Annotated in this window: 69 protein-coding genes and 2 pseudogenes (1 of these 71 running past the window's edge); 43 read left to right on the forward strand and 28 right to left on the reverse strand. The window is 69.7% G+C overall.

The window, feature by feature from the left end; translation table 11 throughout:
• Positions 1-210 precede the first annotated feature (210 nt).
• The 3 genes from ABNF97_RS34140 to ABNF97_RS09210 all read right to left on the reverse strand — a co-directional run bounded on the left by ABNF97_RS34140 (position 211) and on the right by ABNF97_RS09210 (position 1785).
• The gene (locus ABNF97_RS34140) at positions 211-633 is read right to left on the reverse strand and encodes a hypothetical protein (protein ID WP_502930470.1); all 423 of its coding nucleotides are present in this window, start codon (positions 631-633) and stop codon (positions 211-213) included.
• Positions 634-802: 169 nt separating this feature from the next.
• The gene (locus ABNF97_RS09205; RefSeq protein ID WP_349338252.1) at positions 803-1186 is read right to left on the reverse strand and encodes a helix-turn-helix domain-containing protein; all 384 of its coding nucleotides are present in this window, start codon (positions 1184-1186) and stop codon (positions 803-805) included.
• A gap of 137 nt (positions 1187-1323) precedes the next feature.
• Positions 1324-1785 carry a hypothetical protein gene (locus ABNF97_RS09210; protein ID WP_349338253.1) on the reverse strand — a complete coding sequence of 154 codons (462 nt, stop codon included), beginning with the start codon at positions 1783-1785 and terminating at the stop codon, positions 1324-1326.
• A gap of 155 nt (positions 1786-1940) precedes the next feature.
• Between ABNF97_RS09210 and ABNF97_RS09215 the strand changes: the two genes are divergently transcribed.
• A complete protein-coding gene (locus tag ABNF97_RS09215; RefSeq protein ID WP_349338254.1) occupies positions 1941-2471 on the forward strand; it encodes a helix-turn-helix domain-containing protein in 531 nt (176 codons plus the stop codon).
• 7 nt (positions 2472-2478) lie between these two features.
• Here the strand turns inward: ABNF97_RS09215 and ABNF97_RS09220 are convergent, their stop codons facing one another.
• On the reverse strand, positions 2479-3261 hold the full coding sequence (locus tag ABNF97_RS09220; RefSeq protein ID WP_349338255.1) for a transposase family protein: 783 nt from the start codon (positions 3259-3261) through the stop codon (positions 2479-2481).
• A gap of 131 nt (positions 3262-3392) precedes the next feature.
• On the reverse strand, positions 3393-4175 hold the full coding sequence (locus ABNF97_RS09225) for a transposase family protein (protein WP_349338255.1): 783 nt from the start codon (positions 4173-4175) through the stop codon (positions 3393-3395).
• Between the two features lie 112 nt (positions 4176-4287).
• Here ABNF97_RS09225 and ABNF97_RS09230 point away from each other — a divergent pair, with 112 nt between their 5' ends.
• The 3 genes from ABNF97_RS09230 to ABNF97_RS09240 all read left to right on the forward strand — a co-directional run bounded on the left by ABNF97_RS09230 (position 4288) and on the right by ABNF97_RS09240 (position 6073).
• The gene (locus ABNF97_RS09230) at positions 4288-4767 is read left to right on the forward strand and encodes a DUF5753 domain-containing protein (protein WP_349338422.1); all 480 of its coding nucleotides are present in this window, start codon (positions 4288-4290) and stop codon (positions 4765-4767) included.
• Complete coding sequence (locus ABNF97_RS09235) at positions 4754-4942, forward strand: DUF397 domain-containing protein (protein ID WP_349338256.1); 189 nt, start codon at positions 4754-4756, stop codon at positions 4940-4942. Before ABNF97_RS09230 ends, ABNF97_RS09235 begins: the two co-directional genes overlap by 14 nt.
• A gap of 348 nt (positions 4943-5290) precedes the next feature.
• Positions 5291-6073 carry a hypothetical protein gene (locus tag ABNF97_RS09240; protein ID WP_349338257.1) on the forward strand — a complete coding sequence of 261 codons (783 nt, stop codon included), beginning with the start codon at positions 5291-5293 and terminating at the stop codon, positions 6071-6073.
• Positions 6074-6450: 377 nt separating this feature from the next.
• Here ABNF97_RS09240 and ABNF97_RS09245 read toward each other — a convergent pair whose 3' ends face one another.
• Together ABNF97_RS09245 and ABNF97_RS09250 are read right to left on the reverse strand one after the other, a co-directional pair.
• On the reverse strand, positions 6451-7203 hold the full coding sequence (locus ABNF97_RS09245) for an SDR family NAD(P)-dependent oxidoreductase (protein ID WP_349338423.1): 753 nt from the start codon (positions 7201-7203) through the stop codon (positions 6451-6453).
• Between the two features lie 181 nt (positions 7204-7384).
• Positions 7385-9064, reverse strand: a complete 1680-nt coding sequence (locus ABNF97_RS09250; protein ID WP_349338258.1) for a DNA repair helicase XPB — start codon at positions 9062-9064, stop codon at positions 7385-7387.
• 147 nt (positions 9065-9211) lie between these two features.
• On the opposite strand from ABNF97_RS09250, the gene ABNF97_RS09255 reads away from it, so the two are divergent.
• Both ABNF97_RS09255 and ABNF97_RS09260 read left to right on the forward strand, forming a co-directional pair.
• The gene (locus ABNF97_RS09255; RefSeq protein WP_130461716.1) at positions 9212-10108 is read left to right on the forward strand and encodes a L,D-transpeptidase family protein; all 897 of its coding nucleotides are present in this window, start codon (positions 9212-9214) and stop codon (positions 10106-10108) included.
• Positions 10109-10194: 86 nt separating this feature from the next.
• A complete protein-coding gene (locus ABNF97_RS09260) occupies positions 10195-10449 on the forward strand; it encodes a hypothetical protein (RefSeq protein ID WP_130461717.1) in 255 nt (84 codons plus the stop codon).
• A 58-nt stretch (positions 10450-10507) separates the two neighbouring features.
• On the opposite strand, the gene ABNF97_RS09265 is transcribed toward ABNF97_RS09260, so the two are convergent.
• A complete protein-coding gene (locus tag ABNF97_RS09265) occupies positions 10508-12970 on the reverse strand; it encodes a helicase-associated domain-containing protein (RefSeq protein WP_349338259.1) in 2463 nt (820 codons plus the stop codon).
• A 96-nt stretch (positions 12971-13066) separates the two neighbouring features.
• Between ABNF97_RS09265 and ABNF97_RS09270 the strand changes: the two genes are divergently transcribed.
• The gene (locus ABNF97_RS09270; protein ID WP_130461719.1) at positions 13067-13684 is read left to right on the forward strand and encodes an HAD hydrolase-like protein; all 618 of its coding nucleotides are present in this window, start codon (positions 13067-13069) and stop codon (positions 13682-13684) included.
• 37 nt (positions 13685-13721) lie between these two features.
• Entirely contained in the window at positions 13722-14108 is a 387-nt protein-coding gene (locus ABNF97_RS09275; RefSeq protein WP_101368382.1) for a cold-shock protein, read from the forward strand.
• Here the strand turns inward: ABNF97_RS09275 and ABNF97_RS09280 are convergent.
• Entirely contained in the window at positions 14069-14908 is an 840-nt protein-coding gene (locus ABNF97_RS09280; RefSeq protein ID WP_130461720.1) for an MqnA/MqnD/SBP family protein, read from the reverse strand. The two genes, ABNF97_RS09275 and ABNF97_RS09280, sit on opposite strands and share 40 nt — an antisense overlap.
• Positions 14909-15375: 467 nt before the next feature.
• On the opposite strand from ABNF97_RS09280, the gene ABNF97_RS09285 reads away from it, so the two are divergent.
• Positions 15376-15609 (forward strand): GNAT family N-acetyltransferase, encoded by a 234-nt coding sequence (locus ABNF97_RS09285; RefSeq protein ID WP_349338424.1) that lies wholly within the window; start codon positions 15376-15378, stop codon positions 15607-15609.
• 44 nt (positions 15610-15653) lie between these two features.
• Here the strand turns inward: ABNF97_RS09285 and ABNF97_RS09290 are convergent, their stop codons facing one another.
• Together ABNF97_RS09290 and ABNF97_RS09295 are read right to left on the reverse strand one after the other, a co-directional pair.
• Positions 15654-16286 carry a futalosine hydrolase gene (locus ABNF97_RS09290; RefSeq protein ID WP_349338425.1) on the reverse strand — a complete coding sequence of 211 codons (633 nt, stop codon included), beginning with the start codon at positions 16284-16286 and terminating at the stop codon, positions 15654-15656.
• Between the two features lie 11 nt (positions 16287-16297).
• Complete coding sequence (locus ABNF97_RS09295; protein WP_349338260.1) at positions 16298-17941, reverse strand: MFS transporter; 1644 nt, start codon at positions 17939-17941, stop codon at positions 16298-16300.
• A 101-nt stretch (positions 17942-18042) separates the two neighbouring features.
• On the opposite strand from ABNF97_RS09295, the gene ABNF97_RS09300 reads away from it, so the two are divergent.
• Positions 18043-18882 carry a DUF3027 domain-containing protein gene (locus ABNF97_RS09300; RefSeq protein WP_130465779.1) on the forward strand — a complete coding sequence of 280 codons (840 nt, stop codon included), beginning with the start codon at positions 18043-18045 and terminating at the stop codon, positions 18880-18882.
• Positions 18883-18893: 11 nt separating this feature from the next.
• Here the strand turns inward: ABNF97_RS09300 and ABNF97_RS09305 are convergent, their stop codons facing one another.
• Positions 18894-19136, reverse strand: coding sequence for a DUF2530 domain-containing protein (locus ABNF97_RS09305; RefSeq protein WP_130461723.1), 243 nt, complete (start codon positions 19134-19136; stop codon positions 18894-18896).
• A 159-nt stretch (positions 19137-19295) separates the two neighbouring features.
• Between ABNF97_RS09305 and ABNF97_RS09310 the strand changes: the two are divergent.
• Positions 19296-20210, forward strand: a pseudogene (locus ABNF97_RS09310) (solute carrier family 23 protein); the annotation flags it as partial.
• A 35-nt stretch (positions 20211-20245) separates the two neighbouring features.
• Complete coding sequence (locus tag ABNF97_RS09315; RefSeq protein WP_349338261.1) at positions 20246-21757, forward strand: recombinase family protein; 1512 nt, start codon at positions 20246-20248, stop codon at positions 21755-21757.
• Here ABNF97_RS09315 and ABNF97_RS09320 read toward each other — a convergent pair.
• Positions 21754-22521, reverse strand: a complete 768-nt coding sequence (locus ABNF97_RS09320; RefSeq protein WP_349338262.1) for a helix-turn-helix transcriptional regulator — start codon at positions 22519-22521, stop codon at positions 21754-21756. The two genes, ABNF97_RS09315 and ABNF97_RS09320, sit on opposite strands and share 4 nt — an antisense overlap.
• Before the next feature lie 204 nt (positions 22522-22725).
• Here ABNF97_RS09320 and ABNF97_RS09325 point away from each other — a divergent pair, with 204 nt between their 5' ends.
• Positions 22726-22971 (forward strand): helix-turn-helix domain-containing protein, encoded by a 246-nt coding sequence (locus tag ABNF97_RS09325; RefSeq protein ID WP_349338263.1) that lies wholly within the window; start codon positions 22726-22728, stop codon positions 22969-22971.
• Here the strand turns inward: ABNF97_RS09325 and ABNF97_RS09330 are convergent.
• Positions 22968-23114 (reverse strand): hypothetical protein, encoded by a 147-nt coding sequence (locus tag ABNF97_RS09330; RefSeq protein WP_349338264.1) that lies wholly within the window; start codon positions 23112-23114, stop codon positions 22968-22970. The genes ABNF97_RS09325 and ABNF97_RS09330 overlap by 4 nt on opposite strands.
• A 121-nt stretch (positions 23115-23235) precedes the next feature.
• Between ABNF97_RS09330 and ABNF97_RS09335 the strand changes: the two genes are divergently transcribed.
• The 25 genes from ABNF97_RS09335 (at position 23236) to ABNF97_RS09455 (ending at position 42356) form a co-directional block, all read left to right on the forward strand.
• A complete protein-coding gene (locus tag ABNF97_RS09335; RefSeq protein WP_349338265.1) occupies positions 23236-23640 on the forward strand; it encodes a hypothetical protein in 405 nt (134 codons plus the stop codon).
• Positions 23641-24016: 376 nt separating this feature from the next.
• Positions 24017-24517, forward strand: a complete 501-nt coding sequence (locus ABNF97_RS09340) for a hypothetical protein (RefSeq protein ID WP_349338266.1) — start codon at positions 24017-24019, stop codon at positions 24515-24517.
• Entirely contained in the window at positions 24514-26445 is a 1932-nt protein-coding gene (locus ABNF97_RS09345; RefSeq protein WP_349338267.1) for a cell envelope integrity TolA family protein, read from the forward strand. Before ABNF97_RS09340 ends, ABNF97_RS09345 begins: the two co-directional genes overlap by 4 nt.
• 734 nt (positions 26446-27179) lie before the next feature.
• The gene (locus ABNF97_RS09350) at positions 27180-27344 is read left to right on the forward strand and encodes a hypothetical protein (RefSeq protein ID WP_349338268.1); all 165 of its coding nucleotides are present in this window, start codon (positions 27180-27182) and stop codon (positions 27342-27344) included.
• Between the two features lie 480 nt (positions 27345-27824).
• Positions 27825-28232 (forward strand): terminase small subunit, encoded by a 408-nt coding sequence (locus tag ABNF97_RS09355; RefSeq protein WP_349338269.1) that lies wholly within the window; start codon positions 27825-27827, stop codon positions 28230-28232.
• A gap of 103 nt (positions 28233-28335) precedes the next feature.
• A complete protein-coding gene (locus ABNF97_RS09360; RefSeq protein ID WP_349338270.1) occupies positions 28336-29796 on the forward strand; it encodes a terminase large subunit domain-containing protein in 1461 nt (486 codons plus the stop codon).
• 80 nt (positions 29797-29876) lie between these two features.
• Positions 29877-32987: a phage portal protein gene (locus ABNF97_RS09365; protein WP_349338271.1), complete on the forward strand. Its 3111-nt coding sequence runs from the start codon at positions 29877-29879 to the stop codon at positions 32985-32987.
• A 23-nt stretch (positions 32988-33010) separates the two neighbouring features.
• Entirely contained in the window at positions 33011-33379 is a 369-nt protein-coding gene (locus ABNF97_RS09370; protein WP_349338272.1) for a hypothetical protein, read from the forward strand.
• 1 nt (position 33380) lies between these two features.
• On the forward strand, positions 33381-33740 hold the full coding sequence (locus tag ABNF97_RS09375; protein WP_349338273.1) for a hypothetical protein: 360 nt from the start codon (positions 33381-33383) through the stop codon (positions 33738-33740).
• The gene (locus ABNF97_RS09380; protein WP_349338274.1) at positions 33737-34105 is read left to right on the forward strand and encodes a hypothetical protein; all 369 of its coding nucleotides are present in this window, start codon (positions 33737-33739) and stop codon (positions 34103-34105) included. Before ABNF97_RS09375 ends, ABNF97_RS09380 begins: the two co-directional genes overlap by 4 nt.
• 9 nt (positions 34106-34114) lie before the next feature.
• Positions 34115-34531 carry a hypothetical protein gene (locus ABNF97_RS09385; protein ID WP_349338275.1) on the forward strand — a complete coding sequence of 139 codons (417 nt, stop codon included), beginning with the start codon at positions 34115-34117 and terminating at the stop codon, positions 34529-34531.
• Positions 34531-34875, forward strand: a complete 345-nt coding sequence (locus ABNF97_RS09390) for a hypothetical protein (RefSeq protein WP_349338276.1) — start codon at positions 34531-34533, stop codon at positions 34873-34875. Before ABNF97_RS09385 ends, ABNF97_RS09390 begins: the two co-directional genes overlap by 1 nt.
• Before the next feature lie 6 nt (positions 34876-34881).
• Positions 34882-35181 (forward strand): hypothetical protein, encoded by a 300-nt coding sequence (locus ABNF97_RS09395; RefSeq protein WP_349338277.1) that lies wholly within the window; start codon positions 34882-34884, stop codon positions 35179-35181.
• 5 nt (positions 35182-35186) lie between these two features.
• Entirely contained in the window at positions 35187-35330 is a 144-nt protein-coding gene (locus ABNF97_RS09400; RefSeq protein WP_349338278.1) for a hypothetical protein, read from the forward strand.
• A gap of 9 nt (positions 35331-35339) precedes the next feature.
• The gene (locus ABNF97_RS09405) at positions 35340-35783 is read left to right on the forward strand and encodes a hypothetical protein (RefSeq protein ID WP_349338279.1); all 444 of its coding nucleotides are present in this window, start codon (positions 35340-35342) and stop codon (positions 35781-35783) included.
• Positions 35783-37327 carry a hypothetical protein gene (locus ABNF97_RS09410; RefSeq protein WP_349338280.1) on the forward strand — a complete coding sequence of 515 codons (1545 nt, stop codon included), beginning with the start codon at positions 35783-35785 and terminating at the stop codon, positions 37325-37327. The genes ABNF97_RS09405 and ABNF97_RS09410 overlap by 1 nt, the downstream gene beginning before the upstream one ends.
• Positions 37327-38106, forward strand: coding sequence for a hypothetical protein (locus ABNF97_RS09415; protein WP_349338281.1), 780 nt, complete (start codon positions 37327-37329; stop codon positions 38104-38106). Before ABNF97_RS09410 ends, ABNF97_RS09415 begins: the two co-directional genes overlap by 1 nt.
• Positions 38103-39179 (forward strand): DUF5047 domain-containing protein, encoded by a 1077-nt coding sequence (locus tag ABNF97_RS09420; protein WP_349338282.1) that lies wholly within the window; start codon positions 38103-38105, stop codon positions 39177-39179. Before ABNF97_RS09415 ends, ABNF97_RS09420 begins: the two co-directional genes overlap by 4 nt.
• A complete protein-coding gene (locus ABNF97_RS09425; protein ID WP_349338283.1) occupies positions 39176-39892 on the forward strand; it encodes a hypothetical protein in 717 nt (238 codons plus the stop codon). The genes ABNF97_RS09420 and ABNF97_RS09425 overlap by 4 nt, the downstream gene beginning before the upstream one ends.
• A 3-nt stretch (positions 39893-39895) precedes the next feature.
• On the forward strand, positions 39896-40390 hold the full coding sequence (locus ABNF97_RS09430; protein WP_349338284.1) for a hypothetical protein: 495 nt from the start codon (positions 39896-39898) through the stop codon (positions 40388-40390).
• Between the two features lie 10 nt (positions 40391-40400).
• Positions 40401-41303: a hypothetical protein gene (locus ABNF97_RS09435; RefSeq protein WP_349338285.1), complete on the forward strand. Its 903-nt coding sequence runs from the start codon at positions 40401-40403 to the stop codon at positions 41301-41303.
• Positions 41300-41563 (forward strand): hypothetical protein, encoded by a 264-nt coding sequence (locus ABNF97_RS09440; protein ID WP_349338286.1) that lies wholly within the window; start codon positions 41300-41302, stop codon positions 41561-41563. Before ABNF97_RS09435 ends, ABNF97_RS09440 begins: the two co-directional genes overlap by 4 nt.
• A 56-nt stretch (positions 41564-41619) precedes the next feature.
• Positions 41620-41811 (forward strand): hypothetical protein, encoded by a 192-nt coding sequence (locus ABNF97_RS09445; RefSeq protein WP_349338287.1) that lies wholly within the window; start codon positions 41620-41622, stop codon positions 41809-41811.
• A 15-nt stretch (positions 41812-41826) separates the two neighbouring features.
• Positions 41827-42162 (forward strand): hypothetical protein, encoded by a 336-nt coding sequence (locus ABNF97_RS09450; protein WP_349338288.1) that lies wholly within the window; start codon positions 41827-41829, stop codon positions 42160-42162.
• A gap of 14 nt (positions 42163-42176) precedes the next feature.
• On the forward strand, positions 42177-42356 hold the full coding sequence (locus ABNF97_RS09455; RefSeq protein WP_349338289.1) for a hypothetical protein: 180 nt from the start codon (positions 42177-42179) through the stop codon (positions 42354-42356).
• 2 nt (positions 42357-42358) lie between these two features.
• Here ABNF97_RS09455 and ABNF97_RS09460 read toward each other — a convergent pair whose 3' ends face one another.
• The 5 genes from ABNF97_RS09460 to ABNF97_RS09480 form a co-directional block, all read right to left on the reverse strand.
• Complete coding sequence (locus tag ABNF97_RS09460; protein WP_349338290.1) at positions 42359-42493, reverse strand: hypothetical protein; 135 nt, start codon at positions 42491-42493, stop codon at positions 42359-42361.
• 193 nt (positions 42494-42686) lie between these two features.
• The gene (locus ABNF97_RS09465; protein WP_349338291.1) at positions 42687-42902 is read right to left on the reverse strand and encodes a hypothetical protein; all 216 of its coding nucleotides are present in this window, start codon (positions 42900-42902) and stop codon (positions 42687-42689) included.
• Positions 42895-43164 carry a hypothetical protein gene (locus ABNF97_RS09470; RefSeq protein ID WP_349338292.1) on the reverse strand — a complete coding sequence of 90 codons (270 nt, stop codon included), beginning with the start codon at positions 43162-43164 and terminating at the stop codon, positions 42895-42897. The genes ABNF97_RS09465 and ABNF97_RS09470 overlap by 8 nt, the downstream gene beginning before the upstream one ends.
• Before the next feature lie 5 nt (positions 43165-43169).
• Positions 43170-43454, reverse strand: coding sequence for a hypothetical protein (locus ABNF97_RS09475; protein ID WP_349338293.1), 285 nt, complete (start codon positions 43452-43454; stop codon positions 43170-43172).
• Positions 43445-43642, reverse strand: a complete 198-nt coding sequence (locus tag ABNF97_RS09480; RefSeq protein WP_349338294.1) for a hypothetical protein — start codon at positions 43640-43642, stop codon at positions 43445-43447. The genes ABNF97_RS09475 and ABNF97_RS09480 overlap by 10 nt, the downstream gene beginning before the upstream one ends.
• A 258-nt stretch (positions 43643-43900) precedes the next feature.
• On the opposite strand from ABNF97_RS09480, the gene ABNF97_RS09485 reads away from it, so the two are divergent.
• Positions 43901-44110 carry a winged helix-turn-helix domain-containing protein gene (locus ABNF97_RS09485; RefSeq protein ID WP_349338295.1) on the forward strand — a complete coding sequence of 70 codons (210 nt, stop codon included), beginning with the start codon at positions 43901-43903 and terminating at the stop codon, positions 44108-44110.
• Positions 44111-44150: 40 nt separating this feature from the next.
• Positions 44151-44396 carry a hypothetical protein gene (locus tag ABNF97_RS09490; RefSeq protein WP_349338296.1) on the forward strand — a complete coding sequence of 82 codons (246 nt, stop codon included), beginning with the start codon at positions 44151-44153 and terminating at the stop codon, positions 44394-44396.
• Positions 44397-44456: 60 nt separating this feature from the next.
• On the opposite strand, the gene ABNF97_RS09495 is transcribed toward ABNF97_RS09490, so the two are convergent.
• The 9 genes from ABNF97_RS09495 to ABNF97_RS09535 all read right to left on the reverse strand — a co-directional run bounded on the left by ABNF97_RS09495 (position 44457) and on the right by ABNF97_RS09535 (position 51108).
• Entirely contained in the window at positions 44457-46556 is a 2100-nt protein-coding gene (locus ABNF97_RS09495; protein ID WP_349338297.1) for a hypothetical protein, read from the reverse strand.
• Between the two features lie 80 nt (positions 46557-46636).
• Complete coding sequence (locus ABNF97_RS09500) at positions 46637-47212, reverse strand: hypothetical protein (RefSeq protein WP_349338298.1); 576 nt, start codon at positions 47210-47212, stop codon at positions 46637-46639.
• Between the two features lie 776 nt (positions 47213-47988).
• Positions 47989-48210, reverse strand: a complete 222-nt coding sequence (locus ABNF97_RS09505) for a hypothetical protein (protein ID WP_349338299.1) — start codon at positions 48208-48210, stop codon at positions 47989-47991.
• Positions 48210-49115 carry a hypothetical protein gene (locus ABNF97_RS09510; RefSeq protein WP_349338300.1) on the reverse strand — a complete coding sequence of 302 codons (906 nt, stop codon included), beginning with the start codon at positions 49113-49115 and terminating at the stop codon, positions 48210-48212. Before ABNF97_RS09510 ends, ABNF97_RS09505 begins: the two co-directional genes overlap by 1 nt.
• A complete protein-coding gene (locus tag ABNF97_RS09515; protein ID WP_349338301.1) occupies positions 49112-49291 on the reverse strand; it encodes a hypothetical protein in 180 nt (59 codons plus the stop codon). Before ABNF97_RS09515 ends, ABNF97_RS09510 begins: the two co-directional genes overlap by 4 nt.
• Positions 49288-49440 (reverse strand): hypothetical protein, encoded by a 153-nt coding sequence (locus ABNF97_RS09520; RefSeq protein ID WP_349338302.1) that lies wholly within the window; start codon positions 49438-49440, stop codon positions 49288-49290. Before ABNF97_RS09520 ends, ABNF97_RS09515 begins: the two co-directional genes overlap by 4 nt.
• Positions 49437-50306 carry a sigma-70 family RNA polymerase sigma factor gene (locus ABNF97_RS09525; protein WP_349338303.1) on the reverse strand — a complete coding sequence of 290 codons (870 nt, stop codon included), beginning with the start codon at positions 50304-50306 and terminating at the stop codon, positions 49437-49439. The genes ABNF97_RS09520 and ABNF97_RS09525 overlap by 4 nt, the downstream gene beginning before the upstream one ends.
• The gene (locus ABNF97_RS09530) at positions 50306-50749 is read right to left on the reverse strand and encodes a hypothetical protein (protein WP_349338304.1); all 444 of its coding nucleotides are present in this window, start codon (positions 50747-50749) and stop codon (positions 50306-50308) included. Before ABNF97_RS09530 ends, ABNF97_RS09525 begins: the two co-directional genes overlap by 1 nt.
• Positions 50749-51108, reverse strand: coding sequence for a hypothetical protein (locus ABNF97_RS09535; RefSeq protein ID WP_349338305.1), 360 nt, complete (start codon positions 51106-51108; stop codon positions 50749-50751). Before ABNF97_RS09535 ends, ABNF97_RS09530 begins: the two co-directional genes overlap by 1 nt.
• A gap of 128 nt (positions 51109-51236) precedes the next feature.
• Between ABNF97_RS09535 and ABNF97_RS09540 the strand changes: the two are divergent.
• The 3 genes and pseudogenes from ABNF97_RS09540 to ABNF97_RS09550 form a co-directional block, all read left to right on the forward strand.
• Positions 51237-51794 (forward strand): annotated as a pseudogene (locus ABNF97_RS09540) (solute carrier family 23 protein); the annotation flags it as partial.
• 110 nt (positions 51795-51904) lie between these two features.
• A complete protein-coding gene (locus tag ABNF97_RS09545; RefSeq protein WP_207230445.1) occupies positions 51905-52354 on the forward strand; it encodes a MarR family transcriptional regulator in 450 nt (149 codons plus the stop codon).
• Positions 52355-52457: 103 nt separating this feature from the next.
• On the forward strand, positions 52458-53426 hold the 5' portion of the coding sequence (locus tag ABNF97_RS09550; protein ID WP_130461725.1) for an MFS transporter. It continues 318 nt past the right edge of the window; 969 of the gene's 1287 nt are visible here — the first part of the coding sequence; it begins with the start codon at positions 52458-52460; its stop codon lies beyond the right edge, outside the window.

The raw sequence follows: 53426 nt of genomic DNA on the forward strand, positions 1-53426 counted from the left end.
GCCGGACCCGGGCTGCCGCGTTCATGCCACCACCAGCCGGATACCTCATCACCCCGACCTACCCAAACCATCGACGCGGATCACGCGGACACGTCGAGGGACGTCAGCCTTTCAACCTCTGTAGCGGCTATCCCGCGTCTGCGCGGCCCACCCGCTGCTTGGAGTATTAGCCGAACAGCGGATGTCTTGGAGTCCCGTCCGGCACGACTGCTATTCAGCCCTGAGCAGTCGGGCGATCAGGCGGGCCGTCGTCGGTGCGCCAGCTCGGCGAAGTGCCATGACGGTCGACTCGTCCGTGGCGCCCTTGAGCGAGGCGACGGCGGTCTGGTGGGCAGCGAGCATCTGCGGCCCATGCTCGACCACGAGCCGACTGAGCAACTGGTCCGGAGCGAGTACCTCGAAGCCGAGAGCCTCGGCAAGGTTCGCTGGGAAGTCTTTGGTGTTCGAGGTACACAACACCGTCGCCTCGGCGGCGAGTGATGCGGCGAGGACGTGGCGGTCGTCGTCGTCTGGGAGCGACAGCCCGTTCAGCATCTGCCAATGCTCCTTGTCGGGCTCTACTTCGGCGTAGGGGTAGGCGCGGTTCATCGCGCCTACCAGCCGTTGAGCGGCCGCCTGGTCGAAGCCCTCCACGTTCCCCATGAGGTGCTCTGTGACCTCGCCCAGGATCTGGGCGCTCCAGGCGATGGCGACAATCTCCTGGTCAGCCGCATAGAGCAGATAATCCGTAGGACCCGGGAGTAGAGCACGTTCGCGTCGGCGAGGACGACCCGGATCAGATCGGCCTCGCCAGCGGTGCTGCTCATTCAGTGAGGCCAAGTTCGTTCTGCACGGCGGCCAGTTCGGCCATCGCCTCGCGCCGCCGCTCACGCTCTGCCTCCAGGAACGTCCTGATCGAGGAGACGCGGATGCGGTGGTGGGTGCCGACTTTGCGAGACTCCAGCAGGCCCCGGTCCATCAGCTTGCGGACTTGGGGGCGGGACATCGCCAGCAGGACCGCCGCCTCGGTCGGGCTGACTTCGGCGTTTGCCGGCGAAACGATGATCTCCTCGCCGTTCGCCCGGGCATCGACAAGGCGTGACACCAACTCGGCCGTCTCCCGTGACAGCGCCACGTTCACTTCGTTGCCGGGTTCGGCCAGGGCACGATGAAGGGCCTTGGCGTCACGTATAAGCAGGTCTGTCACGGCGGCCCCTCTCAACTGACCCAACTGCTCTAACTGCAGCAAGTGTAGCCGGCCATGATGACCGCAACCACCTCATCGTCACAGGAAATGGCCGAGCGCAGGCGGCGATGACTCGCCGGGTGAACAGGAGCCTTCGATCAATCACCTCCCTCCGGCTGGGACCGCCCGGCGCGCGGGAACGCGTCCCGGAGCCCCGCCGCGTTGGGGGCGGAGGTGGCGGGGGTGATCGGGATGGCGGTCACCGGCCGCGCCTCGGTGCGCAGCACCCGCAGTACCCGCACGTCTCCGGCTGCCGTGGTCACCCGCAGTCCGGAAGGGTGGTCCAAGGCCGTGAGAACGGCCTCCACCCGCAGGATCTCCGGTCGCTGCGCTCGGTGCAGCAGGCCCGCGACGAAATTGAGGAACTCCACCACGTCGGCCGTCGTCCCGCTACGTGCGGGAGGGGTGAGCACCAGGTACGTCGTGCCGCCTCCCGCATGCTCTATCCGGATGCCGGGCGTCTCCGTCCCACCGCCGAACGGTACTGCCGCAACGATGTCCGGGCACCCGGACGCGTGGATGGTCTCGGCGACGAGCCGCGTCAGCTCGGTCTCACTCATGCCCTTTCCGCCTTCCCGGTTTCCTCGGTACCCGGGGGACCGGTTTACCTCCACCCCGGCCCGCGCGACATGGCAGCGAGCCGGACCGGGCTCCGGTCCTCCCGGGACCGTCGACAGACCCCGCCCGATCCCGTCCCCGCCTCACCCTCTGCCTGGTGAGGCCGACCGGGCGGGGCCATACGCCGCACGACGACCGGTGCGCGGTGCAACCCGCCGTGCCGAGTCGGGTGCTTTTCCTTCTGCCGATCGCGCCCGAATCGCCGTGCTTGGCATCCATGCTGGACCGCGCGACCGAAGCGCCGGAAGATAGAAGACGTTCATGGATGGGTCAGCGTAAGTATCCGCGCGAACGGCAGGTGACGATAATCGTGAATGACCGTCAGGATTTGCCATCCCGGCTCCGGCAATTGCGCGTCGGCCGGAAGCTGTCACAGGAGAAAGTCGCGGCGGCGCTCACCGTGTCGAAGTCGCTGATCCAGCAGTTCGAGAGCGGAAAGCTGACCCCGCAGGACGACACGGCCCAGCGCCTGGACGAGTTCTTCGGTACGGGCGACGAGATCCGCAAGCTCGCCAAGCTTGAGCGCGAGGACCGGCAACCCTGGCTGCGATCGTGGTTCGAGCAGGAGCGCCGCGCGATGCTGATCCGCACCTGGGAACCGCTGCTGATACCAGGGTTGCTGCAATGAGCGTTTTTCATCCTCGGTAGATCGGGTTCTCGACGTGGTGCAGGACCAGGATGGCCTGCACGATCGCGGTCGTTCGGGACGGGCTGCAGCGCAGCTTGGTCAGGACTTTCCAGGTTTTGAGGGTGGCGACGGCGCGTTCGCCGCGGGCGCGGATGCGGGCGTGAGCCTTGTTCACGGCCTTCTGTCGGCGGGACAGCTTCGGCCGGTAGCGATGACGCTTGAACGGGGTGCGGACGCAGCCGGCGGCACCTTGGTACGCCTTGTCCGCGAAGGTCATCACGTTCGCGCTGGTCAACGTCGCGACGATGCGGTGGGTGCGGGCGGCGGTCAGGTCGTGTGTCGAGCCGGGCAGCGCCGCCGAGGCCCAGACGAGGCGTCCGGCCGGGTCGGCGATGACCTGCACGTTCATCCCATGCCGCCGATGTTTCCCGGAGTAGTACGGCTTCTGGTCCGCTACGCGGTCGATCGGGATCAGGGTGCCGTCGAGGATGGCGTAGGCGAGCAGCCGGATCCTGTTCATCGCCTGGTGCAGGTCGTCGGCGGTCGCGGCGAGCAGAGTGAGCGCCTCGCGGATGTAGCGCCAGGCGGTGGCCACTCCGACGGCGAACCCGGCGGCCAGACGGGCAAGGGTGTCGCCGTTGCGCAGGTGGGCCAGGACGAGCAGCGCCTGGCGGCCCGGGTCGAGGCGGCGCCACCGGGATCGTCGCTGGTGGCGATGGGTACGGATCAGGTCGGCGACGTGGTTCAGCGACCGGGTGGACAGCGGGATCGAGGCAGGGTAAGACAGCAACGAGGCTCCCGGTAGGGGCATCTTTCTTGGTCGATTGCTGTCCTACCGGGAGCCTCGCCTCACCCGGCTACCGGCCCCCTCCACGCCGCTGACCTGCACCATCAGGTTGGAAATGGCTCAATGAGCGTTTTTCATCCTCGGTAGATCGGGTTCTCGACGTGGTGCAGGACCAGGATGGCCTGCACGATCGCGGTCGTTCGGGACGGGCTGCAGCGCAGCTTGGTCAGGACTTTCCAGGTTTTGAGGGTGGCGACGGCGCGTTCGCCGCGGGCGCGGATGCGGGCGTGAGCCTTGTTCACGGCCTTCTGTCGGCGGGACAGCTTCGGCCGGTAGCGATGACGCTTGAACGGGGTGCGGACGCAGCCGGCGGCACCTTGGTACGCCTTGTCCGCGAAGGTCATCACGTTCGCGCTGGTCAACGTCGCGACGATGCGGTGGGTGCGGGCGGCGGTCAGGTCGTGTGTCGAGCCGGGCAGCGCCGCCGAGGCCCAGACGAGGCGTCCGGCCGGGTCGGCGATGACCTGCACGTTCATCCCATGCCGCCGATGTTTCCCGGAGTAGTACGGCTTCTGGTCCGCTACGCGGTCGATCGGGATCAGGGTGCCGTCGAGGATGGCGTAGGCGAGCAGCCGGATCCTGTTCATCGCCTGGTGCAGGTCGTCGGCGGTCGCGGCGAGCAGAGTGAGCGCCTCGCGGATGTAGCGCCAGGCGGTGGCCACTCCGACGGCGAACCCGGCGGCCAGACGGGCAAGGGTGTCGCCGTTGCGCAGGTGGGCCAGGACGAGCAGCGCCTGGCGGCCCGGGTCGAGGCGGCGCCACCGGGATCGTCGCTGGTGGCGATGGGTACGGATCAGGTCGGCGACGTGGTTCAGCGACCGGGTGGACAGCGGGATCGAGGCAGGGTAAGACAGCAACGAGGCTCCCGGTAGGGGCATCTTTCTTGGTCGATTGCTGTCCTACCGGGAGCCTCGCCTCACCCGGCTACCGGCCCCCTCCACGCCGCTGACCTGCACCATCAGGTTGGAAATGGCTCAATGCGAGGCGTACATGCGCGAAGTCTTCGCGGCGGTGCCCCGCACCGCCGGTCAGGTTGACGACCTGGTCGCCACCCGCCGCGAGCGGCAGGCGAACACGATCCACCGGGACAACCCCGTCGCGCTCTCCGCCATCATCGGCGAGCTGGCACTGAGCCGTGGCCCGCGCGAAGTCCGCAAACAACAGTGGGGCCACCTGGCGGACGAGAGCCACCGACCGCACGTCAAGATTCGCATCATCCCGGCCGAGTGGGAGGGTATTCACGCCGGGCTCTCCGGCCCGTTCAATATCGCGACAATGCCGGATGGCCGGCGGATCGGCCTCCTGGACGACCAGTTGATCGGACACCCGGTGACCGACCGTGGCAACCTGGGACACCTGGAACTAGCATGGGAAGAGATCGACGCGTTGGCACTGCCCGTGGTCCAGTCCCGAGACATGATCCTGAGGATGCTCGATGATCACAAATGAACCGCGCTGGCGGACCTCCACCCGCAGCAACGCCACCGGCTCCTGCGTGGAGGTCGCCGACAACCTGCCCGGCCGCGTGCTGGTCCGGGACAGCAAGGACCGGCAGGGACCGGCGCTCACCTTCGGCCCGGTCGCCTGGCGCGCCTTCGTCCGGCTGGCCCGCGAGACCGCCTGACGCCGCTCACTTCTGCCGCTATTGATGTTGGCCATCGGCTGATGTTGGCCATCGGCGCCGGGCGCCGTGCCTCTCAACTCTGAAGCTGTCTCAGCCTGTCCTCCACCGCCGATGGCGTTCGACCAGTTGCTCAACCAGCTGATCGAGCGACGGCCGGCAGGAGTAGCCGCACTCCGCGTCCCAATGGCCGGTTGCCTCGACGGCCGTGAATGTGACCAGGAACGCCGTGTAACCAGCGAACGTTCAATGCGGCGCACGGCTCGGCTTCCGGGCGGGTAGCGGATGAGCGCGCATAGGACGAGTCAGGCCGCGTGATGCGCTGGCTGTCGCCTTGGTAGCTTGTCGACCATGGGAGTCGGGGCATACGTGTATTGCCGCTGCTGGCAGGATGGCCTGGCGATTCCGGCGCCGGTCGGCCCGACTGGGTTCGATCAGGACGGCCGACTGGGCCTGCTGAAGGTTTGGGATCCCAGTAACACAGACGAGCACCGCGCGGTCGAGGATTGGCTCAGGCACGGATGCCCGCACGAGGACATGCTGCTCGCCCACGAGGAAGTGGGCGCCTGGGCTGGCGTGCGGATCTTCCAGCAGACCTTGCGGGAGGCGGGCGCGTCGAACTTCCCCAGGCTGCTCAGCTATCTGCCGCAGACCAACGACGGCTCGATTCCTGCCACGGAGGTGCCAGCGGTTCTGGCCGAGCTGGACTACTTCGAAAGCCGGGCACAACTGCCAGACAAAATCGTCCTGGTCGACGAGGCGACCGGAGACGCTCTGTACAGCTACATCGAAAGTTGTCGGGGTGTGTTCGTCTGGGGCCGCGATTACGACCTCGGTCTCGACCTTGACGGCTTCTTCGTCGTCGACAAGCGAGTGGATCCGCCGGTCACGCTGTTCCGGACGGTCCGGTTCGAACAGCGGGTGCTGCCGGGCGGTGAACTGGAGTTCACAGGCAGCGGGAAAACAGTGCGGCTGGAGATGGCGCCGATCGCCGACTATCTGCCGGTGTCGCCGCAGCGGCTGGCGGTAGAGGTCAGACCAGGCTCGGCGGCAGATTTCGCCTACCTGCTCGGCGTGCTGCGGCGGTTGTGTACCGCGTCCCTGACGACCGGAAACCCGGTGAACTGGACCTGACCGCAGCGGATTCCTCGCTGCCTCAGCATCAGGCATCGGTCGCGCTTCTCGGCCTCGCTCCAGTCGCTGAGATCGAACCCGCTGCCACACATGCCGCAGGTGGCCCGGCCGAACAGGTACGTGAGACCGTCCGCCAGAGTCGTGTCGCGGACCGCCGAGTACCGGCCGTAGTCGCCGATCACGATCGCCAGACGCCCGAGCACTCGGTCAAGATCCGGCCTCCGCTTCTGGTTCCAACCGGGCGCGCGGGCCGACGACGAGTCGTCACGTTCGGTGCTCGGCATCCCGTCGTGCCCGCACCCCGAACTACCGATGTGCGGCTATCCCGTTGCCAGTTCCAGCGCTGGGATTACAGCCGCGTTGCGCCAGAGATCAAGTCAGGTGGCGAATGGGCCCCGCACCGTGACACCCCCGTCGACGACGAGGCTTTGCCCGGTCACGTAGGACGAGAGCGGTGAAGCCAGGTAGACGACGGCCGCAGCGGCATCGTCGGGAACGCCGAGCCGGCGCATCGGAATCTCAGGCACGTCGTCGGCGGGCTGCGCGGAGTTCGCTACCGCCGTTGCGATGGCGCCGCAGGCCACGACGTTCATGCGGATCCCGTCGCCGGCGTATTCGGCAGCGACGGTCCTGGCGAGACTGGCGAGGCCGGCCTTGGCCGCCCCGTAGCCGGCCTGCATGGGCGCGGCCATGATCCCGGTGACCGAACCGACACTCACGATCGAGCCGCCTTGTCCCTGGGTCAGGAAGGCACGGATCGCTGCGCGTGCCGCGCGGGCTACATAGCCGAGGTTCATTTCGTACACGAGATCCCAGTCGGCGTCGCTCATCTCGTGCAGTCGTACCGCCGGCACGAAGGCGACCTGCCCGCCCACTACGGTCACGAGCGTGTCGAGCCGGCCGAACTCGGCGACGGTGGCGGCAACCAAGGCGTCCGGGACTGATCGGGACCGTACATCACCGGTGAGTGGCACAGCGCGGGCCCCTGACCCGGCCAACTCCTCGGCGGCATCAATGGCCCGATCGGGATCGATGTCAGCGACTGCGACAGCGGCGCCAGCCGAAGCGAATGCACGCGAAATCGCCCGTCCGATCCCTTCGCCTCCGCCTCCGAGCACCAGCACGTTCATGTCGTCGAGTGGGTGAACCAGCCTCTTCATCGCCGCATCCTGCCATAACGATCAATGCCTGAGCGTACGGCGTCTGCCGCCGACCGCGCGCCCACCAGTCGCTACCGCCCGACTTGGTGGAAAGGGCGCAAACAGTCGCCCCAGTGGCGGCGTCCGGATGCCTGCTGAGTCGGGAGGCAGCTCAGTCCACGCTGGGCAGCGGCGGGCCGAGCACGTCGTCGGCGTCGACGATCGTGTACGCGTATCCCTGCTCGGCGAGGAAGCGCTGCCGGTGTGCGGCGTACTCCGTGTCGATGGTGTCCCGGGAGACCACCGTGTAGAAGTGTGCCTGCCGGCGGTCCGCCTTCGGCCGGAGCACCCGGCCGAGGCGCTGCGCCTCCTCCTGCCGCGACCCGAAGGTGCCGGAGACCTGGATCGCCACCGCCGCCTCCGGCAGGTCGATGGAGAAGTTGCCGACCTTGGAGATGACCAGGGTGGAGATCTCGCCGGCCCGGAACGCGTCGAAGAGCCGTTCCCGTTCCCTGTTCGTGGTCGAGCCCTGCACGATCGGCGCGTCCAGCGTCTCACCCAGCTCGTGTAGCTGGTCGATGTAGCCGCCGATCACCAGCACCTGGTCGTTCGCGTGCCGCTCGACCAGGGCCTTCACCACCGGCAGCTTGGTCCGGGCGGTCGCCGCCACCCGGTAGCGCTCCTCCGGCTCGGCGACCGCGTACGCCATCCGTTCGGCGTCGGTCAGCGTGACGCGTACCTCGGTGCAGTCCGCCGGGGCGATCCAGCCCTGCGCCTCGATGTCCTTCCACGGCGCGTCGTACCGCTTCGGGCCGATCAGCGAGAAGACGTCGCCCTCCCGGCCGTCCTCCCGGACCAGGGTGGCGGTCAGGCCGAGCCGGCGGCGGGCCTGGAGATCGGCGGTGAACCGGAAGATCGGCGCCGGCAGCAGGTGCACCTCGTCGTAGATCACCAGCCCCCAGTCCCGGGCACCGAACAGGTCCAGGTGGGTGAAGGCGCCGCCGCGCCGCGCGGTCAGCACCTGGTACGTCGCGATGGTGACCGGACGGATCTCCTTGCGCTCCCCCGAGTATTCGCCGATCTCCTCCTCGGTCAGCGAGGTGCGGGCGATCAGCTCCCGCTTCCACTGCCGGCCGGCGACGGTGTTGGTGACCAGGATCAGGGTGGTCGCCTTCGCCTCGGCCATCGCGGCGGCCCCGACCAGGGTCTTGCCGGCCCCGCAGGGCAGCACCACCACGCCCGACCCGCCGGCCCAGAACTGCTGCACCGCCTCCCGCTGGTATGACCGCAGCTCCCAGCCGGGGCGCCCGTCGGTCCCCTCGGTGGCCAGCTCGATCGGGTGCGCCTCGCCGTCCACGTAGCCGGCCAGGTCCTCGGCCGGCCAGCCGAGCTTGAGCAGCGCCTGCTTGAGCCGGCCCCGCTCGGACGGGTGCACGACCACGGTGTCGTCGTCGACCTTCGCGCCGAGCATGCCGGCGAGCTTTTTGCTCTTGGCGACCTCGATCAGCACCAGCCGGTCCACCGCCCGGAGCACCAGGCCGTGGCTGGGATGCGCGACGAGCTGCAACCGGCCGTACCGGTCCATCGTCTCGGCGACGTCGACCAGCAGCGCGTGCGGCACCGGGTAGCGGGAGAACCGCAGCAGCGCGTCGACCACGCCCTCGGCGTCGTGCCCGGCCGCCCGAGCGTTCCACAGGCCCAGCGGGGTCAGCCGGTAGGTGTGCACGTGCTCCGGCGAGCGTTCCAGCTCGGCGAAGGGTGCGATCGCCATCCGGCAGGCCAGCGCGTCCGGGTGGTCGACCTCCAGCAGCAGGGTCTTGTCCGACTGCACGATCAGTGGTCCGCCGCTCACGCTCACGCCCTTCCGTTCCGGTCGGGCGTCCTACGCACCGACCCTCCAGTCTTGCACGATGGATAACGAACCGGAAAAATTCTTCACCGGGCGCAACCGAAGTGGTACTCCCGTGCGTCTAGCTGTCGACGGCTCTGGGGAGGGCAGATGGTTCTGACACGTCTCGGCACCGGTCTGGTCACTCTGGTCGCGGTCACTCTGTTCGGCGCCGGTGCGTGCGCGTTTGATCCGCAGTCGGACCAGTCGGGAGCCGCCGGGGGGCTCGCGCCGGTCGGGGCGGCGGAGGACGCAACGGGGGCGAGCGCGCCGCCCGGGCCGGATCAGGGAAAGGTCACGCCGAGTCCGCGTACCAGCCCGCGCGAGCCGGCGCCGACGACGAGCAAGCCGACGAAGAAACCGACGCGGAAGCCGACCAGGAAGCCGACCCGTACCGCCTCCCCGAAGCCGCCGGGCGGCTGCCCGCAGGGGGAGCGGCAGCGCGAGGTCGAGGGCTACCTGGCCCGGCTGGGCGGGTTCGGCACGGTCACCGTCGACGGTCGGCAGTCGGCCGCCGACTGCGCCGCCATCAAGAGGTTCCAGCGCCGCTACGACATCCGGCCGCCCGAGGGGCGGGCCGGACCGACCACCGCCGACGTGGCCCGCCGGCTGGCCCGCACCGACACCGGCAAGTGCAGGACCGGCAGCGGTACGACCTTCTGCGTCGACCTGACCCTGCAGACCGTCTGGGCGATGCGCGACGGCAAGGTGGTGATGCCGCCCACCGTCACCCGCACCGGCATGTCGGGGTACGCCACGCCGGCCGGCACCTACAAAATCAACTTCCGCAACACGAAGGAGTGGTCCGACCCGTACGAGGTGTGGCTGCCGTACTGGCAGCGCTTCGTCGGCGGGATCGGCTTCCACGAAACCACCACCTACCTGCACAACAAGCCGATCGGCTCGCACGGCTGCGTCAACCTGCTGCCCGTCGACGCCCGCCGGTTGTGGCAGCTCGGCAAGGTGGGCACCAGGGTGCACGTGACGGGTCGCCGGCCGGGCACCTGACGCGACTCCGGTCGGTGGACCTGTCATATCGGCCCGCCAGGTGCGAGTCTGGAGGTTCGGGCAGGCCGCGTGGTGGGAGGTCACAGATGACGGTCGACGGTGAGGTCAGGTCCGAGGCAGATCCCCCGACCGCCCCTGGACCCCTTCCGGCGCCCGTCTCCCGGGCCACCGTGCTGGCGTACGCCACCGTGGCGGTGCTGCTGGCCTGCTGGGTGCTCTTCGGCTGGCTGGTGCAGCAGCAGGGCTTGGTCGACTCGCTCGGCGAAGGGCTCGGCGCCGCCTTCACCCTGCTGCTCATCGTCTCCGTGGTCGGCTCGGTCCGGCAGCACCCCCGCGACTGAGGTGTGAGGAAGGGCCTCCTCTTATCGCTTTCTGTTGTAGAAGGGCCCCTCCTTGCGTTCACTCCTCCAGCACCGCCGCCGTGATCCGGTGCAGGGCGAAGGTGTGCAGCATCTCGGTGCGCTCGTCCTCGGCCCGCAGGTATCCGCCGCCGATCGACACCGGACGGACCAGCCGGGACGCGGTGGCGCCGTGCGCGTCGACGTACCCGACCCAGACCAGCGCCTTGTCCCGGACCGCCTGCTGGAGTACGGCCAGCGCCTGGGTGTGCGCGTGCGCGGTCGGCATCCCCGGCCCGGCTCCACCCGCCCGGCCGGCCCCCCGGACCGTACTCGGCGCCCGGCGGGCCGCCCGGGTCGCGGCGTCACCTCGACGGACCTGCTGCACGACTCCGAGCAGCCTCGGCGTGCTCAGCCTCGGCGTGGCCAGCGGATCGGTGACCCGGTTGGCGACCGAGCCCCGGGCCGGCGCCCGGCGAATCTTCGGCCGGGTCAGCACCGTCGCCCCGGTGGCGTCCTCGGAGACCGGCGCGTACCCGGCCTCCCGCAGCGCGGCGAGCAGCCGCCCCACCAGGTGCGGGGTGGTGAGCACGGTCGGGGCCAGCCGGCGCAGCGACATCGGGCCGAGCCGGCGGTCGGCGAGTACCTCGGTCAGCAGCGCCTCGTCGTCGCTGCGCAGGTACGCCCCGGCCGAGCCGACCCGCAACCCGCCGTGCTTGCGGGCCACGTCGTCGATCAGGTAGGTCAGACCCTGCGGTACCGGTGTGCGGGACCGGCGCTTGAAGAGTTGGTGCAGGTCCTCGGCCGCGTACCCGGCGTCCAGTGCCCGGCGCACACTCGCCCCGGTGACCCGGTGCACACTGGCCCCGCCGGCCGACTCGGGCTCGGCCACCGTCGCGAGTTCGGCGGCGACGCTCGGCTCCGGCGGCCCCGGCACCACCACGGTCAGGTCGGCCTGCACGAGGAAATGGTCGACCGGCGCCGGCAGCAGCGCGTCCAGGGCCCGGACCGCGGCGGAACCGCCCCCGGCCGCGCCGTCCGCGTCCGGGCGTACGCCGAGCGGATCGTCGCCGGGCTCGCCGAGCCGGGTGTCCCCGGCCGCCCACTGCGCCAACAGCAGCCGGCCGTACGTGGTGAGCGCGCCGAGCCCGGTGACACCGAGCAGGGCCGCCTCGGCGATCACCTCCCGCTGCCCGGCCTCCCGGCCGAGGCTGCGCCGGGGCGAGCGCCAGGCGAGCAGGTCGACGACCTCGTCGACGCTGGGTGCGGCGCCCGGTTCGAGATCGGCCAGCACGTCGAGCACGGCACGGCGTACCGCCGGCACCCCGGCCCGCTCCACCTCGGCGGAGAGTACGGCGACCGGCCGGTCCCGCTCGTCGCGCTGGCCGACCAGCCCCACCTGCCGGGTCATGCTGAGCCAGGCCCGGGCCAGGTGCTCCCAGCGGTGGGCCAGCGAGCCCTCCCGCCAGCCCTCGTAGCCGGCGGCCGGCAGCAGCTGCTGGTCCGCTCCGTTCCGGGCGGTGGCCGTACCGGGCAGGTCCAACTCGCCGAGCAGTCCCGCCGCGTACGCCACCTCCAGCAGCAGCGCGGCGGTCGGCTCGTCCAGCCCGGTGGCCCGGGCCAGCCGGCGCAGGTCGCGTACGCCGAGTCCGCCCGAGCGGAGTACCGGGGCGGGTTCGGTGGCGAGCTGTTCGAGTAGCGCCTCGGTGTGCCGTACCGCCTCCATCGCCTGGCCGGCGCCGGCGGAGTCGGCGGCCTTCGGCTCCCTGGCCGCGCCGGCCACCGCCGGCGGGGTCGGGCGGAGCGGACCGAGCGGACCGGAGTCGCGGCGCAGCAGCAGGCCGATCTCCCGGGGCAGTTCGACGGCGGTCGGCTTGCCGGCCAGGGCGCTGGGCTCGGTCACCGGCACCAGCAGCCGGTTGTCGACCAGCCAGGAAACCGGGGCGGCCGCACCCGCGCCGGGCGCGGCGGCGGCCGGCAACGTGCCCACCGGGGGCCCGGTGGCGAGCCGGTCCAGGATCGCCCGGGCCGGCGGCGGCGCGGCCAACAGGGTCCGGCGCAGCCGGGCCGGGTCCGCGACCAGCGCGGCCGCCTCCGGGTCCAGCTCCGCTGCCGGCCGGCCCAGCCCGGCCGGGTACGGCGAGCAGACCTCGTCCACGCCGGGCACGATTCGCAGGGACTCCTCCGGCCCGTAGAGCAGGAAGAGCGCCCGGAGCCGGTCGACGGCCGACCTGGCGGCGGTCCGGTCCGCCCGGCGGTCGGTCCCGGCGGCCAGGGTGAGGACGGCCTCCGTGGAGGTCTCGCCATGATCCGCGTCACGGCTGAGCCGGGCCGCGTCCAGGATCCGCAGGGTGAACTCGTCGAGCCCGTCCAGGGCCCGGGCGACCGAGACCCGGGACTGGGCGCGGACCGCCAGGGCGGACAGATCGGTCGGTACCGGCACGACGAGGTCCGGACGCAGCCGGAACAGGGCGGCCAGCGCCTCGTCGGGCAACGCCCGCAGGTGGTCGGCGAGTGTGGTCATCGTCCTTTCACGCTATCCCGGCCGGGCGTCGCTCGTGTGCGTCGGTCGGCGAGCGGCACCAGGGGTGGTTTCCGACGGTTGTGCGATCATGACGATGTGACTGCCCCAGCCGTCGGGTTCGACCTCGACCTGACCCTGATCGACACCCGGCCCGGGATAGCCGCCGCCTACCGGGCGCTGACCGCCAGCACCGGGGTGTACGTCGACGCCGACGCGGTGGTCTCCCGACTCGGCCCGCTGCTCCGGACCGAACTGCGGAACTGGTTTCCGGCGGAGCGACTGGACGAGGCCGTCGAGATCTACCGGTCGCTCTATTCGGAGTACGCGATCACGATGTCGCCGCCACTGCCCGGCGCGGTCGAGGCGCTGGCCGAGGTCCGGGCGGCGGGTCTGCGGGTGGTGGTGGTCACCGGCAAGTACGGCCCGCTGGCCCGGCTGCACCTGGAACACCTCGGCATGGAGGTCGACGAGCTGGTCGGCGAGCTCTTCGCCGCCGACAAGGCGACCGCGCTGACCACGCACGGCGCGGAACTCTACGTCGGTGACCACATCGCCGACATGGTGGCGGCGCAGACGGCCGGCATCCCGGGACTCGGGGTGACCACCGGTTCGCACGACGGTGACGAGCTGCGGGCGGCCGGCGCCGATCTGGTGGTCGAGGACCTTACCGGATTCCCGCAGGCGCTCCGGCGGCTGATGCGGCTAGCCTTGTGAAGGACAGCAATCTCATCAGGGAGTCGAGGTTTCTCAGGTGCCGACGGGTCGAGTGAAGTGGTACGACGCGGCCAAGGGCTACGGGTTCGTCACCAGTGACGAGGGTGGCGACGTGTTCCTGCCGAAGGGCGCGCTGCCGGCTGGTGTCACCGACCTGAAGGGCGGCCAGCGGGTCGAGTTCGGCGTCGTGGACAGCCGCCGGGGCGCGCAGGCGCTCGGGGTGAAGCTGCTGGACGCGCCACCGTCCATGGCGGAGCTTCGCCGCCGGCCAGCGGAGGAGCTGCACGGCCTGGTCGAAGACATGATCAAGGTGCTGGAGGCGAAGGTCCAGCCGGACCTGCGCCGGGGCCGCTTCCCCGACCGGAAGACCGCGCAGACGGTGGCTCAGCTCGTCCACGCGGTCGCCCGCGAACTGGAGATCTGAGGGGTCAGCCCGGCGGCCGCGGCCCGGCCGAGCAGGGCGTCGACCGCCGCCTGGCCGTCGACGCCCAGCTCGGCGGTGAACTCGTTGACGTAGAGCGCGATGTGCCGGTCGACCACGTCACGCTCCATCTCCTGGGCGTGCGCGAGAACGTACTTCTCGGTACCGGCCGGGTCGGCCCAGGCCCGGCGTACCGAGTCGCGGATCCAGCCGGTCGCCTCGGCCGGGTCGACGGCACCCCTGCGGGCCAGGATCGCGCCGAGCGGGATCGGCAGGCCGGTGTCCGCCTCCCACCACTGCCCGAGGTCGACCAGGGCGGTCAGCCCGTAGCGCGGGTACGTGAACCGGGCCTCGTGGATGACCAGCCCGGCGTCGTACCGACCGGCGGCCACCCCCGGCATGATCTCGTGGAACGGGACCACCTCGATCCGCGCCGGGGGTCGCCGCGCCGCCCAGAGCCGGAACAGCAGGTACGCCGTCGTCCGGTCGCCGGGTACCGCCACGGTCGCGCCGGTCAGGTCGGCGTTTCCGGCCCGATCCTCCCGGGTCAGCACCAGCGGTCCGCAGCCCCGGCCCAACGCCCCGCCGCAGGGCAGCAGATGGTAGTCGTCGAGCAGCCACGGCAGCGCCGCGTAACTCACCTTGACCAGGTCGTACGCCCCGCGTTCGGCGGCGGTGTTGGTGACGTCGACGTCGGCGTAGGTCACGTCGACCGGCGGGGCACCGGGAACCAGCCCGTGCACCAGGGCGTGGAACACGAAGGTGTCGTTGGGGCAGGGGGAGATCGCCAGGGAGAGCGCCACGGGTCCACGCTAACCCCGACCGCTCCGGTCGCCACCCCGGCCCACCCGGGACCGGTTGGCCAGGTCACCTCCGTCGCCGGCCCGGAACACTTCTGGCCGTGAGGCTGTCGAGCTGGGTGCGTGGGTGGGGCGGCGGGTCTGGCGGTGAGTGGGTGCGGTGCGGAGGCTGTCGAGCTGGGTGCGTGGGTGGGGCGGGGTGCTTCATCCGGTGCCGGACCGGACCGGGCGGCGGGGTGCGGGCCACACCGCCGGATCAGCGCGTCGCGCAGCGGTCCGCCGCGTATCCCGTTGCTGGTGGCGGGGTGCGGCGGCAGGCTGCGGACGCACACGTGGGGCAGCTCGACAGTCTGCGACCCGACATGTCAGTGAGCCTTTTCCCACCTCCCCTTGCGGTCCGTCGGAGCGCAAGGTCGGACGCCGTGTGTGAGCGCCGCGGTTCAGGTTGAAAAAGGTTCACTGGTCGGGCCCTGCGCCGGCGTCAGCCCCGGTCCGCTGTTATTGGGATAGTGGTCGCCGCGGAATGCCGGGGGCTGGGCATCGGGCGGCTACTCCTCGCCGGACTTCTCGCCGAGATGGACCGAAATGGGATCCGGGTCGCCCAGGCCGTCACCGAGCTCGACGGCGTGGAGTTCCTGGTCCGCTGTGGGTTCCGGCCCGAGGCGAGCCGACCGATGCGGCTGACCCTGCATCGCCCCGACTGACGAACCGCACCGCACCCGCGGTCGGGGCCCGGTCCCGGATCAACTCAGAGCTTCTGGCCGACCGTGGCGAAGGCGGCGGTCAGGGCCGCGAAGGCGTCGCCGATCCGCCACGCGGCGCGGTCCCGGGGCCCGACCGGGTTGGAGATCGTACGCAGCTCGGCGAAGGGGAGTCCGACGGCGACGGCGGCGGTCGCCACCCCGTACCCCTCCATCGCCTCGGCCACCGCGTCCGGGTGTCGGGCCAGCAGGGCGGCGGTGCTCGCGGCGGTGCCGGTCACCGTGCCGAGGGTGAGAACCGCGCCCGTGACCGCCTGCGGCAGGCCGGCGCGGAGCACGTCCAGCAGGGCCGGGTCGGCGGGCACGACAGTGCTGCCGAAGCCCAGTTCGTCGAGGGTGAGGAACCCGTCCGGCGATTCGGCGCCCAGGTCGGCCGCGACGCTGCGGGTCGCGACCACGATCCCGCCGACCGGGGCCCGGCCGGGAAAGCCGCCGCCGATGCCGGCGCTGAGCACTCCCCGGTACGGCCTCCCGGCCGCCTCGGCCAGCGCGAGCAGCCGGGCGGTCCCGGCGGCGGCCGCGGCCGGGCCGACCCCGACCGGCTCGACGGTGACCGCGTCGGCGACCAGACCGGCCCGCACCGCCTCGGCCTCGGCCGGCACGGCCGTGACCACGAGTATCCCCTCGGCCACTACGTCCCCCGGGTCTCTCGGCGCGAGCCCTCCTCGCCCGGCCCGGAGCCGGGTACCGCGGACGACGGCCGGTAGATGTGGTAGCCGGGGGGCGCGAAGTGCGGGTCCTCACCGCGCTCCGCGGCTGCCCCGGTGGCAGCCTCGTCGACTTCCCGACGGTTGGCGACCGGCGCCGGGGAGGTGGGCGCCGGGTCGTCCCCCGGCCGCCGGCCACCGTCCGGACGGCCGGTCTCCGGTGGTTCGGCGTCGGCCATCGCCCGCCCGGAGAGTCGATGGCCGCGCAGCCGGGTGGCGACGACGAAGGCCCAGACCGTACCGACGGCGGCGAGGCCGGCGAGCAGCCCGACCCCGAGCCGACCGTCCAGCGGTACCAGACCGAGTCCGCCGCCGGCGACGAAGGCCAGCATGAGCACAGTCTCGGAGTGCGCGAATCCGGTCGCCCGGAGCCGCTCCGGGACCCGTTCCTGGATGGAGGCGTCGACGGCCAGTTTCGCGATGCCGCTGACCACGGCGGTGACCAGGCAGAGCAGGGCGACCAGCAGCAGGGAGAACCGGAGGGCGGCCAGCACCCCGACCCCGGCCACCAGCACCAGGCCGGCGGCCTGGAGCGCGACCGGACGGTGGATGCGTAGCCGGGTGCCGAGCGCGGTGGCCAGGAACGTGCCGATGCCGAGACCCGCGCCGACCAGCCCGAGCGCGACCTCCGCGCCGCGCTGGCGGCCGAGGAGTTCGGTGTCCAGGTCACCCGCCTTGATCGCGAAGGCGAGGAAGAGCAGCAGGAAGCCGTAGACGCCGCGCAGGAGGGCGCTGCCGACCAGGGCGCTGATCACCAGCCGGCCACCCGGGCCGCTGCGGCTGAGTGCCCGTTCCCGCCCGTTCCGGCCCGGTCGGAGCGCCTGGAAGGCCCTGGGCACCGTCTCCGGCGGGTCGGAGTCGGCCCGGGGTGGCAGGCGCAACGCGATCACCATCCCGACCAGGAAGATCACCGAGGCGACCCGGAGCGGCCACTGTGGACCGAACCAGAACGCGGCCAGTCCGATCGGCAGGACCACGCCGCCGGCGATCGAGCCGTACACGCTGGCCCGGGCGCCGGCCTGGGAGAGTCCGATCCCCTCCGGCAGCAGCCGGGGCACCGCCGCCGACCGGGCCACCCCGTACGCCCGGGACAGCGCCAGTACGCCGAAGGCGGCCGGATAGAGGCCGAAACCGTGGATGTAGTCCGAGATCAGCCAGGCCAGGAAGGCCCGCCCCAGCATTGTGGCGGCCAGGGCGTAGCGGCGTCCGTGCCGGAAGTGGTCGAGTAGCGGTCCCACCACCGGGGCGAGCAGCGCGAACGGCACCATGGTGACCAACAGATAGAGCGCGACCCTGCTCCGTGCCTCACCGAGCGGGGCGTTGAAGAAGATCGTCCCGGCCAGTCCGATCGTGATCAACGTGTCGCCGGCACACGAGGCGGCGTGCAGGTCGAAGAGCCGGACCATCCCTGTCTCGCCGCCGGCACCCTTCGCGCGTACCTGGGCGACCCGGCGGGTCGTCCAGCGGGCACTGCCGAGCGAACCCCGGAAGAGCAGCCGGACGCCCCGGATCGCCGTACCGACGACACGCCCGGGTACCGATCGCCCGGAGCGGGTGAACAGCGGCATGAGCATCATCCTCGCCCATCCGGTCGACGACCGTCGGATCTGTGCCGAGATATCTCTGCGGTGCGAAGTGCCGGGGGAGTGCCGCCGACCCGTCGTCAAGGATAGGCAAGAATGGGTGGGTGACCAGGAGCACCACGGCCAGAGCCGCCCGCCTCGACCAGGTCTGTGCCAGCGCCGTCGACGTGGCGCGGGAGGGCATCACCGAGGTCGACCCCGCCGACGTCGGCGACCACCAGGGGGCGATCGCCGAGGGCGACCGGCTCGTGACGCATCTCTTCGAGTGTCGGATGGCCGGCTACCAGGGCTGGCAGTGGGCGGTGACGGTGACCCGGGTGCCGCGCAGCCGGCACGTCACGATCTGCGAGACGCTCCTGCTGCCCGGCCCGGACGCGCTGCTCGCGCCGAGCTGGTTGCCGTGGCAGGAGCGGCTCCAGCCGGGCGACCTCGGGGTCGGTGACCTGCTCCCCACCCCGTCCGACGACGAGCGACTCGTTCCCGGCTACCTGCTCTCGGACGATCCGGCGGTGGAGGAGACGGCCTGGGAGCTGGGTCTCGGGCGGCCCCGGGTGATGTCCCGGGAGGGCCGGATCGAGACCGCCCAGCGGTGGTACGACGGCGACCACGGGCCGAGCGCGCCGATCGCGATCGCCGCGCCGCGCGCCGCCCGCTGCGGCACCTGTGGCTTCTATCTCCCGCTGGCCGGCGCGCTGCGCCAGTCCTTCGGGGTCTGCGGAAACTTCTTCGCCCCCGACGACGGCCGGGCGGTCAGCGCCGACCATGGCTGCGGGGCGCACTCCGAGACGCTGGTCGAGTCGGCCGAGACACCGGTCGACGAGCTGCCGACCATCTACGACGACAGCGAGGTCGAGGCGATCGCGGTCAGCCGGGCGCCCGGCTCGGTCGAGGCCGCCGAACCCCCGGAGCCGTACGGGCACGGCTGACCGGGGAACGGTCAACCGTCGGCGCGACGGCGGCGGCGGTTGGCGTCGTGCCGGAGCATCACGGCCAGCCCGGGGAAGCCCAGCAGGAAACCGGCCAGGCAGGTCCAGAGCCAGTGCTCGCGGCCGGTGTCGGCGAGCCAGTCGCCGCCGAAGAGCAGCAGCACCAGCCCGACGGCCGCCCAGATCACCAGCCCGGCCACGGCGAACGGGACCATCGGCGGGTCGAGCGGCTCGATCTGCGGCTCCTCGGGCATCGCTCCAGCGTACGGCCGTACTGCTGGGCGTCGGCAACCGGGAAGCTCTTTGCCGGTCACCGGTGATCTGGGACGATGCCCCGATCAACGACGACCCGATCAACGAGGATCGGGTCAACGACGCCCCGAGCGCACTCGTACACCCTTCGCGAGGACCCGATGCACAAAGTCCCGACGCCGCCGCCCGGCCGGCCGGCCGCCGGTAACGCCTTCGACCGGTACTTCGAGATCACGGCACGTGGCTCGACGGTGAACCGGGAGGTGCGCGGCGGTCTCGCCACGTTCTTCACCATGGCCTACATCGTGGTGCTCAACCCGCTCATCCTGGGCAACGCGGTCGACGGCGACGGCGCCCGGCTGGCCATCCCGGCGCTGGCCGCCGGAACCGCCCTGGTTGCCGGGGTGATGACGATCCTGATGGGTGTGGTCGGCCGGTTCCCGCTGGCGCTGGCCGCCGGGCTGGGTGTCAACGCCCTGGTGGCGCTCGAGATCGCACCGCAGATGACCTGGGCCGACGCGATGGGCCTGGTGGTGATCGAGGGTGTGGTCATCGGCATCCTGGTGCTGACCGGGCTGCGTACCGCCGTGTTCCGGGCGGTGCCGACCCAGCTCAAGACGGCGATCGGGGTGGGCATCGGGCTGTTCCTGACGATCATCGGACTGGTCGACGCCGGGTTCGTCCGGCGGATCCCGGACGCCGCCGGCACCACCGTGCCGGTCGGGCTGGGCATCGGCGGCAAGCTGGTCACCTGGCCGGCGCTGGTCTTCGTACTCGGCCTGCTGGTCACGCTGGTGCTGGTGGTGCGCCGGGTCAGGGGCGCGATCCTGATCGGCATCCTCTCCTCGACCGTGCTGGCGATCGTGGTGGAGGCGGTCGCCAAGGTCGGCCCGTCGCTGGTCGACGGCCGGCCCAACCCGTCGGGCTGGTCACTGAACGTGCCGGCGCTGCCGGAGCGGGTGGTGGACACCCCGGACCTCTCCCTGCTGGGGCACTTCGACCTGCTCGGCTCCTGGCAGCGGGCCGGTGTGCTGGTGGCGTTGATGTTCGTCTTCACCCTGCTGATCACCGACTTCTTGAAGATAAACCGTCTTGCGCCTAGTCTGCAAGGGTGACAGCGGCAGACTTTTACGGGAGAAAGTCCAACCGGGACGACGGACAGTCAGTCGCCGGCCAGGAAGCCGAGTTCCGCGACGACTGCGAAGACCAAGGGTTCGAGGTCGGGCGGATCTTCGCCGACCCGGACCGGTCCGCATCCCAGTACGCGCGGCGACCCCGGCCCGACTTCGGTGAACTCCTCGCCCACATCCGCTCCGGCCGGTGCCAGATCCTCTCCATGTGGGAGTCCAGCCGAGGCAGCCGCGAAGAGGTCGAGTGGTTCACCTTCCTCAAGCTGTGCCGCACCCAAGGAACCCGGATCCGGATCCTGTCCCACGGCCGCACCTACAACCTGAGCGTCCGCCGCGACTGGCGCACCCTCGCAGACGAAGGTGTCGACGCCGCCGACGAATCGGCGAAGATCAGCGAACGGACCCGCCGGGGTAAGCGCATCGCAGCCCGGGAAGGCCGCCCGGTCGGCCGCCTAGGGTTCGGCTTCAAGCGGGTCTACGACGACCGGGGCAAGTTCGTCGAACAGATACCGCACCCCGAACAGGCGCCAGTCGTCCGCGAGATCATCACCGCCCTGGCCGACGGGGAGCAGGCGGGGAAGATCGCAGCCAAGCTCAACGAGCGGGGCATCCCCACCCCGCAACAGCCATGCCCGAACGACTGCAACCGCGACCACCAGCACATGAAGGCGGGACCGTGGACCGACCGACAGGTCCGGCAACTCGCCATCCGACCCGCGTACGCGGGCATCCGGGTACACCAGGAGAAGGCGATCGGCCCCGGCAAGTGGCAACCGCTGGTCGACCCGAAGGTATGGCAACGCGCCTACGACCGGCTCACCAAGTCGCGCAGCCTCCACAACGATCCGAGGGTTTCACACTGGCTGACCGGCGCGGTTGAGTGCAGCGTGTGCGGCAGCACCCTCCGGTCAGTCAGTCGATCCCAGGGCGGCGCCTACGCCTACCAGTGCCGCAACCCGGAGTGTTACAAGGTGTCCGGCTCGGCACGCGGACTTGAGGGCACCATCGAACCTCTGATCCTGCTACGGCTCACCGGCCCGGACGCCGACACCATCTTCAACCCCGACTCCGACGACTCGGCGGTAGAGGCCGCCCGCGCGGAAGAGAAGCGGCTACGCGACCACCTGGACAGCTTCTACAGCCGGGCCGCCGACCCGGCCGCCGGACTATCCGCCGCCGGGTTGGCCGCCGTCGAGGCCAGGTTGCTGCCGCAGATCGAGGCCGCCGCCGCCAAGGTGGACCGGCTGTCGATGCCCTCCGAACTGGCCGAGTTCACCAGCGCCAAGGACATTGCCGACAAGTGGTCTGGCCTGCCGGCCCGGAAGCGTCGGGACGTGGTGCGTGCCTTGGCCCATGTCGTCCTGGTCCCCGGCGCCCGGGGCGGCGGCCCGAAGTTCGACCGGTGGCGCCTCGCCGGTTCGCGGTGGCGCGGCGACGACCGGTCGTGGGGCGACTTGTGGCGCGAGGCCGGCGCCGACGTCAACCAGGGTTAACGCTGCATCTGCTCGACCAGTAGCCGAACCTCACTGATCAGTGATTCTTCCATCTGCCTGGCCCGCTGCGCGGCGTGTTGCATCAGGCGCATCTTCGCCTCGTCGGGTACGTCGGCGCGCAGGATCAACGACATGACGGGTCGTGGTACGCCCGCGTCCAGCCCGGTTACCGCCACGGTGTTGCCGGCATCGTCGCCTAGTAGCGCGCCTAACTGGAGTTGCCGAACCTCCTCGGCGCGCTCGGCCCAGGACGTTTCGTAGCGGCTGGGCATCGGCTCGGATGAGGCGATCACCTCAGTTTGGGCACGCACCTCGGCAAGCAGAGCCTCACCCTGCTCACGTGGCATCAGGTCAGCCACGCTCACCTTGAGGAGATCCCATTGGGTCTCGTGAAGGCGTCCGTGGGCAACGTCGGCGATGATCCCCAGGTAGTTGTTGACGGTGCCCTGACCCACTCGGCCGTCAACGATGCTGAGCAAGGTCCGTGCGACCGCGCTAGCGGTTGCTGGCGTCAGAACCTCGGTCATCGGGTCTGATGGACGTGGTGGCCGTCCGGATGGGTGCGGTGTCAGGCCGAGGATGCGACGAACGTTGGTGTGGGTACGCAGCTCCAACGGGCGGCCTAGTTCCACGTTTCGGATGGTTCCCCGATGTACGGCGGCGAGCTTGCCGACCTCGGCTTGAGTGAGACCGACTAGCTCGCGGCGCTCCTTGAGTTGCTGCCCGTACCACTCCGGTTCCCAGATCTCCGGATCGATCGACATTCGTTGACCCCCAGCAGTCATGGCATAGCCGGCCCGCCCTGGTTGGCGGTTGTCCAGCCGTCATTATGCGCACTCTGATGACACGCGATGCGCAACTCAATCATGGTTGTCGACATCGCTCGGTGTCCAGCGGTGCTGAGTGTCGGATGCTGAACGATGCTAGATCAAGTTGACTACTCAGCATGACGTGGCATACTCGATCTCATGGATAAGCACCCCCGAGGCGCCCGGGGACCGCGCGTCAACGCACGCGCCATCCGGGGCATCCGCGTCGAACGCGGATACACACAGACGGAGCTTGCTCGGCGTTCCGGCGTCGGACAGTCCCACATCTCCCGCATCGAGTTGGGCGCCCGCCCGTACCCCGACCCCCGCATCACCAAGGCGCTCGCTGACGCGCTCGGGTGCAAGGTGGTGGACCTGCTGGCCGCTGACCTGGTTGGTGTCTAGTGGATCGACATGATCTGGCTGACCTGATCGCCAACCCGCCAGCATGGATGCGCGCAACCGTGGCCGCCGCACCCCGCCTCGTGCCCGAGCAGATCGACGAACTCAGGGCCGCGTTCAACGCCGGCCACGTCCACGAACTCCACCCGGTGAACGTCCGCCAACCCCGCCACCGCCCCGAGGCCGCCTGACAACACGGTCGTAAACGACGCTGGCCGGCTCGGTGTTGCACCACCGGCCGGCCCGAACCCCGAAAGAGGTCCATCTATGTCCGAGACCAGTAAAGCACACAGGTCCGACAGTCCCAGCCACGGGATCCAACCCGACGACTGCACCGACTGGTGCGACCGCATCGAGTGCAACCCCGACGAGGGACTGCACATCTCCGCGCCGCTCATCGCCACAGAGGGCGGCCCGATGCGCGACAAGACCAGCCGCAATCAGATAGACGTCACCCACACTGTCGGCGTCGAGCGGACCGGCGACCGGAACGCCGCCATCGTCCTCCGGCAACGCGTCTTCGTCCGTGACACGCACGGCTGGTACGCCCACCGGGCCATCAGTGACCTGCTCGGCGGACAGTTCCTAACCCCGGCCCGCGCCCGGCACCTTGCCCGCCTTCTCAACGACGCCGCCGACGAGCACGACCGGATCACCGGGGGTGCCCAGTGACCGCCACTCCCACCCTGCCCGCCGGACGGGCCTACGCCGGACCGCCGACCACCGGCCGAACCATGTGGACCGTCGCCGTCCTCACGTGCCCGATTTGCGGGGGCATGCACAACCATCGGGCCGTTGACACAGATCGATTGCTGTCCGGACGGGCGATCCGGAAATGCCCGACCAGCGGCAAGCAGTACCAGCTCCGGCCCGTCGAGCGCCGCAAAGAAGCCAAGCGGTCGACCTGAACACCAGCCCCGAGACCGGGACCGGCCGGGACACGTCGCCGTCAAGTGGCGACCGGGGCGCGCTGGGGAGCACTTCAAGTCCCTACGAACAGAACGGGGGTCACCATGACCCGCAACACCCCTCACCGGAGTGGCGCCCGGTGACCACCCTGACAGCCGGCGTGACGCTGAACGCGACCGCCTCCATCCGAGACGGTCAGACCACATACACCCGCGAGCAGGTCGCCTACCTCGTCGCCCTCGCGTACGAGTCCGGCCGGGCGCACGCCGTCACCGAGGACATGGCCGAAGTCGCCGCCTGCTGGGCCGAGTTCGCCGAGCCCCGGTTGAGCCGTGAGCAGCGGGTCACGGCCCGGCTCGCCGAGATGGCCGCCGGAGTCGAACGGGAAGCCCGCCGGCCGCGCGACCGGACGCACGCCGCGATCTACGAAGTGATGGAGTGGCCCGACGTGGCCGTGCCCGGTGAGGTCGACGTGACCGCGCTCCAGTCGGTGTGGTCGTGCCCATGCCCGCGTAACCGGCACGGTGGTCACATCACGCCGAAGAACCCGGACCACTGGTCGGTGATGCCGAAGGTGACCGTTGTCAACCGTCGCCGGCATCTTGCCCTGGTCGGCCAGGCGGAACGCGGTGCGGCGTGACGCAGAAGCCGATCACCGACCACCACGCCGAAACCGGCGACGGTCCGGACTGGCCGGACAACTACACCCGCGAACCTCCCACCCGGCGCCACCAGGTCGACGACCGAGCCGACAACCGGCGCATCCCGGCGGAGCAGGAGCCCGACGACATGACCACCGAGCCGGCCGGTGAACGGCCTCCACTCGCCCTGATTCAGGGAGAAGGGCAGCGAGAGAGCGCCAAGGCGCGGCAGGCACGCGAGGTTCACGAACGGTTCCTCGCCAAGCAGGCGGAGAAGGAGGAGAAGGCACGTCAGGCCGAGGCGCGGCGAGCCGAGATCGTGGCCCGTCGGGAACGGCTCGCCGAGACGAACAAGCCACGGATCGAACTCGACACCGACCCGGAGTCGATCCGTAACCTCGCCAAGGCCATTGACACCGGCGCTCTGCCCGACACCTACGTCCGGGCCGGCGGAGTTGTCGTGGTGGAGACCCCGACTGGTGCCATGACCACCGACGACGAACCGGCCCAGATCATCACCATCGTCGAACCGGTCAAGCTCGCCCGTCTGCTCGCCGACCACACGTACACGTACGAGCTGGTCAACGAGAAGCTGCCCGACGGGTCGACCGAGCCGATCGAGGTGGAGGCGACGCCGAAGCAGTTCGTCGCTGCGTCAGCCCTGTCCTCTACCCGGTGGGACAACCTGCCCGTGCTCGACGGCATCGTCACCGCGCCCCTGTTCCGACCCGACGGCACCCTCGTACAGACGCCCGGCTACGACAAGGCGACCAGGGTCATCTACGCGCCGATCCTGCCGATCGAAGACATCCCCGAGATGCCGACCGCCGAAGACATCGAGGCCGCGAAGACGTTCCTGCTCGGCAAACTGCTCGCCGACTTCCCGTGGGTCGGGCCGAGCCGCGCCAACTACATCGGCATGTTGGTGGCCCCGCTGATGCGGCACTACCTCGGCGGGGTGCTGGTACCGGCCGGGGCAGTCGACGCGACCTCGCCCGGCACCGGCAAGTCGCTGCTCACCCTGATCATGACCAAGATTTACTCAGGTCACATGCGCCCGTGGGTCGGCGACGATGGCGAAATCCGGAAGGCGATCACGTCGATCCTCGTCGACAAGGGCGGCGCCGTCGTGGTGCTCGACAACGTCGGCAAGGGTGAGACGGTCGATCAGCCGACGTTGGCCGCGATGCTGACAATGGCCGTCTGGTCAGACCGGATCCTCAACTTCTCCACCAGCGTCCGCGTACCCAACGACCGGGTATGGATGATCACCGGCAACTCGCTGACCATCGGCGGCGACAACGCCTCCCGGGCGGTGCTGATCCGCCTGGACGCGCAGATGCCGAACCCGGAGATGCGTCCCTCGTCGAAGTTCGCCCTCGGCGACCTGGAGGAGTGGCTGACCGACCCGACGAACCGGGCCACCGTCCTTCGGCACCTGCTGATCCTGGTCCGGGGCTGGATCCTCGCCGGAGCGAAGCGGATCGAGACCCCGATGCGGACCTTCACCCCATGGGCGTCGGCTACCGCCGGGTTCCTCGACTGGCTCGGCGAGACCGGGTTCATGACCAACCGGGACAGCCTTCACGAGGTCGACGAGGAGGAAGCCCAGTACGGAGCCTTCTACGCATGCTGGTACGCCCTGCTCCAGGACCGGAAGATGACGGCGCTGGAGTTGCGGGAGACGACCGTAACCGGTGGCGAGTACGGCTCGAATCCGGACTACCAGGATTGGAAGGGCACCTTCCTGGTGCGGAAGAAGGACGGTGCGATCCCGTCGGCGGTCGGCCTCGGGAAGATGCTCGCCGCCGAGCGGGGACGGTACCGGGGTGGTTACAGGCTCAACGGACACTACGACTCCGACACCAAGCTGTGGTCGTACTCGGTGACCCCGAAGGACACCCCCATCCCGGACGGCGCCCAGTGACCCGGTTACGGGGGATAGAAAATCCCATCCCCCGTGCACTGACCTGCATCCCCGGTACCTCTACGGGGGATAGGTTTGATCTTGCCTTCTATCCCCGGAACAGATCAACTCGCAAACTCGCAGGTCAACACCCACAAGACATAGACGTTACGGGTGATCCGGGGGATAGAACCGCGATTTCAACCACGCGAGACGCGCGCAAGAAAAAACACCCCCTCTCCTGTGTCCACTCCGACCCGGTTCCGTCCGGTTTGGGGAGGGGGTTTTCGGCGCCACGATGCCAGCAGGAGTCGGATCCGGCGTTCTATCACCCGTATCCCCCGGAGCTTCGATGAATCAGCCCCCGCTACCTGCGACAACGCGTATCGATCTTCGCCGGGGATGGACTCGGCCTACCCCCGCCTATCCCCGGACGGTGTCATGACGCCCCCAGAAGTGGACCCCCACATCTCCGACGACTGGCCCGACCGGCTCCGCCGCGCCGTCGGCGACACCATCGCCGCCCGGCAAGCCCGACGCGACCAACGCGCCCAACTCGACCAGCGCCGCGACCACGGCCTCCGGGCACGGCACGCACAACGCCTCGCCCGCGCCCAGGGACTCACTACAGAGACTCAGGTCGAGACTGTCTCACCCGACACACCAACGGTCGACGACCACCAGGCCGCCGCACTCACACGCCTACGCCGAGCCGGACAACACGGATGGCGACCCACCCACACCGAGGAGAACCAATGACCACCACCACCCGCGCCGAACACGGCCCCGAACTCGCCACCACCAACACCCCCGGGTACCACATCCGCCGCGACACCACAGTCGACCGGATGACCCCCGCCACCCAAGCCGACGACGTACTCGCAGACGCCCACCGCCAACACACCGAAGACCAGCCGTGAGCACAGCATGGAAACGCGGCAGCACCCGACGATGGCGACGCATCCGTGCCGCCGTACTCATCCGCAACCAGCAAGACAACGGCGGACGCTGCCAACTCGCCCTACCCGGAACCTGGACCACCCGCGACGGACAGCAACGCCACTGCCTCGGACAAGCCGACTGCGTCCACCACCCCCACGGCAAAGCCCGAGGCGACGACCCCACACGACTCATGGCCGCCTGCACACCATGCAACCTCAAGATCGGCTCACCGCTGAACCAGCCCGACCCACCACCACACCCAAGGACACAATGGTGACCATGAACCAGCAGACGCCCTACATGAAGACACCCTACATATCCGCAGGTCAGAGACTTGCAGGCGCGGGCGCGTTTTCCCTGGTCAGAGGGGGTAAGGACATCCACGCCCTTCTGTCCTCTCTCTCCCCGGCAGCGCCCGGCCACACTCAGTGATGTAGTGAGCGGATAGGAGACTCGCCGTGACGACTCAGGGGCCGATGGCACGGGCGCTTGCCGCCGCGCTGCGGAAGGCGAAGCCGGAGGAGCAGGACGGCGGGGCGGTGGCGTTGGCGAAGCGGTACGCCGCCCTGATTGACGATGCGGTGCCGTTGGCGAAGTACGAGGCGCCGTTGAAGGCGTTGCGGCTGGCGGTTACCGAGTCGAGTGATCCGAAGGCGCCGGATCACCTGGCGAAGATCGAGCAGGCGTTGGCGGCGCACTCGGTAGCGAGCGACCTTGGTCCGAAGCTGCTCGCCGCGCTGACGGCGCTGGGGATGACCGCTGCTGGCCGGACGGTGAAGGGAGGTGCCCCGAATGGGAACCCTGTCGCTGCCCAACTCGACGAGTTCACCCGGCGACGCAATCGACGTCGAGAAGGTGCTGGGTAGCACCACGCCGCGACTGTGGACGCCGCCGCTGGTGACGGGTTCGCCTGGCCCGTGCGGGTGTGGGTGTGCCCTGACGCCGGACACGTCGATCGGGTTCGATCAGGTGGATTTCGCGCGGGATGTGCTGGCGCACCCGTACGACCCGTGGCAGCGGTGGACGGTGATCCACGCTGGCGAGTTGCTGCCCGATGGTCGTGAGCGGTTCAAGTACCGGCTGGTACTCGTGGCCAGGCAGAACGGCAAGTCTGAGATCGTGGTGGTGCTGGTCCCGTATTGGATGTTCGTCGAGCGGGTGGCGCAGATCCTCGCTACGTCGACGAAGCTGCCGATGGCGAAGAAGCTGTGGTTGAAGTCGCGGAAGCTGATAGAGGCGGCCGGGCTCGACGAGCTGCTGGGTCGGCGCTGGTATCGGGAGGCGAACGGCGAGATTGAGATCTTCGCGCCGGCCCGGACGGCGGCCGGCGAGCCGTGGGGGTCGAGCTACGCGATCGACGCCAGCAACGAGGAGGGCGGCCGTTCGCTGTCGGTGAACCGGCTCGCTCTCGACGAGCTGCGCCACCACTACGACTATTCGGCGTGGGGCGCGTCGGTGCGGACGATGGGTTCGATCGAGGACGCGCAGGCGTGGTTGCTGTCGAACGCCGGGTCTGACCGCAGTGTGGTGCTCAACGACTTGCGTGACGCGATCGTGGAGGAGATGCCCGACGGCACCGAGGTGGTGCCCCATGACCCGGACACGGACATCTTCCTGGCCGAATGGTCGACACCACGCGACGCCGACCCACTCGACGTGCACGCGTTGGGGCAGGCGAACCCGAACATGAACCGGCGCGGCCAGAAGGCCAAGGATCTGCTCGCCGATGCCCGTCGTGCGGTGAAGACGGGCGGGGAGGCGTTGACCGAGTTCAAGACCGAGGTGATGTGTATCCGGGTGAAGGTGCTGAACCCGGCGATCGACCCCGGCCAGTGGATCAGGTGTCTCGACCCTGGCACTCTCGATGACGCCCGGTCCCGTATCGCGCTGTGTTTCGACCTGGCCCCGGACGGGTTGCATGCGACGCTGGCCGCCGCCGCGATGCTGCCGGACGATCGGGTGCGGATTGAGGTTGTGGAGGCGTGGTCCGGGCCGACGTGTGTCGACGATCTGCGCCGGGAGTTGCCGCACGTCATCGCCCGGGTTCGGCCGCAGGTTCTCGGCTGGCTGCCGAACGGGCCGTCTGCGGCGTTGGCGGCGGACATGGCGGAGCGGAACGAGGGCGGCCGGCGCTGGCCGCCGCCGGGCGTGAAGGTGGAGGCGATCAAGGCCGAGGTGCCGGCGGTGTGTATGGGCTTCGAGGAGCAGGTCCGGTCTGCGAAGATCGCGCAGAGTGACGATCCGCTGCTCAACGCTCAGGTTGCGGGTGCGGAGCTGTTGAAGCGGGGCGGGGTGTGGGTGTTCTCCCGGTCTGGTGAGTCGCATGTTGACGCCTTGTACGCGTCGGCTGGCGCCGTCCATCTGGCGCGGACGTTGCCGCCGCCGGTTGGTGGCTTGCGGATTGTGGTCGCCCCTGACGACGAAGACTGACCGAAAGTCTCGGTGAGAAAAGTTCGTCTGGACGGACCATCTGTTTGGCGGAAGGTTGCTGTACTGCAATGATCTAAGGCATGGGCTTCTGGCGTGCGGTTGGGCAGTTCTTCGGCCTCGCCGCGTTCGCCGCCGACGAGTCGGAGCCGCGCCCGATTGACCGGCTGATCCTGGAAATGGCCGGCAAGGGGCTCGCCCCCACGGTGGGCCGCGCTGAGGCGCTGTCGGTGCCTGCGGTGCAGAAGGGCCGGAACCTGATCTGCTCGGTGGCGACGCTGCCGCTGCTCCAGTACGGACCCGACCGGAAGGTGGCCCGCTCCCCGCTGCTGGACCAGCTCGACCCGGACGTGCCGAACGTCGTCACCCTGACGCAGACCATCGAAGACCTGCTCTTCGACGGGATCGCGTGGTGGCGGATCCTGGAAACCGGGTGGAACGACTTCCCGACGAAGATCCGGCACCTCGACGTCGGCAGCGTCTCCGTCGACCCGCCGAAGGACCGGTCTCCGGCGCCGCTGCCGTCCGGCTACGACCCGCGCGGCGGGGTGGTGTGGGTCGACGGGAAGCCGGTCCCCGGGTCGGAGATCATCCGGTTCGACTCGCCGAACCCGCCGGTGCTGAAGGTCGGCGGCCGGGCGATCCGTAAGGCAATCCTGCTCGACCAGGCCGCCGCGATGTATGCCGACGACCCGCGCCCGTTGGACTTTTTCACCCCGACCGACGGTGCCGACCCGGCCGACGACATCAAGGTTGAGGGGTTCCTGTCGGCGTGGAAGGCGGCGCGGAAGAAGCGCAGCACCGCGTACGTGCCGTGGGCGCTGAAGTACAACACGGTTGACACCCCGTCGCCGGCCGAGTTGCAGCTTGTCGAGTTGCAGAAGCAGGCCGCGTTGGAGATCGCGAACGCGCTCGGTGTCGACCCGGAGGAGTTGGGGATCTCGACCACCACGCGGACGTACGCGAACGCGGTGGACAGGCGGCGGGACCGGGTCAACGAGGTCTACAGCCCGTTCATGCGGGCGATCACCGACCGGTTGTCGATGGGGGACGTGACGAGGCCCGGCTACCGGGTGGCGTTCGACCTCGACGACTACATGCGTGCCGACCCGGCTACCCGCGTCGCCTACTACAAGGGGCTGCACGAGTTGGATGCGATGGACTCGGAGGAGATCCGCGTGAAGGAGAACCTGCCGGACCGTCCCGCCTCTCGCCGGCCGGCCGCCCCGGTGAAGCCGACGCCCCCCGCTGGCGCCCGGCAGTCAGCCGCAGACGCGGCCGTGGTGTTCGCTGACGACCAGGGGCCGGCGATGACGTTCGCGGGCGGGGACTTCGCCGGCGGGACCGAGCCGGCCCGGGTCGACGTCGAGCGGCGCACGATCACCGGCCTCGCCGTGCCGTACAACAAGATCGCCCGGAAGTACGGGATGGCGTTCCGGTTTCTGCCCGGATCCCTCCAGTACTCCGACGTGTCCCGGATCAAGCATCTGCGGGACCACCACCTGCCGGTCGGTATTACGCAGTCGGTGGAAGAGACGCGGAAGGGTCCCGTCGTCAAGCTGCGAGTGCTCGACGGCCCGGAGGGCAGCCCGGCCAAGTTGGAGCGGGACCAGCTGCTCTACGACGCGGCTCACGGCCTGTACGACGGCCTGTCCATCGGCGTCGACTTCAGCGTCGACCCCGAGGTCGGGGACGTCGAGTGGCACGAGAAGGACAAGGTCTACGACGTGAAGCGGGCGAGTTGGCGTGAGACGTCGTCTACGCCGATGCCCGCGTTCGACGACGCTCGCGTGACCAAAGTGGCCGCGAGCCGAACCATGAAGGAGTCCGGCATGCCGGAGGAGACCGAGGCGCAGCCTCAGACCACGCCGCCGGACGCCGGTGGCAACCTCAACCTCAACCAGGACCAGATCACCGCGCTGCTGTCCCGGCCGGGCGCGATTCAGGCGCTGGTGGCCGCGCAGCAGCCGCAGCGGCCCGAGCAGGCGGAGAAGCCGGCCGGGGCGCTGACCCTGTCCGCCGAGCAGGTCGACGGGCTGATCAAGGCCGGCCAGCTCGGCACCCTGCTCGGCGTGCCGCAGCTGACCCCGGCATCCCGCCCCGAGCAGGACCAGGAGCGGCGGGCGACCGTTGACCCGACCCGCCGGACGGCAACCCTGTCCGTGTCCGAGCCGGCGCCGTACCGGTTCGACCGGGAGGGGAACCTGACCCGGGGCGCGTTCGACTTCTCCACCGACCTGGTCGCCGGCTCGAAGGGTGACCGCACGGCCCTGGAGCGGGCGCAGGTGTTCGTACGGAAGCAGTTCGAGCAGATCATGGGCCAGTTCGACACCGACAAGGCGGACGTCGCCGCGCTGAACCCGAACCGGAACCGTCCGGACATGTACGTCGACCAGCTCAGCTACCGGTACCCGGTCTGGGAGGCGATCAACAAGGGCACCATCGCCGACAGCACCCCGTTCGTGCTGCCGAAGTTCAACAGCGCCAGCGGCCTGGTGTCGAACCACACCGAGGGCACCGAGCCGACCGCCGGCACGTACACCGCCACCTCGCAGACCATCACCCCGACCGCCGTGTCCGGCAAGGTGGAGGTGACCCGGGAGGCGTGGAACCAGGGCGGCAACCCGCAACTGTCCGGGATCATCTGGCGGCAGATGCTCAAGGCGTGGTTCGAGTCGCTGGAGGCCGCCGCCGTGGCGGTGCTCGACGCCGCGACCCCGACCGCCATCGCCCTGACTGCCGGTGGTGGTACGACCGGGCAGACCCTCGCATCCGAGCTGACCGCCGCGTTCGCCCGGCTCCAGTTCGTCCGGGGCGGCTTCTCGATGACGGACCTGTTCACGCAGGTCGACCTGTACCTGGCGCTGGTCGGGGCGAAGGACAACGACGGCCGGCCGCTGTTCCCGGTGCTGGGCCCGTCGAACACCAGCGGCCAGTCGCGGGGCCGGTATTCGGCGATCGACGTCGCCGGGGTGGCCGCGCTGCCGTCGTGGGCGCTGGCCGCGACCGGCTCGGTGGTCGCGTCGAGCTACCTGCTCGACCGGGAGTCGGTGCACGGCTGGGCGTCCGCGCCGGAGCAGCTCCAGTTCGAGTACCGCGTCGCCTACGTCGACGTGGCGCTGTGGGGCTACAAGGCGACCGCGATCACGGACGTCAACGGTGTCCGCGAGATCACTTACGACCCGGTGGCCTGAGCTACCAGAACAGGAGCGGCGACATGCCACCCACGACCAACCAGCCCACCGCCGGCCAGAACCCGCCCGAGCAGCCGCCGGCCGTCGAGGCGGAGACCACCGAACTGGAGCGGCTGCGGGAGGAGAACGCGCGGCTGCGGGAGCAGCTCGCCGCCGCCGGCCAGGCAGTCACGCCGGCCGTCCCGAACGAACCGAAGTTCCAGTTCAGCGAGGGCCAGCGTGCCGAGCTGGAGCAGACCGGTCGCACCGTCAGCCCGTTCACCGGCAAGCGGTACGTCGGCACCGGTGTCGACGACGCCCGGGAGGCGACCGCGAAGGAGTTCAACGAGGCGAAGCCGCCGGAGCGGCAGAAGGCCAAGTCGCGTCCGGCCGGTCGGGGACGGAAGTCCTGACATGGCGGAGTGGCCACCGACGTTGACCGACCTCAAGCGGGACATGGGGTCGGCGTTCGAGGACGACGGCGGGCAGGACGATGCGCGTCTGACGCAGGTTCTCGACGCGTCGGTGGCCTTCGTCGAGCGGGTCCGGCCCGACGTCAACTTCACCGGCGACCTCGGTTCGGACCTGGAAGACCCGAGCCCGGACCTGGTCCTCGGCACGTTGCGGCTGGCTGGCCGGTGGCACACCCGCCGCCGGTCCCCGGACGCGCTGATCCAGATGGCCGAGTTGGGCGCCTCGCGGGTCCCGGCTTTCGACCCGGACATCGAGCGGTTGTTGCAGATCGGCCGGCATCAGAAGTGGGTGTGCGGATGAGCGCCATCAGCGACGCGGCGGCCGAGCTGTACGACGCCCTGAAGACGGTCGACGGGTTGCGGGTGTACCGGAACATTGCCGGCCCGGGGGCGGCCGTCCAGCCACCGGCGGCGGTGCTTTCCGCCCCGTCTTTCACATGGGAGACCGGGTGTGTCGGTCCGCCGACCGATGCCCGGTGGCTGGTGTACCTGGTTGCCGCCGCCGACGAGAAGGCCGTCGAGTGGTTGTGGGAGCACCTGCCGGCGGTCGCCGAGGCGCTCGACAGGGTGCCGTCCGCCGCCGTGCAACGTGCCGACCCGGGCGCCTACCAGGCGTCGCCTTCCGAACTGCCCTGCTACGAGATCCAAGTCGACGTCGGCCTGTAGGAGACAGCGATGCCACCGCACAACCGGAGGCTCAAGCAGATCGAGTTCGCCATGGACTCGGTCAGCTTCGAGTGCCAGGTACAGAACTGGACGATGCAGAACAACACCGAGGACGGGGAGAAGCAGTTCACCCAGTGCCCGGATGGGGAGTTTCGGGAGGAGACGGACCCGGACTACGCGCTGGAGCTGACGTTCTTCTCCGACTGGCGGGAGAACGGGATCTCCGACTGGCTCACCCAGAATGATGGGGAGCTGGTCGCGTTCACTCTCGACCACCACCCGGACATCGCGGCCGAGCACGTCCAGTGGACCGGCGAGCTGTACGTGAAGGCGCCGTCGGTCGGCGGGGAGGCTCGGGCCACGGAGCAGACTGAGGTCACCCTTCAGGTCGTCGGCAAGCCCACCTACACCCGGGTTGGTGCGTGATGGCGCGCGCGTCGCAGACCACCCAGCAGATCACCCGGACCGGTCTGGAGCCGGTGCTGACGGAGCCGACCGTTGACGGGGACATCGTTGACTGCGGCAACGTGGCGCTGATGGTTGTCAACGGCTCCGCCGGCAGCATCAACGTGACGGTGACGGCGACCGCCTCACAGGACGGCCTCGACCTGGAAGACCTGGTCGTCGCCGTGCCGGCCGGCGACACGATGCTGATCGGCCCACTGCCGAAGCGGACGTTTGGCCAGGCCAGCGACTCGGCGGACGCCGGCCGGGCGTACGTCGACTACTCCGCGCAGACCGACGTCGACCGCGCCGTCATCAGCTTCTAGGAGGCCATGATGTTCACGTTCGAGGTCACTCCCGACAACGGCGACCCGTACCAGGTCACCGCCGGTTCCCGGGACGTTCTGCACTGGGAGCGGACGACCAAGGGCAAGTCGGTTGGCGCCCTGTCCGAGGCCGAGAACTTTCACATGGCCGACATGTTCAAGCTGGCGTGGATCGCGTCCCGGCGGCTGTCCCTGTTCGCCGGGGATCTGAAGGAGTTCGAGGCCGCCCACGAAGTCGACCTGGTCGATGACGAGGAGGAAGAGGGCCTGGACCCTACCCCGCCGGCAGCCTCCACTACGACCTGATCGCGTTGGCCATCCGGACCGGCATCCCGCCGTCCGTGTGGGCCGACGAGGGGCAGCAGGCGATCGACACCGCGTTCCTGCTGCTCGACCAGGCAGACCGACGGACCCGGACCCGGGAGGACCCGCAGGGCCGGCAGATGAGCGGATAGGAGGGGATCGTGGCCAAGTCGTCGCTGGTGGTGACCCTCCGGCTCGACGGAGCCCAGGCCGTCCTGCGGTCGTTCCGGGATCTGCCGAAGGACGCGAACGACGAACTGCGGGCCGCCTCGCTCGCCCTGGCCGAGACCCTGGCGCCGAAGGTCGCCGCCGCCGGCCGGGCCGAGGGCCGGCAGGCCGCGTTGCTGGCGAAGACGGTCCGGGCGCAGCGGGACCGGGTGCCGGTCATCGTCGCCGGTGGTACCCGCCGGCTGGGCAGCAACCGCAAGCCCGCGTTCAAGCTGCTGTTCGGCAGCGAGTTCGGCTCCAACTTTTACCGCCAGTTCCGGCCACACCTCGGCAGCGGGAGTTACTGGATCTTCCGCACGGTCGACAACAATCAGCAGCTCATTTCCGACGAGTGGAACAAGGCCGCCGACCGGATCGTCCGGAAGTGGGCTGACTGATGGCCGCCGGGCAGAAGACGGTCAAGGTCCGGTTCGTCGGGGACAGCAAGGGGCTGTCCGCCGCCTCCAGGGTGGCGCGTCGGACGCTTCAGGCGTGGGGCCGGCAGGTCGACAAGGTGCGGCGTAAGGCCGAGTCGTGGGCCGACTCCGACAGTTCGGCGAAGAAGTGGGCCGGGAAGGTCGCGTTGGCGCTCGGCTCCGTCGTCGGGGTGGCCCGCAAGGTCGGCGGCGGGATCATGGGCGCGGTTGGTAGTGCGGTGTCGGCGGCTGGCCCGGTTGTCAAGGGCGCGCTGGTCGCTGTGCTGGCCGTCGCAGCGGCGGCGGCGGCACCGGTCATCGCCGCCGCCATCACCTCCGGTGTTCTGCTCGGCCTCGGTGGCGGTGTCATCGCGGGTGGTATCGCCCTGGTCGCCGGATCGCCGAAGGTGAAGACGGCCGCCGAGTCGTTGAAGAACCGCTTCCTCGACATCGACACGACCGACCTGGAGGAGCAGTACAAGACTGCTCAGGAGCGGATGTCCAGCGCCACCGGGAAGGAGGCGAAGAAGCGGGCGGCGGCCGAGCTGCGGGAGGCGAAGAAGGCACTCGACGAGGCTGGGGCCTACAACAAGAAGAACTTCAGTCTGCGGGATGCGGCGAAGCCGTTCATCGAACCGGTGACCAGGGCGTTGGAGACGTTCCAGAAGTCGGCTGAGCGGGTGATGCCGGTCTTCGCCGGCATGTTCGAGAAGATGGCGCCGCACATCGACAAGCTTGCTCCGGCGCTGGCCAGCATGGCGGAGAAGGCGCTGCCGGGAATCGCGGCGGCTGTCGAGCGGTCCGGTCCGCTGTTCGACAAGCTGGCCGAGGTGTTGCCGCAGCTCGGGGTGTACATCTCCCAGTTCTTCGAGAACATCTCCGCGAACGCCCCACAGTCGGCGCAGTTCCTCGGCGACATGATCAACATTCTTGGTGTCGGCCTAGCCACCATCGGCATGTGGATCGGCTGGCTCACCAAGTTCTACGGCTGGGCCCGCACCGTGTGGATCGGGTTCGGCAACCTGGTCAAGCAGGCCATCCGCGTCATCCTCGACGCCCTCGACATGCTGATCACCGGCGCGGCAAAGGCGTTCGGCTGGATGCCCGGACTCGGGCCGAAGTTGAAGAAGGCCGCCGCCGAGTTCGAGGTGTTCAAGCACAAGGTCAACACGGCGTTGGACGGCATCAAGGACAAGACCGTCGGCGTCGACATCGCCGTCCGCGTCACCGGCCACAAGGGCAGTACCTCGGCCGTCGCCGCCGCGCTGCGGAAGCAGGGTTACGCCACCGGCGGATGGGCGCGCGGCATCTACCTCGCCGGCGAGAACGGCCCTGAGCTGATCGCGGCCGGCAGCGGCGGCAACAGACCTGACCGGGTCTACTCCGCACGGCAGACGCAGAACATGATGGGTGCGCAGGAGGTCCGGGTCTACATCGGCTCGGAGGAACTCGACACCCGGGCCGGCCGGGTCGCGAACGGTGTCGTCAGGCGTCAGGCGTGGCGCGCGAAGGTGGGGCGACGCTGATGGCCGTCGCGATCACCGCCACCGAACAGGCATCCTGGCCACCCCGCGTCCTCGTCTCCGTCACCGGCCTCACTCTTGGCGACCAGATCACCCTGTACCGGTCCATCGACGGGGATCGGACCGAGATCCGGGCCGGGCACGCCCTGGCCGTCACCGACAGCTCGTTCCTGAGGGTGGATGCCGAGCTGCCGTTCGGCACGGCGGTCACCTACCTGGCGGTCGTCAACGGCACCGACGAGTACGCCACCACCGCAACCACGTACGCCCTGCCCGGCGGGAAGGTCGTCGTCTCCGACGCGGTCACCGGCCTGGCCGCCGAGGTGCTGATCCTCGCCTACGGTGATCCGGCCCGCGACGCGGGGGCGAGCGTCTTCCGGGTCGGCGGCCGCAACGTCGTCGTCTCTCTCGGCTTCGCCGGCTTCTCAACCACGCTGGATCTCGTCACCGAGTCGCCGGAGCAGCGTGACGCCTTGACCGCACTGCTCCAGGCGGCGACCGAGGGCACGATCCAGATCCGGCAGCCGGGCGGGTACGAGCAGATCGACGCCTACGTGAACGTGACCGGCTACGCGATGCGGTGGCTGCGTCCCAGCGTCAGCCAGTCGCCCCGCCGGGGTTGGACCCTCGACGTCGTTGAGGTCGAGCCGTGGGCGCCGCTGCTGGAAGCGCAGGGATACACCCTTCAGGACATCGCCGATCACTACGACGGGCTCACCCTCAACGACCTGGCCGACGACTACGCGACCCTGCTCGACATCGCGCAGGGGGACTTCTCATGATTCCGCTGTCCGATGCCGCCGTGTCGGTGCTGACCCGGTCGTACCGGATCCACCTCGCGGTCGAGTCGTGGCTTGGCGACGACCTGCTCGCCGACGCGGTGCCGGTCGACACCGCCGGCGAGGAGACCGACCGGAGCCTGAGTGTGCCGGAGCGGCTCAGCCTGACCGTGCCCCGGTTGTATCGGGGCGAGTCGTGGTCACCGACCAGCATCACCCACCCGCTCGCCGCGCAGGGCCAGCGGCTACGTGTGCAGCTCGGGATCGAGTTGGCCGGCGGCAGCGTGGAGTGGTTCCAACGCGGCTGGTTCCTGGTCCAGGAGACCACCACCGACGGCGACAGCGTGACCGTGGAGGCAGTCGGCCTCCTGGCCCTCATCGAAGAAGCGCGACTCGTCAGCCCTTTCCAGCCCAGCGGCACGCTGGCGGAAACGCTGCGGGCCCTGGTCGAGCCGGCCCTGACCGTCGAGATCGACGACGACCTGACCGACCGGTCGGTGCCGTCGAACATCAACTGGGACGATGACCGGCTCGGCGCCGTCCTCGAATTGCTGGACGCCTGGCCAGCCGACGGGTACGTCCACCCGGACGGCTACTACGCCATCGGCCCCGCCACCCCGTCCACCAGCCCGGTTCTGGAGCTGACCGACGGGGCGGGCGGGACGGTGATCGAGGCGTCCGGGTCCAGTACCCGGGAAGGCGCCGCGTCGGTGGTGGTGGCCCGGGGTACCGCCGCCGACGGGGGGCAGGTGCAGGGCCTCGCCTACGACTACACCAGCGCGCACCGGATCACCGGCGCGTTCAACCCGCTGCCGGTCCCGTTCTACTACGAGTCGCCGTTGCTTACGAACGTCGATCAGTGTGTGGCGGCGGCAGAGACGATCCTCGCCCGCCGGGCCAGGGAGACCGCGTTGGAGTTCACCGTCACGATGGTGCCGCATCCGGCGTTGCAGGTCGGTGACGTGGTGGCGCTGACCGCCGCCGGATACACCGACCTGGCATGCACCGTCGAGGCCCTGTCGCTGCCGTACACCGCCGACGGCGAGCAGACGCTGACCGTCAGGAGCCTGCCGTGACCGGCCTCCTCGCCACCGCGACCGCCGCCGCCTCCGGCGCGACCGTCGCCGCCCTCGTCAACGGCACACCCACCGTGGTCCGGGTCGCCCGGGACCTCACCGTCGCTTCCGACGACGTCATCATCGTGCAGAAGATTCGGGGCCAGTGGTTCGCGCTCGGCCGGGCGTACAGTGCGGCGCCGGCCGCGACGAACCCGACCGCACCACCCGACCCCAAGCCGTCGATCACCACCGGCAAGCTGGTTGTTTCCCCGGTCGAGACCCGCTCCTACCGGGCCACGTACGGGTGGCGGACCGACAACACCGACGTCTACCAGGGCCAGTACGGCGGCTGGGGCAACCACATCGGTGCCGTCTTCTACGGCTCGAAGCTGCGCACCCTGACCGGCGCGACGGTGACCGACGCCCGGGTGCAGGTGCGCCGGCTCACCGCCGGCACCTACGCGGCGCAGACGACGACGTTGCGGCTGATGGAGGAGGCGACCCGCCCGTCCGGCTCCCCAACCCTCGGCGCCAGCACCAGCGGCCCGTCCCTGGCCGTCGGCGCCACCGGCACTTTCACCGTCCCCGACTCGTGGGCACAGGCGATGGTCGACGGCGACGCGGGCGGGCTCGCGATCTACGACGGCGACGGCAGCCCGTACGTCCGCCTCGCCGGCCGGGGCTCCTGGTCCCCGGCCTGGACCCTCACCGTCTCATGGAGAAGAGGCTGACCAATGCCCGACACCAGTCTCGGCATCACGTACCCGGCCAGCAGTGGCCACGCCCGGATCTGGGAGCACTTCCAGACCCTCGCCGACCAGGTCGACGCGCTGCTCCTCGCCAGCCGGACCTGGACGTCGTACACCCCGGTATGGACCGCCGCGTCGTCGAACCCGGCCATCGGCAACGGGTCGATCACCGGCCGGTACCTCCAGTGGGGTGATCTCGTGTTCGCGTCCGGGCTGATCAGCATGGGCAGCAGCACCACCTACGGCTCCGGCGAATGGCGGCTGACCCTGCCGGTTGCCGCCGCGTCCCTGGCGTACGGCGGCGGCGGCGGAATCGTCGACGCGTCGAACTCGACCAACGACAGGGCCGTCGGAATCAACCTGTACTCGGCCACCCAAATCCGCTTCTTCACCGCGACCGGTCCGGCGTCGGCGGCGGTGCCGTTCGCCTGGCAGAACACCGACACCGTCAACTGGACCGCCGTCTACGAGGCCGCGTGAGGAGGCCCCGATGGGCAGACAGGACCGTCTCACCTGGATCAGCCGGGGCTCGCCGTTCACCCTGATGCGGCCGGCGAAGGCGCTGCGGGACAAGCTTCGGGCGCACGGGTACACCGTCTACGACATCGGCAACCGGCAGCATCTGGAACACGAACCGCCGGAGGATCACACCCCGTACTCCGAAACCGGCTGGCCCGGCAAGGCGCGGTACGGGGTCGGGTACGCGATCGACATCATGCCGCCCAAGGCCGGCGCCAGGTCGAAGCTGACCGGCCGCCCGCTGCCGTCATTGCAGCAGCTCGGCGCCCGGATGGTTGCCGACCGGAAGGCGAACCTGCCCGGGATCCGCTGGCTGAAGTACCAGAACTGGGAGCCGGAGCGGAACAACGGCGGGCCCTGCTACCAGGACTCATGGAAGCCGAACTACCGGCGTCGGGCCAGCGGCGACCGGGGGCACATTCACATGTCCGGGGTGACCGGATACGAGACCAGCAGCATCGGCGACGGCTACGACCCGGTAGCCCGGATCCAAGGGAGAGAAGACGACATGAGCGAGCAGGACGTAACCAACGCGTTGAACACCACCCCGACCGGATGGCAGTCCGCCGGGGTCGGGCAACTCGCCACCGACATGGGCATGGGGCCGAAGTCGACGCGGGTTCTGATCGAGATGGGCTGGGAGCAGTCCGTCCTGGCGCGGGCCGAGGTGACGGCGCTGCGCGGGGTGGTGGAGACCCTGGCCGAGACGATCCGGGACGGCGGCGGCAGTGTCGACACGGTGGCGATCCTCGCCGGGGTCGACGAGCGGCTGGAGCGGCTGGCCGCCGAAACCCGGGACGCGGTCGCGGACCTGGGTGAGGGTGGCGCCGCGCAGGTTCGGGCTGACGCTCCGGAAAGCCAGGCCCGTGGGTGACCCTCGAAGCGCGGGTACCGCTACTGCGGGACCTCACCTCCCTGGCGCTCGGCGCGGTGGGGTTCGCGTACAGCGTGTGGACCGGGGCGGACTGGCCGCCGCTGCTCGTGTCGGCCGCGCTGCTGGCCGGTCCGGGCGTGGTGCAGTTGTGGCTGGCGGGGCGTACCCCGGGCGGTGGGCTGTCGTCGGTGCCGGCGCTGCCGGAGCCGTCGCTGCCGTCGCCGTCGCCGTCGTCCGCGCCGTCGGCGGCTGAGCCGTGAGCCCGCACCGCCGACCGGTACCGCTTTGGTATGCGCTCCTCGCCGTCATGGTGTCGATGCTCGCCACAACGGGGGCGGGGATCGCCTACACCGCGCACGTCCAACGCGAGTCGGACCGGCAGTGGTGCGAGCTGTTCGCCATCTTGACCCCGGACGCTCCGCCGACAACGGAGCGGGGGCAGGAGGTTGCCGAGGCGTTGGAGCGGCGCCGGCAGACGCTCGGCTGCAATCAGTTCGACTCCCCATGACCTGAGGAGGTCACCATGAACCTACAGACGACCGGAACGGGGATCGACTTCCTGGTTGAGGAAGCGCCACAGGGATCGAACGGCCCGACCAACCGGGCATGGGCCCGGAGCTTGCGGGACATGGCCGACAAGCCGACCGCAGTCGTGATCACCAGCCACAACGGTGATCACGTCTCCCTGGTCCTCTGTATCAACCGGGCGCTGGCTGACTTCGGCTACCGGGCGGACAGCATCCTCCGGGGCCTGCTCTCCGGTAGGGGCGGCGGCAACGCCTACGACGCTCAGTTCGCTTCGGTCCCAGTCTCGGCCTTGCCCGATATCCCTGCGTCGCTGCGTGCGGCTCTGTCGTGAGAGAAGGAAGCCCGATGAAGGTATCGAAGTACGCGAAGACGATCGTTGCCGCGATCGTGGCCGGCGGAACCGCGCTGACCGTGGCGATGGGCGACGACACGCTCACCACCACCGAGGGCATCACCGTGGCGCTCGCGCTCCTCGGCGCCTTCGGCGTGTACGCAGTTCCGAACGCCCGGGACACCGACGCCTGACGTCACTCCGGCGGGTTCAGGACGCCGCAGCAGCAGAAGATGCCGACCACGGCGAAGAAGATCAGAACGGCGCTCAGGGTGACCGGCGATGTGAACTGGAGGGGGCCGAGGCGGAAGTTCCACCGAACTTTGCTCACAGCCGGACACCGTACCGACGGCATGCAAGAGACCACCGGCTGTCGCACGCGGGACGGCGGATGTTCGCCCGTGAGACACTTTCAACGGTGCGTCGTTGTAGCGGTGGTGCCAGTCTGTTCCCCAGCAGATGCGAGAGCGGCCAGCCCCGGACCCCCGGGCTGGCCGCTCTTCTGTGTTCCCGACGTCACACGATCAGCCGAGCGGCGACCCGTCACCGGGGCCGAGTCGGAGCGGCGGCGGCAACGGCGGCAGGCCATTCGGCCAGCAGGTGGGGCACGCGCACAGCTTCGCCACCGTCTCCGCGCCGTCGCCGACGATCACCGACCCAGGGCAGTCGTGCGGCGTGCCCGACGACAACGCCGGCCGGGTGCCGAGCCGGCACGGCATGCAGATCGTCGTCTCAGCCATCAGCCATCCGTCCCCGTAGCGTCTGCGCCACCTCACGCAGCTCCTCGGCAGTCACCTTGTCCGGGTGAGCGGCGCGGGCCAGGATCTCCGTCGCCTGCCCCGGCACCGGGTCACCCGCCTGGGCGAAGTAGTCGACAGCCCACGTCAGCATCCGGCACCGGCCGTCCGGGTCGCACTGCCAGCAGCGGCGCCCATCCCGGTGCATGTGCAGGAACCGGCGGGCCGTCAGATCCTCCAACGTCGCCGACCAGCCATCGAACATCGACGTCACTGTCCCTCCAGCGCGTCGAGTAGGGCACCGACCCGGGCCACCACGTCCACACACGGGCCGTGGTCGGGCCGGCTGGCGCAGCGGGTGGTGTGACCCCACACCCGCACCCAGCCGACACCATCCCGGTACTCGACCGGTTCATGGACCGTCGACACCACCAGGTGCACGCACCGGTCGAAGCCGACGGCGGTTTTCATCAACCAGTCCGCCGGATACAGGTCGACGGTCAAACCGGGCCGGACCTGCCGCAGTTGGGTGCTCTCCGAGGCTGTCACCACCATCCGCCGATCCGCCGCCAACGCTCGTGCGGCTTCTCCTGGACGAAGTCCTTCACGTCGCCGGACTGGAGGAACCGCATCGCGGCCCGGTAGCCGGGCAGGGTGTACCGGTCGTCGTCTCGACGGTTGATGAGTTCGCGTGCGGCCCGGCGGACACGTCGCCAGGCCAGCAGCCGTTGCCAGATGTTCAAACCGTCCTCCCGATGGCTTGGCCGGGTCGATGCGTCGGGGGGACGAAGCGCATCGGCCCGGCCTGGTGGGTGCCAGCGGGGTGGCCATCAGGGACGACCGTCCCGCTGGCACTGTCCTCAGTGCGACCCGAGAACAGCCTCACACTACATCTACTAAGTAGACTGGGTCTATGTAACGACGCTGATCAACTTGGTCGACGTAGTTGATGGGAGCAAGCCATGGGTGATCTACTCGCAGTGCGACCCGAGGAGTTCACCATGCCCGCACCCAAGTACGAGCGGGTGGCCGAAGCCATCCGCGAACAGATCCGCTCCGGTGACCTGAAGCCCGGAGACAAGCTGCCATCCCTCACCGAGCTGGAGAAACTGCACGGCGTTTCGTACGGCTCGATCCGTGGCGCCATGCTCGTCCTGAAAGCCGAAGGGCTGATCGAAGGCCGGCCCGGCGACGGCGTCTACGTCAAGTAGGTGCTGGATCGAGGTCGCACCCGTATGCGATGGTGGAGACATGGACAGCGACGACGTCATCGCAGCCCGGTACACCCGGCGTGCACGCGACGCCGCCAACTTTGCCATCCGGCTCGGCGCCGACCCGGACGCGGTACGCGACGCCATTGAGGAGGGCATCGCCGACGCGGTACGCGCCCAAGCCCGGATAGCCGCCGCCGAGCAGCCGGCCGCCGAACTGCCCCGGCCGAAGTTCGTACCGAAGCCGGGCAGCGCCATCGAAAGGTTCCTCAACGCCGTCGGCTGACCCGAGACACGGAAGAACCCCCCGGCCCGGTGTGGGCACGGGGGGTTCTTCACGTTCCGGCTACTCCCTGTCCAGCTCGTACCTGTTGCCTTCCTGCCGCACCTCGCCGCCCGGCTTCGCCATCGACTTCAGCAGATCGTGAACCCGCTGGTACGACACCTCAACACCCCGCCCGCCGATCTGCGCATGGACCTGCGATGCGGTCATCATGTCCGGGTACCCGTCGCGCAGCACCAGCTTGATCCATTCGCGGGCGCTCTCCGGCTGCTGGTCCCCGCCGTCCTGCTCGGCGTTCATCTGGGGGGCGGGCGGAGCGAGCGTTCCGACCGAGGTCACCTCGGCCCGCGCACGCTGCCGCTCCAACGTCACCCCGGTACCGAGCAGGAACCTCTCCGTCGCACTCCCGATCGGCGCCACAGTCGGCCGCTCCAACGCGGGCGGCACGGCCGGCCGGTCATTCTCCGGCGGCTCCTCGCCGCGCAACTCGGCCAGCATCGCCGCCTTCCGCTTCCACCGGTTGTCGTACACCAGCCCGGCCCGAAGATCCGCGAACACCGGATGCCGCCGAAACTCCGGGAAGTCCGACGGGTCCCGGCCGCCGAGCACATCCTGAGGCCGGATCCCGGCCGCCACCCGCTTGCCCCGGTCGTCGAGATCCGGGCGCAGGTGCGCGGTAGCGATGGCGTGCCGCTCGATGCTGGCGATATCGACATCCACCGTCCGGGCCAGAACCGGCCGGTAGTCGACCTTCGTCCGGTACACGTACGCCGACCCCTTGTGCAGCAGCCGGGCACGGCCCGGGTTCACCCCGAGGACGTGATCGTATTCGCCTTCCTCGTCCATACGGAGACACAGCCGGAGCGAGGCCACGCTACGCAGCCCCTTCCCGAGCAGGTCACCAGTTCCGCGCAGCACCGACATGATGACCCGGCCGCCCTGGGCTCGGCCGATCTGCGCCAGCCGGGCGATGCCCTCGTCCACGATGGTGGCGATGAGGCCCGCCATTTGCCGCAGCTCGCCGCCCTCGTCGGTGATGACCAGAATCAGAGGAAGCTTCGCGTCGACCGGCAGCACCGTCGTGTTCGCCGCCCGCATCCGGGACATGGCCTCGTTGCTGGTCTTCCGGTCCTTCACGACCGCAGTCGCGACGGCGACCAGGGCGGCACCCTCGTACTCGTCCTCGGCCACCCAGTCAACCGTTGGCTTCGACGCCTCGCCGCGTGCCCACGGACCTATCCACGGGCCGGCGACACCGCCGCCGTTCGGGTCCACAATCCAGATCAGGGCATCCACACAGCGGGCCATCCGCATGATGACCCGGTGCAGAAACGTCGTCTTGCCCGACCCGGTGGTCCCGCCGACCACCATCGAGTCTTCCCGCAGCGACACGTTCAACTTCTCACCCCGGGCGGTCGTCGCGATGTCGAACTCGTCATAGATCGACACCCCGTCGGTTGGTTCCGAGATCCGGCGGCCGTCACCGGCCAGGCAGTCCCGGAGCATGACGTCGAGGATCGCCGCGCCCTGGTGCGGCCCGTCCAGAACACGGACGACACAGCCGGCGGGAAGCCGACGAGCACCCGCGATCTTGTCTGTCTGGGCTGCCAGATCCTTGACCGTCATCCCCTCCGGCAGGTCGACGTGGACCTGCTGGCCGGCGGTCCGGTCCGGCCACGGCGTCACGGCGGCAACCCGGAGCTGGGACCACTCCCAGTCGTCCTCAGCCTCACCCCTCTTCTTCTTCGTCTTGGTGAGACGCTGAAGCATCGCCTCCCACTCCCGGACCGCCGACGGACGCCGGTCGACGTCCGGCAGATTCGGGATCGGGTCGACAATCACCCGGTTCCGGGCGACCGCGAACTCCAACGCCGCGAACAACGCCCCGACAGCACCGAGGGCGACAGCCGCCCACTGATACGCGCCGCTCTTGGACGCGTACGCCACCCACACGGACCCGGCCAGCACCACGGCGGACCGGTGAACGGACGCCCACGGCTTGTCCATGGCAAACGACGCGACCACCGCCGCCGGCACACCGATCACCGGCCCGGCAACCAGCGAGATCCACCACTCCAACGGCACAACCCGGACGACCACCACCAGCAGCACGGCCAGCAGCATCCACATCGGCACCCACACCGCGCCGCTTCGACTCCGCATCACCCAACCCCCTTCATTCCTGGCAACGAACCCGGCAGGGGGTGTCCCGCAGCGTGTACACCACGGGACACCCCAGCGGGTCAGGTGTCCTGCTCAGCCGACGTGACGTCGGCCCGCTTCTCCCGCGCCCGGCCGCCACGCTCACCAGCCAGCCGCGCCTCATCCACCTCGTGATCCCGGCCGTACCGGTCCGCCAGCGCCGACGACCGGTCCGCCAGCGACCGCAGCCGGTTCGCCCGCTCCTCGTCCTCCTCGCGGATCTTCCGCAGCTCGGCCGCGATCACCTCGGCCTCCGACGTCAACGCCTTGCTCGCCGGAAGGTCGTTCTCGCCCTGGTCGGCGAGCCTCTTCATCCCCGTCGCGATTGCCTCCACAATGTCGCCCTGCTGCCGGGCGGCCGTCGCCAACTCGTCGATCGACGGGGCGACCGTCTTCAGGTTCCGACCCCACCGCTGAAGGCTGGCGTCGTCCTCGTGTCGAATTCCCACCGTTGTCTCCTTTCCTTGCTGCTGCTTCGGTGCGGGCTTTTCCGGCACCTGTTCCGGATCGGCCGGGGTTGGGTTGGTGGCCTTCTCCGGCTTCGCTTTTCTGCTGTCGTCGCGCTTCTTTTCCTCGTGCCGCTTCTCGTTGAATCCGTCGCGGAAGTCGTCCCACATGCCGCGCTTCTTCCGACCCGGCTTCTGTCCGCCGGACGGGGAACCGCCCGACCGTGACGCGTCACCGGACGGCTTCTTGCCGGGTCGGCCCTTGCCGCCGAACGGCCACCGCTTCGCCGGACGCGACCGTGATGCGTCACCCGGGCCGCCGGGCTTCCGCCGTGACGCATCACCGGACCCGGCCGGCTTCCGTGACGCACCCGGCCGCTTGCCCCGCAGTGCGTCAAACAGGCCCGGCTTCTTCCGCGATCCGTCACCACGCGTACGTGACGCACCCCCGGGGTTGAGGAGACGACTCAGCGGGTTTCGTGACGCACCGGCCGGCCGCCTCTGTGACGCACCCCCGGGCGATCCACCGGACCGGGATGACGCACCCGGCCGACGTGACGCACCCAGCAGCCGGTCGAGAAGGCCGCCCTTCCCCCGACGGCGCCACGCCAGCAGCGCCGCGAACACGATCACGGCCGCCACGGCGTTGATGACCGCCCACCACAGCCAGCCGACGGCCGCCCACAGCACCAGCTCCAGGACGAGCAGGAGCATGACGGCGGTCGCGAGGACGGGCGGGTCGAGGAGCGGGTTCGGCTTCTTCCCCCGCCGGGTCCCGGCACCCTTCCCGGTCACGCTCTGTCGACTCTCAAGGGGTTGAGAAGTCAAGGGGTTGATGCCGGGGGAAGATGCCGCTTCCCGCCCCCTGGGGGACCCCTGCGGGCTGTTCTCAAGGGGTTGACGGGGTTGAACCGTCAAGGGGTTGAGGTTACTCATCGTGACCGCCCTCAGTAGTAGTCGACCCAGTCGGCGGACGCGGCGTCCGGTGAGCAGTCGGCGTGGACGCCCTCCCCGTTCTCGACACAGAACAGGTACGACACACCAGCGGCGATGACGTCGCCGCAGTCGGCGCACACCGTCTCGTCCTCACACGACCCGCAGATGTCCTGGTCACCGTGCTCGGAGGCATCGCAGTAGGTTCGCGAGTCAACCCAGTGGTAGACGACCATCACGCCTCCACCTGGCTGTCGTCGGCCCGGTGGCGCCGCACGGCCCGCTGTACCTGCTGCTCGTTGAGGCCGACCTTGTGGGCGGCGGCACGGGCCGACATGCCCTCGACCACGACCATCCGCAGCGCCTGGTCGAGCCGTTCGTTCTTGCCCGGCTTCGGACCCCGGCGCGTCTTCACCGGCTCCGGCTGACGCGTCACCTCCGCACCGTCCGACCGGTCATCGGGCGATACGTCGGTGTCGCTGATCCGATGCGTCACCGTCCGCCTGGCGGGGTGCGTCAACGCCGGGTACGTCAGGCGTGCGTCACTGGCCGGCAGGGCGGGCACGTCGTGACGCGTCACCTCCGGCATCGGGTGACGCATGGCCGGTGCGTCGAACGGGTCGCCGAGTGACGCATCGGCGTGCACCGGCAGGGATGCGTCACGAGCCGGCTCGGCGAGCGACCACGGATCGAACGACGCGTCACGTACGTCAACGTCCGTCGCGTCGGTGTCTGGCATTCCAGACACGGGCTCGGCGGTCAGCGTTTTCGTCTTCTTCGCCCGAGATTTGGTGCCGAGAGCATGCGCCCGCCACGCCACGATCGGCGGAACACATGAGATTGCAATCACCAATCCCCACGGCACCTGTTCTTCGCCGGTGATGTAGAGCGGGAGCAAGTGAACGGCAACCTGACAGCCGATCATCAACGCCAACCCGGCGAGGACGTCCAACGTGCGGTGGCGTAGGAATGCCGCCGCCGAATACACATCAATCGAGATCGGGAACAGAACTGCCATCCATTCGCCGTAGTGCGCCATCCGCGCCAGGTCGTACTCACCCTTTGCGGTGAGCGCCACGGCGGCGACCAGTGCCGGCCAGCGCAGGTGCCGGGCGATGAAGTTCGGTTCCTCCTCGGTCACGACTTGTCTCCAGTTCCGGCGGGAAGTTCGGCGTGGACGTACACCCGGACCGTTCCGGGATCGGCCACGCTCGTGTTCTGGTAGTGGCGGGACACCGACCAGACGACGAACAGCCGCTTCACCAGGTCGACGGCCGCGTTCACCTCGGCCGGGGTCCCGTACAGGCGCAGCTTCACAGCGCACCCCCGAAGGCGAGTAGGAGCGTGTCGGTGAGCGGGTCGTACGCCTCCCCGGCCTGCCACGGGTCGACAGGCAGGGGAGGGCGGACGACGCCGGGCCGGTGCTGGCCGACGTACCGGCCCGGCCGGCGGAACAGGCGGCTCATGCCGTCCGCTCCGCCAGCTCGACACGCGCAACCACCCGGGCGCGGTTGAGATGCTGCGACACCATCTTCTGAGTCAGACCGGTCCGGGCGGCAACCGTCGCAAGCGGCAACTCGTCCACGTACCGCAGCCACACCACCTCACGAGTCCGGGGCGGCAGCTTCGCCAGCAGACGCACCTGCGTGCGCAGCGCCTCCGCCTCCGGGTCGCTGACGTACTTCTCCCGCCACTCCGGGCCGTTCCAGTTCTTGTGCACCTTCATCGCCGTGTAGAGCAGCTGGTGGACCGCGTGCCGACTCTTGCCGGTCGCCTCCATCACCTGCTCAATCGAGAGACCCTGAACGCAGTGCAACTCGACCGCGCGGCGGACCTCCGGGGACAGGGTGGACAGCGCCCGGCGGACCCGATCCGCAACCTCCGGGTCCGCCATGCACGGGCCGCCGGTCGGCTCCGTCTGCCGGTCCTCAACCCGCTCGATGTGCTCACCGAGCAGGGCCGGGCACTGGCGGGCACGGGCCGCCCGCGCCGCGACCAGCTTCCACTTCGCGGTGGCGACCAGCCAACCGACCGGGCTGCCGTGGCCGTCCAACATCGTCGGGTCCGAGAGGAGGTGCAGGATCGCGTCCTGCACGGCATCTTCGGCATCGGCCCAACTGCCGCACAGACGCACGAGGGTGTAGACGGCGTGCCGTCGGTGGTCGCGGACCAACATTTCGATCCGCTGCTCACGGACGAGGGCGTCGAAGTCGACGCGGGGCGCGGCCGGCTTGCCGGCACGGCTCCGCTGGGTCGGCATCTTGGGGCGGCGGGCCGCCGCCGGGGCCGAAGCCCCGACAGCCACCCGACCCCGCACAGGGGCGATCGTCATCACACACCGGCCTCGCTGGCCGCAACCACACGACCGAAGTCAACGGCGGCGGCATCCAACTCGGCCCGCAACTCCCGCGACCGCTCCGGTCCCGGCCGCTGCCGGTCGTACTTCCGCACGATCGCGTCGACCCGGGCGCACAACGCCACGTCGTCGGCCAGCCGGTCCGCGTCGTCGACCGCGTTCGCGTCGTGGACACCGTCGCCGTAGCCGATCCAGTAGGCGCGCTGCACCTCGATGCTCGCGTGGCCGATCCGGTTCGACAGGTAGCGGAGGAAGTCGACGACGGCTGCGCTCACGTCCTGCTGCGGCACCGCCACCAGGTGGCGGCCGTCGCCCCGGTCGTCGATCTGGTCCACGCGCATGGTCGACGGGTTGACGGTGGGGAACTGGCCGGCCCGGGGCTCGTCGGGTGTGGCGGCAGTCTGCACGGTGGCGGCCATCAGCGGGTCACCTCCGCCTGCTCGGCATCGGTCTGGTTGATGTAGCAGCGGGCCGCCCGCCACTGCGTCGGGCCGTCCCCGACGTTGCCGAAGGCGGTGTAGGAGAAGTCGCCGGAGTAGTTACGGATGCTGGCGGCGGGTACGCCGAAGAATGCGGCCCACCGGTCGACGCCGGCCCGGTCGTCCTTGTCGAGGGTGACCGAGATCCCGCCGTTGTCGAAGCTGACGGAGGCGGGGATCGGCAGGCCGGTCATGGTGCCGGCGAGGAGCAGCCCGTACAGGTGGGCGCGCTCGGGGGAGTTCTGTCCGGTCGGCGGTGCGGTGTTGTTGCCCGTGGTGGGCTTCGTGGAAGATGACACCGGGTTCGTTCCTCTCGTGTGCTGACGAGTGGTGCGGGTCAAGTCGTGCCGGGGGAAGGAGTGCCTGCTCCGGACCCCGGGGCGCACCTCCTAGCTACTCGGAGCTACTAGGCGCATGTCGACTTGTCTTCTTCGACACCATGGGCACGATGGTGGCGGTCGGCCAGGAGGGCGGGCTGCTGGACGAGCGGAAGATGCCGCCGCGTACCCGGGAGATCCTGCTGGTGGACTCGATCGCCGCGGCGGCCGGCGGTGCGGCGAGTACGTCGAGCAACACGGCGTACATCGAGAGTGCCGCCGGGGTCGCGGAGGGTGCCCGGACCGGTGCGGCCAACCTGGTCACCGGCGGGTTGTTCCTGCTGGCGATGTTCCTCGCCCCGCTGGTCGTGGTGGTGCCCTTCGAGGCGGCCTCCGTGGCGCTGGTGATCGTCGGGTTCCTGATGATGACCGCGGTGAAGACCATCGACTGGAACGACTACGAGATCGCCATCCCGGCGTTCCTGACCATCGTGCTGATGCCGTTCACCTACTCGATCTCGAACGGCATCGGGGCCGGGGTGATCAGCTTCGTGCTGGTGAAGGTTGCCCGGGGCAGGGCCCGGGAGGTGCACCCCCTGCTCTACGGGGTGGCCGGGCTCTTCGTGGTCTACTTCCTGCGTGGTCCGATCGAGACCCTGCTGTTCTAACCTGTGCCCAACGGCTACCGGGGGTCGCGGCAGCGGGTCGGGCGGGGGCGCCGGTGACAGTGGTCATAATCGGTGGTCGTTAGCCAAGCTCATTAGTTATGCTAACGATCGTGACGGAGTGGACGGTGATGGCGAAGCAGATGCCACCGGCGCAGCTCGCGACGTTACTGCGCGACGCGATCACCAGACTCAACCGACGGGTGCGGCAGACCCGGCCGGTCGGCGACCTCACGGGGACCCAGCTCTCCGCACTGACCAGCCTGGAGCTGGGCGGCGCGCTGACCCCCCGCGAGCTGGCCGACACCGAACGGGTGCAGCCGCCGACGATGACCAAGATCGTCGCAAAGCTGGAGGAGCGCGGCCTCGTGCAGCGCACCCCCCATCCGACCGACGGTCGACAGGTCATCCTCTCGACCACCGACACCGGCCGCGAGATGCTCGCCCAGTTCGACCGGGCCCGCAGCCGGTGGCTGGCCGTCCGGCTCGCCGAGCTGACCCCGGAGGAACGCGACGCGCTCCAGCGTGCCGCGGAGATCCTGCAGAAGGTGGCGCGCGACTGACCGCCGCAAACCAACGGGTCCGCTTCGTCCGCTAGGACTTCCGGCGCAAGGTCGCCAACCGGAGGTCGGGATCACGCGTACGACCCGAGGAGGCGCACCCCGAGTGCGGGCAAAGCTGAGCACCACGTTCCAGTCCCTGACGATCCGCAACTACCGGCTCTTCGTCACCGGTCAGTTGATCAAGCTGATCGGCGTGTGGATGATGTTCACCACGCAGGACTGGCTCGTCCTGGATCTCTCGAACAACTCGGCCTCCGCGCTCGGCGTGGTGGTCGCGCTGCAGTTCACCCCGGTGCTGCTGCTCACCCTGCTCTCCGGCCGCCTCGCCGACCGGTACGACAAGCGCCTGCTGCTGGTCATCGCCAACGCCACCTGGAGCGTGCTGGCGCTCGGCATGAGCGCGCTGGTGCTCACCGGCGTCGTGCAGCTCTGGCACGTCTTCGTCTTCGCCGCCCTGCTCGGGGTGGCGAACGCGGTCGAGACCCCGGTACGCCAGTCCTTCGTCTCCGAGCTCGTCGGCACCTCGCTGCTGCCCAACGCGCTGGCGCTCTCCTCCGCCACGTTCAACTCCGCCCGGATCGTCGGCCCGGCGGTGGCCGGGGTGGCGATCGCCCTCTTCGACGTCGGCCCGGTCTTCCTGGTCAGTGCGGTCAGCTCGATCGCCCCGGTGATCTGCGTGGTGATGATGCGCGTCGCCGAGCTGCACCGCGAGGAGTTGCCGCCGCTCGCCGAGCGGGCCTCCGCCCGGGTGATCGACGGCCTCCGGTACGTCGCCCGCCGGTCCGACCTGGTGCTGCCGATGGTGCTGATGTCGGTGATGGGGCTGGCGCTGTTCAACTTCCAGCTCACCCTCTCGGCGCTGGCCAAGACCACCTTCCACACCGGGGCCGCCTCGTTCGGCCTGTTCACCACCGCGCTCGCGGTGGGTTCCCTGGTCGGGGCGCTGGCCGGCAGCGGGCGGCGCAGCCGGCCGTCGGTGTGGGTGGTGCTGGGTTCGGCCGTGGCGACCGGCGTCTGCGGCACGCTGGTCGGGCTGGCTCCGGCGTACTGGCTGGTGGTGGCGTTGCTGCCG

This window comes from Plantactinospora sp. B6F1, from assembly GCF_040120695.1.
GTDB lineage: Bacteria > Actinomycetota > Actinomycetes > Mycobacteriales > Micromonosporaceae > Plantactinospora.

Excerpts from the sequence above, each read along its gene's own strand:
- ABNF97_RS09210 (WP_349338253.1), bottom strand. The coding sequence starts at position 1,785 with ATGAGTGAGACCGAGCTGACGCGGCTCGTCGCCGAGACCATCCACGCG.
- ABNF97_RS09335 (WP_349338265.1), top strand. The coding sequence starts at position 23,236 with ATGTCCGAGACCAGTAAAGCACACAGGTCCGACAGTCCCAGCCACGGG.
- ABNF97_RS09325 (WP_349338263.1), top strand. The coding sequence starts at position 22,726 with ATGGATAAGCACCCCCGAGGCGCCCGGGGACCGCGCGTCAACGCACGC.
- ABNF97_RS09370 (WP_349338272.1), top strand. The coding sequence starts at position 33,011 with ATGCCACCCACGACCAACCAGCCCACCGCCGGCCAGAACCCGCCCGAG.
- ABNF97_RS09415 (WP_349338281.1), top strand. The coding sequence starts at position 37,327 with ATGGCCGTCGCGATCACCGCCACCGAACAGGCATCCTGGCCACCCCGC.
- ABNF97_RS09495 (WP_349338297.1), bottom strand. The coding sequence starts at position 46,556 with ATGCGGAGTCGAAGCGGCGCGGTGTGGGTGCCGATGTGGATGCTGCTG.
- ABNF97_RS09530 (WP_349338304.1), bottom strand. The coding sequence starts at position 50,749 with ATGGCCGCCACCGTGCAGACTGCCGCCACACCCGACGAGCCCCGGGCC.
- ABNF97_RS09430 (WP_349338284.1), top strand. The coding sequence starts at position 39,896 with ATGCCCGACACCAGTCTCGGCATCACGTACCCGGCCAGCAGTGGCCAC.
- ABNF97_RS09380 (WP_349338274.1), top strand. The coding sequence starts at position 33,737 with ATGAGCGCCATCAGCGACGCGGCGGCCGAGCTGTACGACGCCCTGAAG.
- ABNF97_RS09500 (WP_349338298.1), bottom strand. The coding sequence starts at position 47,212 with ATGTGGGACGACTTCCGCGACGGATTCAACGAGAAGCGGCACGAGGAA.
- ABNF97_RS09230 (WP_349338422.1), top strand. The coding sequence starts at position 4,288 with ATGGCTCAATGCGAGGCGTACATGCGCGAAGTCTTCGCGGCGGTGCCC.
- ABNF97_RS09520 (WP_349338302.1), bottom strand. The coding sequence starts at position 49,440 with ATGAGCCGCCTGTTCCGCCGGCCGGGCCGGTACGTCGGCCAGCACCGG.
- ABNF97_RS09475 (WP_349338293.1), bottom strand. The coding sequence starts at position 43,454 with ATGGTGGTGACAGCCTCGGAGAGCACCCAACTGCGGCAGGTCCGGCCC.
- ABNF97_RS09365 (WP_349338271.1), top strand. The coding sequence starts at position 29,877 with ATGGGCTTCTGGCGTGCGGTTGGGCAGTTCTTCGGCCTCGCCGCGTTC.
- ABNF97_RS09410 (WP_349338280.1), top strand. The coding sequence starts at position 35,783 with ATGGCCGCCGGGCAGAAGACGGTCAAGGTCCGGTTCGTCGGGGACAGC.
- ABNF97_RS09245 (WP_349338423.1), bottom strand. The coding sequence starts at position 7,203 with ATGAACGTGCTGGTGCTCGGAGGCGGAGGCGAAGGGATCGGACGGGCG.
- ABNF97_RS09305 (WP_130461723.1), bottom strand. The coding sequence starts at position 19,136 with ATGCCCGAGGAGCCGCAGATCGAGCCGCTCGACCCGCCGATGGTCCCG.
- ABNF97_RS09255 (WP_130461716.1), top strand. The coding sequence starts at position 9,212 with ATGGTTCTGACACGTCTCGGCACCGGTCTGGTCACTCTGGTCGCGGTC.
- ABNF97_RS09235 (WP_349338256.1), top strand. The coding sequence starts at position 4,754 with ATGATCACAAATGAACCGCGCTGGCGGACCTCCACCCGCAGCAACGCC.
- ABNF97_RS09395 (WP_349338277.1), top strand. The coding sequence starts at position 34,882 with ATGATGTTCACGTTCGAGGTCACTCCCGACAACGGCGACCCGTACCAG.
- ABNF97_RS09265 (WP_349338259.1), bottom strand. The coding sequence starts at position 12,970 with ATGACCACACTCGCCGACCACCTGCGGGCGTTGCCCGACGAGGCGCTG.
- ABNF97_RS09240 (WP_349338257.1), top strand. The coding sequence starts at position 5,291 with ATGGGAGTCGGGGCATACGTGTATTGCCGCTGCTGGCAGGATGGCCTG.
- ABNF97_RS09525 (WP_349338303.1), bottom strand. The coding sequence starts at position 50,306 with ATGACGATCGCCCCTGTGCGGGGTCGGGTGGCTGTCGGGGCTTCGGCC.
- ABNF97_RS09320 (WP_349338262.1), bottom strand. The coding sequence starts at position 22,521 with ATGTCGATCGATCCGGAGATCTGGGAACCGGAGTGGTACGGGCAGCAA.
- ABNF97_RS09490 (WP_349338296.1), top strand. The coding sequence starts at position 44,151 with ATGGACAGCGACGACGTCATCGCAGCCCGGTACACCCGGCGTGCACGC.
- ABNF97_RS09420 (WP_349338282.1), top strand. The coding sequence starts at position 38,103 with ATGATTCCGCTGTCCGATGCCGCCGTGTCGGTGCTGACCCGGTCGTAC.
- ABNF97_RS09350 (WP_349338268.1), top strand. The coding sequence starts at position 27,180 with ATGACCACCACCACCCGCGCCGAACACGGCCCCGAACTCGCCACCACC.
- ABNF97_RS09295 (WP_349338260.1), bottom strand. The coding sequence starts at position 17,941 with ATGCCGCTGTTCACCCGCTCCGGGCGATCGGTACCCGGGCGTGTCGTC.
- ABNF97_RS09375 (WP_349338273.1), top strand. The coding sequence starts at position 33,381 with ATGGCGGAGTGGCCACCGACGTTGACCGACCTCAAGCGGGACATGGGG.
- ABNF97_RS09435 (WP_349338285.1), top strand. The coding sequence starts at position 40,401 with ATGGGCAGACAGGACCGTCTCACCTGGATCAGCCGGGGCTCGCCGTTC.
- ABNF97_RS09390 (WP_349338276.1), top strand. The coding sequence starts at position 34,531 with ATGGCGCGCGCGTCGCAGACCACCCAGCAGATCACCCGGACCGGTCTG.
- ABNF97_RS09450 (WP_349338288.1), top strand. The coding sequence starts at position 41,827 with ATGAACCTACAGACGACCGGAACGGGGATCGACTTCCTGGTTGAGGAA.
- ABNF97_RS09485 (WP_349338295.1), top strand. The coding sequence starts at position 43,901 with ATGCCCGCACCCAAGTACGAGCGGGTGGCCGAAGCCATCCGCGAACAG.
- ABNF97_RS09455 (WP_349338289.1), top strand. The coding sequence starts at position 42,177 with ATGAAGGTATCGAAGTACGCGAAGACGATCGTTGCCGCGATCGTGGCC.
- ABNF97_RS09385 (WP_349338275.1), top strand. The coding sequence starts at position 34,115 with ATGCCACCGCACAACCGGAGGCTCAAGCAGATCGAGTTCGCCATGGAC.
- ABNF97_RS09445 (WP_349338287.1), top strand. The coding sequence starts at position 41,620 with ATGCTCGCCACAACGGGGGCGGGGATCGCCTACACCGCGCACGTCCAA.
- ABNF97_RS09470 (WP_349338292.1), bottom strand. The coding sequence starts at position 43,164 with ATGTTCGATGGCTGGTCGGCGACGTTGGAGGATCTGACGGCCCGCCGG.
- ABNF97_RS09260 (WP_130461717.1), top strand. The coding sequence starts at position 10,195 with ATGACGGTCGACGGTGAGGTCAGGTCCGAGGCAGATCCCCCGACCGCC.
- ABNF97_RS09505 (WP_349338299.1), bottom strand. The coding sequence starts at position 48,210 with ATGGTCGTCTACCACTGGGTTGACTCGCGAACCTACTGCGATGCCTCC.
- ABNF97_RS09465 (WP_349338291.1), bottom strand. The coding sequence starts at position 42,902 with ATGGCTGAGACGACGATCTGCATGCCGTGCCGGCTCGGCACCCGGCCG.